At 51.0% G+C, this 52,136-nt stretch carries 44 protein-coding genes, 1 pseudogene and 1 riboswitch; of the genes and pseudogenes, 18 read left to right on the plus strand and 27 right to left on the minus strand.

Translation table 11 applies throughout. The features are described 5' to 3' along the window. The first annotated feature begins 258 nt into the window (after positions 1-258). A complete protein-coding gene (locus tag ABFD83_12245) occupies positions 259-1,254 on the plus strand; it encodes a WYL domain-containing protein (GenBank protein MEN6357840.1) in 996 nt (331 codons plus the stop codon). 55 nt (positions 1,255-1,309) lie between these two features. Further along, positions 1,310-1,501, plus strand: coding sequence for a hypothetical protein (locus ABFD83_12250; GenBank protein ID MEN6357841.1), 192 nt, complete (start codon positions 1,310-1,312; stop codon positions 1,499-1,501). Positions 1,502-1,573: 72 nt separating this feature from the next. On the opposite strand, the gene ABFD83_12255 is transcribed toward ABFD83_12250, so the two are convergent. The 6 genes from ABFD83_12255 to ABFD83_12280 all read right to left on the minus strand — a co-directional run bounded on the left by ABFD83_12255 (position 1,574) and on the right by ABFD83_12280 (position 9,465). Further along, the gene (locus tag ABFD83_12255; GenBank protein MEN6357842.1) at positions 1,574-3,859 is read right to left on the minus strand and encodes a hypothetical protein; all 2,286 of its coding nucleotides are present in this window, start codon (positions 3,857-3,859) and stop codon (positions 1,574-1,576) included. Between the two features lie 373 nt (positions 3,860-4,232). Continuing rightward, complete coding sequence (locus ABFD83_12260) at positions 4,233-5,135, minus strand: homocysteine S-methyltransferase family protein (GenBank protein MEN6357843.1); 903 nt, start codon at positions 5,133-5,135, stop codon at positions 4,233-4,235. Positions 5,136-5,237: 102 nt separating this feature from the next. Next, complete coding sequence (locus tag ABFD83_12265; protein ID MEN6357844.1) at positions 5,238-5,864, minus strand: SGNH/GDSL hydrolase family protein; 627 nt, start codon at positions 5,862-5,864, stop codon at positions 5,238-5,240. 175 nt (positions 5,865-6,039) lie between these two features. Beyond that, the gene (locus ABFD83_12270; GenBank protein MEN6357845.1) at positions 6,040-6,918 is read right to left on the minus strand and encodes a carbohydrate ABC transporter permease; all 879 of its coding nucleotides are present in this window, start codon (positions 6,916-6,918) and stop codon (positions 6,040-6,042) included. Next, a complete protein-coding gene (locus ABFD83_12275; GenBank protein MEN6357846.1) occupies positions 6,911-8,113 on the minus strand; it encodes a sugar ABC transporter permease in 1,203 nt (400 codons plus the stop codon). The genes ABFD83_12270 and ABFD83_12275 overlap by 8 nt, the downstream gene beginning before the upstream one ends. A gap of 11 nt (positions 8,114-8,124) precedes the next feature. Beyond that, positions 8,125-9,465: a sugar ABC transporter substrate-binding protein gene (locus tag ABFD83_12280; GenBank protein ID MEN6357847.1), complete on the minus strand. Its 1,341-nt coding sequence runs from the start codon at positions 9,463-9,465 to the stop codon at positions 8,125-8,127. 316 nt (positions 9,466-9,781) lie between these two features. Between ABFD83_12280 and ABFD83_12285 the strand changes: the two genes are divergently transcribed. Beyond that, positions 9,782-14,161 carry an acyl-CoA dehydratase activase gene (locus ABFD83_12285; protein ID MEN6357848.1) on the plus strand — a complete coding sequence of 1,460 codons (4,380 nt, stop codon included), beginning with the start codon at positions 9,782-9,784 and terminating at the stop codon, positions 14,159-14,161. A gap of 110 nt (positions 14,162-14,271) precedes the next feature. Further along, positions 14,272-15,339, plus strand: a pseudogene (locus ABFD83_12290) (ATP-binding protein). Between the two features lie 7 nt (positions 15,340-15,346). Here the strand turns inward: ABFD83_12290 and ABFD83_12295 are convergent. The 4 genes from ABFD83_12295 to ABFD83_12310 all read right to left on the minus strand — a co-directional run bounded on the left by ABFD83_12295 (position 15,347) and on the right by ABFD83_12310 (position 18,118). Next, the gene (locus ABFD83_12295) at positions 15,347-15,757 is read right to left on the minus strand and encodes a PIN domain-containing protein (protein MEN6357849.1); all 411 of its coding nucleotides are present in this window, start codon (positions 15,755-15,757) and stop codon (positions 15,347-15,349) included. Continuing rightward, positions 15,754-15,993, minus strand: coding sequence for a CopG family transcriptional regulator (locus tag ABFD83_12300; GenBank protein ID MEN6357850.1), 240 nt, complete (start codon positions 15,991-15,993; stop codon positions 15,754-15,756). The genes ABFD83_12295 and ABFD83_12300 overlap by 4 nt, the downstream gene beginning before the upstream one ends. Before the next feature lie 115 nt (positions 15,994-16,108). Next, on the minus strand, positions 16,109-17,401 hold the full coding sequence (gene eno, locus ABFD83_12305; GenBank protein ID MEN6357851.1) for a phosphopyruvate hydratase: 1,293 nt from the start codon (positions 17,399-17,401) through the stop codon (positions 16,109-16,111). Positions 17,402-17,593: 192 nt separating this feature from the next. Continuing rightward, positions 17,594-18,118: a hypothetical protein gene (locus ABFD83_12310; protein MEN6357852.1), complete on the minus strand. Its 525-nt coding sequence runs from the start codon at positions 18,116-18,118 to the stop codon at positions 17,594-17,596. A 288-nt stretch (positions 18,119-18,406) separates the two neighbouring features. Between ABFD83_12310 and ABFD83_12315 the strand changes: the two genes are divergently transcribed. The 3 genes from ABFD83_12315 to smpB all read left to right on the plus strand — a co-directional run bounded on the left by ABFD83_12315 (position 18,407) and on the right by smpB (position 20,022). Then, the gene (locus ABFD83_12315) at positions 18,407-19,159 is read left to right on the plus strand and encodes a YebC/PmpR family DNA-binding transcriptional regulator (protein ID MEN6357853.1); all 753 of its coding nucleotides are present in this window, start codon (positions 18,407-18,409) and stop codon (positions 19,157-19,159) included. Positions 19,160-19,241: 82 nt separating this feature from the next. Continuing rightward, positions 19,242-19,466, plus strand: a complete 225-nt coding sequence (locus ABFD83_12320) for a hypothetical protein (GenBank protein MEN6357854.1) — start codon at positions 19,242-19,244, stop codon at positions 19,464-19,466. Positions 19,467-19,548: 82 nt separating this feature from the next. After that, positions 19,549-20,022, plus strand: coding sequence for an SsrA-binding protein SmpB (smpB, locus tag ABFD83_12325; GenBank protein MEN6357855.1), 474 nt, complete (start codon positions 19,549-19,551; stop codon positions 20,020-20,022). A gap of 248 nt (positions 20,023-20,270) precedes the next feature. Here the strand turns inward: smpB and ABFD83_12330 are convergent, their stop codons facing one another. Next, positions 20,271-20,651, minus strand: a complete 381-nt coding sequence (locus ABFD83_12330) for a DUF2752 domain-containing protein (GenBank protein ID MEN6357856.1) — start codon at positions 20,649-20,651, stop codon at positions 20,271-20,273. Then, on the minus strand, positions 20,648-20,926 hold the full coding sequence (locus ABFD83_12335) for a CD225/dispanin family protein (GenBank protein ID MEN6357857.1): 279 nt from the start codon (positions 20,924-20,926) through the stop codon (positions 20,648-20,650). The genes ABFD83_12330 and ABFD83_12335 overlap by 4 nt, the downstream gene beginning before the upstream one ends. Before the next feature lie 324 nt (positions 20,927-21,250). Here ABFD83_12335 and recF point away from each other — a divergent pair, with 324 nt between their 5' ends. From recF to ABFD83_12370, 7 genes are all read left to right on the plus strand, one after another. Beyond that, on the plus strand, positions 21,251-22,369 hold the full coding sequence (recF, locus tag ABFD83_12340; GenBank protein MEN6357858.1) for a DNA replication/repair protein RecF: 1,119 nt from the start codon (positions 21,251-21,253) through the stop codon (positions 22,367-22,369). Continuing rightward, positions 22,366-22,872, plus strand: coding sequence for a DUF721 domain-containing protein (locus ABFD83_12345; protein MEN6357859.1), 507 nt, complete (start codon positions 22,366-22,368; stop codon positions 22,870-22,872). Before recF ends, ABFD83_12345 begins: the two co-directional genes overlap by 4 nt. Positions 22,873-23,057: 185 nt before the next feature. Beyond that, positions 23,058-23,606 carry a transposase gene (locus ABFD83_12350; GenBank protein MEN6357860.1) on the plus strand — a complete coding sequence of 183 codons (549 nt, stop codon included), beginning with the start codon at positions 23,058-23,060 and terminating at the stop codon, positions 23,604-23,606. 98 nt (positions 23,607-23,704) lie between these two features. Further along, positions 23,705-25,159, plus strand: a complete 1,455-nt coding sequence (locus tag ABFD83_12355) for an RtcB family protein (protein MEN6357861.1) — start codon at positions 23,705-23,707, stop codon at positions 25,157-25,159. Between the two features lie 160 nt (positions 25,160-25,319). Further along, a complete protein-coding gene (locus ABFD83_12360) occupies positions 25,320-26,360 on the plus strand; it encodes a Gfo/Idh/MocA family oxidoreductase (protein MEN6357862.1) in 1,041 nt (346 codons plus the stop codon). Between the two features lie 103 nt (positions 26,361-26,463). Continuing rightward, a complete protein-coding gene (locus ABFD83_12365) occupies positions 26,464-27,237 on the plus strand; it encodes a methyltransferase domain-containing protein (protein ID MEN6357863.1) in 774 nt (257 codons plus the stop codon). A 33-nt stretch (positions 27,238-27,270) separates the two neighbouring features. Then, on the plus strand, positions 27,271-27,435 hold the full coding sequence (locus tag ABFD83_12370; protein ID MEN6357864.1) for a hypothetical protein: 165 nt from the start codon (positions 27,271-27,273) through the stop codon (positions 27,433-27,435). A 185-nt stretch (positions 27,436-27,620) separates the two neighbouring features. Here ABFD83_12370 and ABFD83_12375 read toward each other — a convergent pair whose 3' ends face one another. Then, on the minus strand, positions 27,621-28,346 hold the full coding sequence (locus tag ABFD83_12375) for a hypothetical protein (GenBank protein ID MEN6357865.1): 726 nt from the start codon (positions 28,344-28,346) through the stop codon (positions 27,621-27,623). Positions 28,347-28,829: 483 nt separating this feature from the next. Here ABFD83_12375 and ABFD83_12380 point away from each other — a divergent pair, with 483 nt between their 5' ends. Continuing rightward, a complete protein-coding gene (locus tag ABFD83_12380; protein ID MEN6357866.1) occupies positions 28,830-29,558 on the plus strand; it encodes a hypothetical protein in 729 nt (242 codons plus the stop codon). Between the two features lie 492 nt (positions 29,559-30,050). On the opposite strand, the gene ABFD83_12385 is transcribed toward ABFD83_12380, so the two are convergent. The 4 genes from ABFD83_12385 to ABFD83_12400 form a co-directional block, all read right to left on the minus strand. After that, positions 30,051-30,659 (minus strand): C40 family peptidase, encoded by a 609-nt coding sequence (locus ABFD83_12385; protein MEN6357867.1) that lies wholly within the window; start codon positions 30,657-30,659, stop codon positions 30,051-30,053. Between the two features lie 227 nt (positions 30,660-30,886). After that, positions 30,887-32,635, minus strand: a complete 1,749-nt coding sequence (locus ABFD83_12390; GenBank protein ID MEN6357868.1) for a cytochrome b/b6 domain-containing protein — start codon at positions 32,633-32,635, stop codon at positions 30,887-30,889. Between the two features lie 8 nt (positions 32,636-32,643). Continuing rightward, on the minus strand, positions 32,644-37,059 hold the full coding sequence (locus tag ABFD83_12395) for a DEAD/DEAH box helicase (GenBank protein MEN6357869.1): 4,416 nt from the start codon (positions 37,057-37,059) through the stop codon (positions 32,644-32,646). Positions 37,060-37,135: 76 nt separating this feature from the next. After that, positions 37,136-38,824 carry a diphosphate--fructose-6-phosphate 1-phosphotransferase gene (locus ABFD83_12400; GenBank protein MEN6357870.1) on the minus strand — a complete coding sequence of 563 codons (1,689 nt, stop codon included), beginning with the start codon at positions 38,822-38,824 and terminating at the stop codon, positions 37,136-37,138. 327 nt (positions 38,825-39,151) lie between these two features. On the opposite strand from ABFD83_12400, the gene ABFD83_12405 reads away from it, so the two are divergent. Then, positions 39,152-40,102 carry a metallophosphoesterase gene (locus tag ABFD83_12405; protein ID MEN6357871.1) on the plus strand — a complete coding sequence of 317 codons (951 nt, stop codon included), beginning with the start codon at positions 39,152-39,154 and terminating at the stop codon, positions 40,100-40,102. 138 nt (positions 40,103-40,240) lie between these two features. Here ABFD83_12405 and ABFD83_12410 read toward each other — a convergent pair whose 3' ends face one another. The 5 genes from ABFD83_12410 to ABFD83_12430 all read right to left on the minus strand — a co-directional run bounded on the left by ABFD83_12410 (position 40,241) and on the right by ABFD83_12430 (position 45,766). Then, positions 40,241-42,319 (minus strand): AAA family ATPase, encoded by a 2,079-nt coding sequence (locus ABFD83_12410; GenBank protein ID MEN6357872.1) that lies wholly within the window; start codon positions 42,317-42,319, stop codon positions 40,241-40,243. Between the two features lie 2 nt (positions 42,320-42,321). Beyond that, positions 42,322-43,578, minus strand: a complete 1,257-nt coding sequence (locus ABFD83_12415) for a DNA repair exonuclease (protein MEN6357873.1) — start codon at positions 43,576-43,578, stop codon at positions 42,322-42,324. Positions 43,579-43,732: 154 nt separating this feature from the next. Continuing rightward, a riboswitch (cyclic di-AMP (ydaO/yuaA leader) is annotated at positions 43,733-43,860 on the minus strand. Positions 43,861-43,998: 138 nt separating this feature from the next. After that, positions 43,999-44,586 carry a Spy/CpxP family protein refolding chaperone gene (locus ABFD83_12420; GenBank protein ID MEN6357874.1) on the minus strand — a complete coding sequence of 196 codons (588 nt, stop codon included), beginning with the start codon at positions 44,584-44,586 and terminating at the stop codon, positions 43,999-44,001. 57 nt (positions 44,587-44,643) lie between these two features. Continuing rightward, entirely contained in the window at positions 44,644-45,276 is a 633-nt protein-coding gene (locus tag ABFD83_12425; protein MEN6357875.1) for a uracil-DNA glycosylase, read from the minus strand. Between the two features lies 1 nt (position 45,277). Then, a complete protein-coding gene (locus tag ABFD83_12430; GenBank protein MEN6357876.1) occupies positions 45,278-45,766 on the minus strand; it encodes an HIT domain-containing protein in 489 nt (162 codons plus the stop codon). 157 nt (positions 45,767-45,923) lie between these two features. On the opposite strand from ABFD83_12430, the gene ABFD83_12435 reads away from it, so the two are divergent. Both ABFD83_12435 and ABFD83_12440 read left to right on the plus strand, forming a co-directional pair. Then, entirely contained in the window at positions 45,924-46,724 is an 801-nt protein-coding gene (locus tag ABFD83_12435) for a class I SAM-dependent methyltransferase (protein MEN6357877.1), read from the plus strand. Then, positions 46,711-47,283, plus strand: coding sequence for a GNAT family N-acetyltransferase (locus ABFD83_12440; GenBank protein ID MEN6357878.1), 573 nt, complete (start codon positions 46,711-46,713; stop codon positions 47,281-47,283). Before ABFD83_12435 ends, ABFD83_12440 begins: the two co-directional genes overlap by 14 nt. Before the next feature lie 7 nt (positions 47,284-47,290). Here ABFD83_12440 and ABFD83_12445 read toward each other — a convergent pair whose 3' ends face one another. From ABFD83_12445 to ABFD83_12465, 5 genes are all read right to left on the minus strand, one after another. Next, positions 47,291-47,869 carry an XTP/dITP diphosphatase gene (locus ABFD83_12445; GenBank protein MEN6357879.1) on the minus strand — a complete coding sequence of 193 codons (579 nt, stop codon included), beginning with the start codon at positions 47,867-47,869 and terminating at the stop codon, positions 47,291-47,293. After that, positions 47,866-48,591: a ribonuclease PH gene (rph, locus tag ABFD83_12450; protein ID MEN6357880.1), complete on the minus strand. Its 726-nt coding sequence runs from the start codon at positions 48,589-48,591 to the stop codon at positions 47,866-47,868. Before rph ends, ABFD83_12445 begins: the two co-directional genes overlap by 4 nt. 199 nt (positions 48,592-48,790) lie before the next feature. Beyond that, positions 48,791-49,621, minus strand: coding sequence for a glutamate racemase (gene murI, locus ABFD83_12455; protein MEN6357881.1), 831 nt, complete (start codon positions 49,619-49,621; stop codon positions 48,791-48,793). Between the two features lie 2 nt (positions 49,622-49,623). Further along, positions 49,624-50,235, minus strand: coding sequence for a GerMN domain-containing protein (locus tag ABFD83_12460; protein ID MEN6357882.1), 612 nt, complete (start codon positions 50,233-50,235; stop codon positions 49,624-49,626). Positions 50,236-50,237: 2 nt separating this feature from the next. After that, positions 50,238-51,869 carry an N-acetylmuramoyl-L-alanine amidase gene (locus ABFD83_12465; GenBank protein MEN6357883.1) on the minus strand — a complete coding sequence of 544 codons (1,632 nt, stop codon included), beginning with the start codon at positions 51,867-51,869 and terminating at the stop codon, positions 50,238-50,240. Positions 51,870-52,136: the final 267 nt, after the last annotated feature.

Raw genomic sequence — 52,136 nt, forward strand, 5'->3', positions numbered from 1 at the left:
TTCAAACACATCACTCGTATGATGGGTAAGGATCTCCGAATCCTTACCCAAGAACCAGTGCCGGATCTCCGAATCCGGCTATTCCAGCAAAGGTTACGGGGTTCGGAGACCCCGATTCGGCATTAAGATGACGATTCGGAGATCGTCACCTATCAGGCGTTCATGTTTTTGTAACTCGTGCGTTAGCCCTGCAGAACTGACATTCATGTGTTGACAGTTGTCATTATGCCTGCTAGACTGCGACATGAGGTGAGGAAATTGGCAAAATCCGCTCTGCTGATAAAGACAATAGAATTGATAAAACAGCAACCCGGCATTACAATCAATGGGCTTGCACGTCAACTGGGGCGGTCTGATAGGACAATCTATAGGTGGCTGAGTGAGCTGGCCGTTGAACTCGCCACACCGGTCTACTGCAGTGATGGCGGCTATTTCCTGAACGACCTGTGCTCAGATGACACTCTATATCTTAATGCTGAAGAAATATTGGCTTTGAAAATGAGTCTTAAGTCCTCGCCGTTCGGCCAAACGTCACCTATCGGCAAGTATGCGCAGTCTGCCTGGAAAAAGATTCGCGACGCTGTTTCATATGACGGATTGGTAGCCGCGCGTGATATGGCGGAAGTCCATCGCGTTCATGTGAACGCGCCTCCCTTTGATATCGGTTCGGACACCCTAGAAAGGTTAGAGACCGGGTTAAACAAGCATCATCGCCTGCGTGTAATATACTCCTCTCAAAAAAGCAATGCCGATAAGGAATATATGATCGATCCGTATGCGATAGTATTTAGAAAGCACAGTTGGTATATTATTGCAGCGAGCCGCGAACATGGTAAGGTCAGACAGTTCAAACTGGCGCGTTTTCGCAGGGTAGTGGATACAGGTGAGATTTTTGAAGTGCCCAAAGATTTCAATGTCGATGAGTATTTCCGGCTGAGTTGGGAGGCCTGGGCGGGCGGCGAGCCTACTGTGGTCAAGGTCAGGTTTTCTCCAAGAGTCGCGCGAATGATCACTGAATCAAGGCGGCACCCTACGCAGATCGTTAGGCCTCAACCGGATGGCGCCGTGGTGTATGAGGTGTGCGTTGCAGGGATAGAGGAAATAGCAATCTGGATAATGGGCTACGGCAAGGACGCCGAAGTCCTGGAACCGAACTCTCTGAAAGAATACATAATGGAGCATGCCAAAGCTGTGCTTGCGCTTTATTCGGACGCCGAAAAAAAAGTCGAACAATTTGTGGGCGGGCTGACATAGAATGACAGTCTTATTGGATATAATGCAGAGGTATATTTAATCAGGCAGGTGTGCAATGAAATATCTTTCAGACGACCTCGTGCAATATCTGCGATCCAATAAGTTGGGGCAAAGACAAAAAGCCTCGATCCGCGAACTTGCTTCGCAGTGCCGGCAAAAACATGTCAGCATTGCGGAATACACCGATCAATATGTAAAGCGAACACTTAAAATTTCAGATTCCATCAATAGATCACTCAAGACATGACGCAGAGCCCGAAGAAAATAATCTTCGGGCTCTGCAGCTATCACTTTTCTACCCTCCTCTATAGTTTGTTCGTTAAGGCGAATATGGTACAGTCGGAGTTGTCGCTGGAGCAGGTTGGCTCGGCGGCACGTTTGGAGTCAGGTATCCGTTATCAGTGAACGTGTTGAAGTCAACGAACGCATAGTTTGCATTGATCTGCGAAATGACATCAACCAGTTCCTGACAATTGGTCAGACCAACACTTGCCGGCGATGCTCCTCCAAGGACCAGATAAGCGTCATTGAGTACATTTCCTACTTTTCTACCCTTGTAAATCCCACTGGTTATCGTGAACTTCTCCAGGTCATAGCCGGGTGTTCTAGGCATCAGCCTGCGGTCGTTGTAAGCAATGTTCATCATCAGCGCAATAGTCTCACCGGCAAGCGACCCGGCAGGTGTCGTGCTGTAAGGGCTGTCGTAGCTGTAGTCTAACTTTCCGCATGCTCCGGTCTGCGGCAGGAACATGCAAAGACGCGTTAGAGAGCTGGTTGAGCCGCTGTACGTTATTGTCTTGCCCTTGCCGACGACCATTTTATTGGTAAGTATCGTGCCGTAATAGCTAAATGTTGCAAAGGCTTGGGGGAATTTGTTGTAAATCATTCCGCCCGGGATGATAGTGTTGTTCGGATCGCAGAAATCGTGCCACCCCTGCTGAGTAAACGTCACCGGCAGATAGCAGCGCCTGTTTGGTGTTGTTTCTTTCACACAGAAGTCTACTCGCACATCGCATCCCGGCGGTAGTGTTACCTGGACAGATCCACCGGATGCAAGTATGAATGACTTGAGTCCGCTGCAATTCTCGCTGCAGTATGCAATAACCTCCCACGCCTGCGTAGTCGGGTTCGGCAGCGCCGGTGGTGTGAGTGTATACACACCGGACCTCAGGCCTTCCGATTCCACACTGATCTCCGGAACCTGATAGAGGAAATACCCACTGGGCAGTGGATTGGCATTGACGGATGGCGTCGGATATACGAATCCGTCTTTTGCAAGGTCTACGATCGGACTAGGAACGAACTTAGACGTATCCGGGCAGAACAGTCCCCACAGCCGCGAGGGTTGATGGTTCCAGAAGTAGTTGCAGCCATATACCTGATTGCTAATATCAGGCGGCGGTATGGTTATTACCAGTTCGTGCGGATCCTCAATAGGAGGGAAGTTGATATTCGGGCACGGCCACACGCTTGTTGCAACTGTTCCAAAATACTCACCCGGCCACGGTGCGAGTTCACCGTCTGCAGGGATTGTGTCGCATTCCGGCGGATCCGGAGCAGGGTTATCCATCTTGATAACAAGGTCGCTCTCCCACTGGAACGGGCCAAACGAGAACGATCCGTCAGGGTTGGTAACTGTCGGGTTGACAAAGGCCGGCGATGGGTTTGTAACAAGCGTCACGCCGTCAGCTTTGTATAAAGCAACGCTCACTCCCCCGATTCCTTCCTGATCCGGCTGGAACGGGCTGATACACGAAGTCGGAGGGTCAGGCTGAGCCGCACAATTGGGAGTAGGCTCCCACTCCGGAGGGTTGGGTGGATTAGTGTATTGAGGGCTGGTCCAGGGCCAAGGTGCCTTATCCAGCAGTTTAAAGCCGGCAATATTCACTGGCTGCCAGTTTCCGAAGACGACATCGTCATTTGTGCCCGGTGACAGGTTTACGGTAATCGGATTAGTCGCTCCATCAGGCGCAGTCTTGACCCATCCGGGCTGAACTGTTTCTCTGATGAAGTATTGAGTTGTGCCGGTGCAATCGACGGGGACGATAAAATAGTCGGTGCATCCGCTATCATCAGTCGTCTTCATATCCACGACAATGCCCAGCGGTTTTTCAACTGTAAACGTCCACCCGGCAAGTCTCGGTTCGCCGAGGTCTTCGTGGCCGTTTCCATTGAGATCAAGGAATTTGCATATCTTAAATCTGGCTGATGGAGTAACCAAAAAAGCCACTCGCGACTCATCCTCGATCTTGCGGGTAAGAGGCGAGCACCAGTTCGAGTAAAATCGAAGGCGTCCATAGTAGCACCCGCAGGGCTGCCCGTCCGGGTTCCAATCGAACGAGTTTACAATAGATGTCGGTGCGCATTCATAGTTTTGCGTCACAATCGGCGTCTCACTGGGGTCAAGAATCTCAAATGTGTAAGGCGAACTGCAACTTGTGAGATAACTGATTGTCCAGTTGAACGTGATTGAGTGCGCGCCATCGTTGAGCACTGAAGACGGCGGCGCCGGAGTGCGATAGAGACACACTCCCGGTTGGGTCTGTGCTGTTGTGCATAGAGCCAACAGTGCAAGACATAGCGTGATGAATTTTAAGTATCGCAACTTGATCTCTCCCTTCCAAATAGTGTGGAGTTGGGTTTGGCGGTGCGCTTTTGAGGAAGCTCGCAGCGACCGGCCAATAAATACTGTCTTGGAGGCATATACCCAACGACAAATAGGCTGTAAACAATCAGTCGCCAATAGAATTATATATAGTCCTGGCTGTCGATATAGTATCGCAATTAGTGCGAACATTGAGGCTGGCAGCTATATATTACAGACTCAAAAGGCCTGGCGAGCGTGCTTTATGTGAAGAATACGTGAAGTTGTTTCTTGGTGAGAGCAAATAGTATTATGAGAGACACATTGAGGTGGATATAACCTCCAGGTAGAGATACCTGGAGGAATCAAGACTAAACTTGAAGGGGTAAATTGCCTATGCACCACTATCTATTGCCTGTTTTGCAACACCGGCTATTGCCCGAATGTGATCGGGTGTGGTCCCACAGCATCCACCGATAATATGTGCTCCGGCGCAAATAAGTTCGGTAACGTGCGCGGCCATATTTTCCGGAGTCGCCTTAAAGATAGTCTTACCGTTCTCGAAAACCGGCTTTCCGGCATTGGCTTGAATCATAATAGGAATATCAGGCAAGGCTTCACGAATCTGCCTGGCGATCTCTACCATATCTTCAATGCCGTTGCCGCAGTTTGCACCGACTACATCAGCGCCTGCCTCAGCTACCGCCTTTGCCGCATCAGCGGGTGTCGCTCCCATCATAGTCCTAAAACCGCGAGCACCCGGCTCAAATGTGAAAGTGCAGATGACAGGCAAGTCGGTATTTTCCTTTGCGGCTTTTACGGCTTGAGCTGCCTCGATCGCAGACATCATCGTCTCAATACAAAGGGCATCCGCTCCGCCTTCTGCGAGAGCAATGACCTGCTCTTTGAACGCGTTATAGAGGTCGTCGTTGGATGCATTGCCGCCCTCGTCGTAAGGGATCTGCCCGGTGGGACCTACAGATGCGGCCACGTAGCCCTTTTCTCCCATAGCCCCTTTCGCTATCCTAGCGGCAGCTATGTTCATCTCGGCGACTCTATCCTCAAGCCCGAACTCTTTCTGCTTATAACTTGTGCCGCCGAATGAGTTGGTCTCGATGATGTCACTTCCTGCCGCTATATATGACTCGGCAATGGCTTTAACTATATCAGGATGCGTGACGGACCACAACTCGGGCGATTCACCAGGCTTCAGACCTTTTGCCTGTAAAAATGTGCCCATCGCGCCGTCTGAGATCAGTATTTCACCTGCGGCGATTCTCTCAAGCAGTCTTTTCATCTCGTCCCTCCGATATCCTGATATTTTTCTTCTTCTGCTTTCCAAGCACCGATTATGTGTTTAAGCCAATCAAACAATCCCATTTATACATCCTCAAGGATGTTAGAGTATCCCCAACTCCTCCACAGTATCCAGCCACTGCCTCGCTATCAAAGCATGACCATATAGCGTGGGATGAACACCATCCGCCGCCCAATATTGAGGCTCCCTCCGGCATATGGCCTGAGCAAATATTCCATCCAGCGGTATCAGAACTGCCTTAAATTCCCTGGCAAGATTTCGAACCACTTGAATCTTGGGGTCCAGGTCTTCGCGCCAGGCTAGACGGTCTTGAGGATAAGGCAGCACGAACGGATCCATCATAACAATAAGAGCATCGGTGTTTTCGCGCGTGCGAGTAAGTATATCACGGTAGCCCTGCTCGAACAAATCGGCAGACGTCGGATCATTGCTGTCATAACGGCGCCAGGTATCGTTGATCCCGATCAGTATGGAGACCACATCTGGTTTGATATCTATGCAGTCTTCCTGCCAGCGCTCCTGAAGGTCTCTGACTCTGTTACCACTGATACCCCGGTTTACAAAAACTACTCTATCTTCAGGATATTTAGCCCCATATGCCGCGGCTATCATCATAGGATAACCCGGGCCGAGATCGGCTGGGTTATTATAATCTCTTCCGCAATCTGTTGTGCTATCTCCCTGAAACAATACTATCGTGTCTTTCATAGCTTAATCCCTTGCTTATATAGTTCTGAGCGTGCGTATTATTACGCCCATAAGGTTGTTAAGCGTTCTTATCAAAAATCCCTCCAGGCAAGATACACTGGAGGGATACTAAATGCCGAGCGCTTACATTGCTAAACGCCCGGCATTCATAAACTGAAAAAACGCTTCCGTCGACCTACCTGCCGCCAAAGCCCGACATCTTGATTCCTTCGACGAAGTATCTCTGGTTGAATACAAACAAGAGGATAACAGGGATAACAACCATCATTGATGTGGCCATCATCTGAGTGTAATTGGTTAAGTTCATTCCAATAAAATAAGTAAGGCCGATTGGAATGGTACGCAACTGCTCTGATATCGTGACAACTAAAGGCCACATGAAATTACCCCATGACCCCATGAAAGTGAAGGTTGTTATAGTGGCAATAGCTGGTTTTGAAAGAGGCACTACAACATTGCGCAAAATTCCGATGTACCCGCAGCCATCTATCTTCGCCGCATCCTCAAGCTCGCCGGGCAAACTCATAAAAAACTGCCTGAGCATAAACGTTCCGCCTGCGCTGAAAATGCCTGGAATAATCAATGATGAGTATGTATTGATAAGGCCCAGATGTTTAAATATTACAAAGACAGGGATCATAGTGACTGATCCGGGGATCATCATAGTCGCCAGATAAGCCAGGAAGAGCCTGTCTCTACCCGGAAAGCGAAGCCTCGCAAACGAGAACGCAGCCATTATACTGGTTGAAACCTGACCCACGGTTACGCATACGGCAACGAATATGCTGTTAAGATAAAGTCTCGGCAGATTGATAGCATTCCATGCATCCGGATAGTTTCCCCACCATGCTCTGACCAGCTTTCCATCAACCATTGTATCGTGCCAGAAAAAGTGGGCGGGAAGCCATTGGATCCCACCCGCAGTTGAGAAAACCTCCCCAGGCTGCTTGATCGACGTACTCAACATCCACAAGAATGGAATGGCCATAGTGATGGCGCCTAAAGTCAAAATAACATACAAGATAATTTTAGTGCCTAGTCCCAGCTTATTCATAGTTCACCAACTGCCCGCCTATTTTCCAGGTTATCATAGTCAATATGAACACCACGATAAAGATAAACCATGATATGGCAGATGCATATCCCATGTTGAAATTTTCAAAAGCGGTGGTGTAAAGATAATACTCGAGGGTTGTCGTGCTGCCGACCGGCCCACCTCCGGTCATTATTTTAGCCATCATGAATCCACCCTGGAAACCTCCGATAATACCCATGATAAGGTTGTAAAATGTTGTCGGACTTATCATAGGCCAGGTTACAGACCAGAACTTCTTCCAACCACCGGCACCATCTATTTCAGCCGCCTCATACATAGACCTCGGGACTCCCTGCAGCGCCGCCAGATAAAGAATCATGCCGAAACCGCCGATGCCGCCCCAAATACCCATAAATATCAGAGAGGGTTTTGCCAGACTCACCTCACCAAGCCAATTAGGCGGAGTACCCATAAAATTGCCGATCGATCTAAATATGACATTCCAGGACATAGCAATCAGAATGTAAACCGCTGCTCCCGCAATAACTACGAGAGTCTTATAAAGTGACTCATGCCAGTAAATTTTCAGCTTTTCACATATCCAAAGCAAAAGACCAAGCACAGCCGCTATCGCGCCTATGATCAGCAGGCCGAGCACTACTGCACACAAGAGTGTAAAGAGCAGGGCAAGCGGCTTAGAGGCATAGATTACGCTGCCGGCATTGCGAATAAACTGGTTCAAGAGTCCGACTTCGGAGTTGAAGAGGTACTTCCATAAGATCAACAGCGCCACACCGGCGGAGACCGACGGAAGGAAGTATATAGTCCTGAAAAACACTACTCCTTTGATCTTCTGGTTGAGCATCAGTGCGAGTATCAGATTGCCGGCCATACCCAGAGGAATGCCGATCATGAAGAAGACGGTGTTGTAGAGATATTGCCAGAAAAACGGGTCGTTTGCGACCAGGTGGCCGCTGTCATGACGAAACCACAACAAACTCCTAAAGTTATCCAGCCCGATCCACACCGGCTTCGAGAAGATGTTCCAGTATGTAAAGGCCATATATAGCGACACTAATACCGGGATCGCAGTAAATATGGCAAACCCGATGAAATTGGGCATCAGAAAACCATAAGCCGCAACAGTTTCGCGAAAAGCATTACCCGACCAGTTTATCTTCGATCTTTTCTTTGGTTCGTTTTTCTTAGGCACTGCAGAACCTCTCATTTCAAGAAGTTAGGATTCGCCAGGTTGCGGCGGATCACTTCATTTATCTTCTTTGCGATATTGTTACAGGCTGCTTCCGGAGTCTGATCGCGAAGCCACATCTTGTCCAGCTCGGCGTTAGTAATAGCAGCCTGATCAGCACCGGAAATATATGGTGACCACTCGATATCACGGCCAAATTTTAGCTCGTCTATAAAGAGCTGGTTCTTTGTCTCGTTTGGATACTTTGGGTTATATATATAGTCTTTTATTATTTGCGGAGAGTTGCGAGCCGGAAGACCATCCGCGTAATCCGATATCAGTTTCTGATTTTCCCTGCCCAAAATATGACGAAGGAATTTGAGCGCAGCTTCTTTATGCTTGCATGTTTTAGGAATTACGTAGCACTTGCTGAGAAATGGCGCGACCGTATATTTTCCCCTAGGATAAGGCGCAACATCCCATTCCAGACCTTTTTGCACTCGAAACTGAGGTATCATATACCTTCCGGTGATAACCATTGCAGCCTTGCTCTGTGCAAACAGTAGAAATGCGCCGCCATAGCCACCCATCGAGGCCATGCTTCCCGTCTCCTCGCCTGTGGGAAGCACATGATACTTCATTCTCAAGTCATACCAAAATTGAATACCCTGCTTGCATTCTATAGAATCCATCAGGCAAGTTTCGCCATCAGGGCTGAAGAACCTGCCGCCGTATTTCCATATGAAGATGCATGGTATGTTATCGATATACATGCCCTTCTGGATTGCAATTTTTCTACCGTTTATCACCTTATATATGGTAAGCTTCTTTGCGGCTGCGACATAATCGTCCCAGGTCCAGCCCTCTTTGGGATAAGGCACTCCGGCCTGCCTGAAAAGCTTTTTATTATAAAACATGTACATGTTGCCGCCGTTTTCAGGAATGCCTACAATCTTGCCTTTATAATAAATGTAGGGCTTTAGCTGCGGCCAGAGCTCATTAACTGGGATTTTATACTTTTTTACATATGGTGTAAGATCAAGCAGGAGGTTGTTTTTAGCAAATTTATCGAGTTCATCTAGGGTATACATCGTCATAATATCAGGGGGGACGTTTCCGGCAAGCTGAGTAAGTAGCCTTTGGGGTGTTGCCTCCGGATCATTTATGACATGAATATCGGGGTTCTTCTTCTCGAAAAACGCTATGGTTGTCGGCCTAATCGGATGCGGGTCGACTACCCAGCGTATATTTGTTATTTTGCTCGAAGACGGCTTTGCAGTGGTTGATAGGTATATACCTAAAACTATGAGGAGAACCAGACCTGCAACCGGCAGTGTTCCTTTTATAAATGTCAGCAATGCTTTATTGATTTTCATATTCACCCTAACCCATTGCTCTCACAGCTATGAGGCAGTTGTCTATCTCAACGCTATATGGTTTTCCAGCTTTACATATACATCGTGTCCACGTGTGGATGTGTACAAATGCAATAGCATCGAAGCCATGATAACACATGAGATTGTAGATATCCAGCAAACAGTTTTATCATTTTTCAGTATTGTTACATATGCCTTGACTGTAGCAAACAAGCGCAATATACTACAGACGTGAGAGTATCTCAGGTTTGGGTAAACTCCAACCAAGCCTTTTCCAACCCCTCTGGCAGGGCGACGCAATAGGAGGGCATTTCCTATGTCTATAAGAATCGGATTCGACGTTGGGTCGGATACGGTAAAAACCGTCATCATTCGCGAGGATGAATCGATAGAGCCGCTGGAGATCACGCGTATTCAGGGGCAGCCGATAAGGCGCGTCAAAGAAATCCTCGAAGGTATCTGCTCTAAAACGAGCGGCAAGGTTTATATGGCAGCGACCGGCGGCGGCGCCGGAACTTTGAAAGAACTGATCGGAATTGATGCCATACACGAGCCGAATGCGCTCGCTGCAGCAGTGGACAAACTCTACCCCCAGGTGCGCACAGTAGTGGAGATGGGCCGGGAGGCTCAAAAATATCTGCTCTTTGAGCGCGACGCGGTAAGCGGCAGGCTGCTGGTTGAGGATTCCAACCTCGGCAACAAATGCGCGTCAGGCAGCGGGTCTTTTCTCGATCATATGGCAAAGCGGCTCAATTACTCATCGATTGAGGAGTTCGCTCAGGTTGCTCTCGAAACCGAAAGCCCCGCAAGCCTTTCGGGCCGCTGCGCTGTTTTTACCGAGTCGGACATCACGCACTTATATCAGAAAGGAACCCCACGCAATCGAATCGCGGCAGGTATCCATCAGGCTATCAGCCGAAACTATCGCTCGGCTATAGCGCGCGGCAAAGAGTTTCGCGATAAAGTCGCTTTTATCGGCGGTGTATCGGAAAACCCTGCTGTGGTGAAATATCTTGCCGAAGAACTCGGGCTCGGCGCGAGGCTCTTTGTTCCCAAACACAATCGGACCCTCGGAGCCATTGGGGCGGCGCTGAAAGCTGAGTCGATGGTTGACATCCGGGACGCTGTAAAAATACTGGAAGAGCACCTTAAAAAACCAATCGAATACCCAGGCGCGGAGCCTATCAGACTCGAAAAGTCCGAGATCCAGTGGAAGACCAACAAGGGCGATCTCAGCACTTCGATCTCAGAACTCAGTTCTGGGCTTCCCCGCGATATTGAGCGCGCAGCGCTCGGAGTAGATATAGGCTCAGTGAGCACAAAGGCAGCGGTTGTCACACAGATAGACGGCAAGTTTTATGTGCTGGCCGCATATTACCGCCGCACGGACGGCGACCCGCTGGCGGCTGTCCGCGACACTCTTGCAAAAATCGATCAGCAGCTCAAAGACGCAGGATTCAACATAGGAAAGATATCCGCAGCTACTACGGGCAGCGGGCGCTACCTCACAGGTGATTACATAGGCGCGGACCTGATCAAAAATGAGATTACCGCTCAGGCATCGGGCGCATTTGCGTATGCCGAAGACGTCGATACAATTTTTGAGATCGGCGGTCAGGACAGCAAATATATCCGCCTCGACGGCGACGTGATAATCGACTTTGAGATGAACAAGGCATGCGCAGCCGGCACTGGCGCTTTTCTTGAAAAGCAGGCTGCTCGGCTTGGCGTGCCGCTGGAAGACTTCGGTGATCTGGCAATACAAAACACTCGTCCGCCCGACCTGGACTGGACGTGCACGGTCTTTTCCGAATCTGCCATGGTCTATTATCAGCAGAACAATGTCCCCGCAGCCGACCTGGCTGCTGGGATCTGCCTTGCCAGTGTCAAGAATTATCTCAACAAAAACGTCGCCAGCCGAGATATAGGCGGCAAGATTGCATTCCAGGGCGCAGTGGCATTCAACAAGGGCATGGTCGCGGCGTATGAGACTGCTCTTGGTCGAAAGATAGTTGTCCCCCCGTATCCGCACATCACAGGTGCTGTGGGCGCAGCGCGGCTGGCGTATCTGGCAAACCCGGAGGTAAGCACTTTCAGGGGGTTCGACAAGATCGCTGAGACTGAGTATGAGATCACATCGTTTGAGTGCAAGTCGTGCGCCAACCGCTGCGACGTCAACACATTCAAGATAAAGGATGGCCCAAAGTACTTCTATAACGACCGCTGTGAAAAATATAGCGCCTTGCAAAAGAAGAACCTGGGTGAGCACCTGCCCGACCTGTTTGCTGAGCGCGAAAAGATGATGTTTGAGATAGGCAACAGCAGCGCCTCTGCGGGAGTCTCGCCCTCTCTTCCCCAACACCCGACACCCAACACCCAACACCTAAAAGTGGGTGTTCCGCGGGGGCTGATGTTCAGCGAACTCTTCCCGTTGTATAACGCATTTTTGAGTGAGTTGGGCTTTGAGGTGGTCGTCTCCGATCAGACAAACAAGCGAATAGTCGAAATGGGATTGGATGTCGCTATAGGCGAACCTTGTTTCCCGTTCAAGGTCGCGCATGGCCACTATATGGACCTGATCGAAAAGAACGTCGATGTGATTTTCGCGCCGCGCATAATTTCGACCGAGCAGCCGAACTCGAATATGCGGCAGGCTCAGACCTGCCCGTATCTGCAGGCTGCGCCGGACGTCATATCATCATGCGTGGGGGTGACTGAGCGCGGGATCAAACATGTTTCACCCGTGCTTCACTTCAAGCGCGGTCGCAAACATCTGGAAAAGGCATTTGTGCAGGCCGGAAAAGAACTGGGTAAGAGCGCAGGTGAATCCAAGGCAGCACTGGAAGTCGGACTAAAGGTTCTCAGCAAGTTCAGAAAATGGCAGGAAAAGCGTGGAGCCGAAGTGCTCGCGACTCTTGCCCCTGACCAGATGGCCTTTATTGTAGTAGGGCGTCCGTATACCCTATGGGACCCCGTCGTCAATATGGATATCGGCAAAAAGATTCAGGATATGGGAATCCTTGCGATACCGCAGGACTTTTTGCCGCTTGAAGCAGCCGATATCTCCGATCACTGGCCTAACGCCTACTCGCGCCAGATTCAAAAGAAGCTGATGGCCGCACGGCTGATTCGTGAGGATTCTCGCCTAAAGGCCGTGGTGCTGACATATTTTGCATGCGGGCCGGACTCATTCGGCAACCCCTTCTTTAAGGACGAGATAGGCGAGCCGTGCTATATGATGCAGATTGACGAGCACACCGCCGACGCAGGGGTCATCACCCGCATCGAAGCATTTGCCGATACGGCAAGTAAAGGCGCCGCGAAGAAGTCTGAGCAGATAAGAACCACCGATACGCCTATTGTAAACCTGCATGGGCGCAGGCTGTGGCTTCCATATGTCAACGAAGCCGCGCCTCTCCTTGCGTCGGCGCTCAGAGCCTATGGGGTGGACGCATACGCGCTTCCCAAATCTCCTGATCCGGCCTTGAACCTGGGCCGGAAGGCCATATCGGAAGACGTCTGCCTGCCGGCTCTCGTGACCACTGAAGATATCATCTATCGTCTGCAGCAGCCTGACTTTGATCCGGACAAAGAAGCATTCTTCCAGGGCAACTCCGAGGGGCCATGCAGGTTCGGGATGTACAGCATGCTTCAGCGCAGGATCCTTGACAAACTGGGCTTTGAGCAGGTTCCGATAGTCACCCTTGGCAGCAAGAGCGAAGACGGTGGGCTTGGAGTATCGTTCCTGGTGCTTGGCTGGGATATGGTCGTCTGCCATGACCTGCTCTTCAAGATGGTGCAGCGCACCCGGCCTTACGAGATCAACAAAGGTGAGACCGACAGGCTCTTTGAATACTATGTTCAGAAACTTATCGACATGGCGCCCGAATGCAGGAAGCGGATAGAGTCCAACAAACTCTCCGTCTTTTTCAACACGAAGCATCTGGACTTAATGCAGGAACTGCTGCATCGGGCGCAGGAGGATTTCGACAAGATCCCCAAACGCGCAGAGGACAGGCTGCTGGTAGGTGTGGTAGGCGAGTGGTTAGTGCGGCTGCATGAGCGCGCCAACCAGAGTATACTTCGCAAGCTTGAGGCCGAAGGCGCCGAAACATGGCTTGCCCCGATGAGCGAGTTTTTCTTCTACGCCATCTATATAGCAAAAGTCCTCTCGAACGACGTCATGAAGGATGTGGGAATCAGCTTGGACGGGATCAAAAACCGCAGCGGGTATTCGTTCTATTGCAAAATTGCCGCACGCGAGGAGCATGCGTTATACCATGCGACCCTGCCTTATCTGGACGGATACGACGATATCGGTCCTGAAGAGGTCGTCCGCAACGGCTCCGAATACGTTAACTACAATTTCGGTGGTGAAGCTATCTGCTCTATGGGCAAGAGCGAAGACTTCACCAAGCGCGGCGTGGCAGGCATAGTGAGTGTGATACCGTTCAACTGCATGCCCGGCAACACTGTAACAGCCCTGAGCCAGTCACTGCGCAGGCGTCACAATAACATACCGTTCCTGAACCTGGATTATGACGGGTTTGTCGACTCATCACGCGATGCGAAGATAGTCAACTTTATGTGGCAGGTAAAAGAGCGCTACCAGGGTCAAAAGCAGGCCCGCCGCGAAGCCGAGGAGGCTCTGGAGCTTTCGAGTGTTGAAGGCAGGAAAGGCGGAAGTGCGGAATAAGATTCCATTGAGTAAACAAGATGATTCCAAAGCCACTTAACGACATAACAAAAGCTGATATTGATTTCCTTGTTGATCAAGCTACTTCTGAATGACGAACGCTTGATTATAAGCTAACGCTTCCTGGAAATTCAGATAAGGACAAAGTTTCTTTTCTTGCCGATGTCAGCGCCTTTGCAAATGCTGGCGGTGGAGACTTGATATTTGGGATAAAGGAACGCGATGGTGTTGCTGAATCTGCACCCGGGCTTGCCAACATAGATGCCGATAAGGAAATGCGCAGAATTGAAGATATAGCAATGCGTGGTCTCGATCCACGCATACTCAATATTCACTCAAGAGCCATTGCAGGTTTTTCAGATGGACCTGTTATACTTATGCGCATTCCCAAAAGCTTTATGTCACCCCATGCGGTTCTGCAGCCGAATGGCGATTGGGTTCGTTTTTATACAAGAAGCAGCCGTAACAATCAGATATTGGATATTCCTCAGATTCGCTCTGCTTTCTTAATGTCCGAGAGCTTATCAGACCGTATGCAAAAGTTTCAGCGTGAACGCTTGGCGCGAATTATCGGCGGGGAGACGCCAATTCCACTACCTGAAGGTGTGAAGCTTGTCATCCACGCACTGCCTTTCACAGCTTTTGATCCAACTAGTCAGACTGATATTGCACGAGCAGCAGAGAAACTCTATGGGAATATTAAGCCACCCTTCTCTTTTGACTGGAACGGCTGTTACAACCTTGATGGCTATCTGGCTTTTGATAAATGCAATTATGCTCAGATCTACAGGAAAGGCATTGTAGAGGCTGTCGGTTCTTACAGAGCAATAAATGAAAGCATAAATAAAGACTCTCTAGGAGGAACATGCATAGAGAAATCGATACTCTGTGCTTTGGCTGATTACCTTGATTGTCTAAAATTACTGAGTATTGAACCACCTATTTCTTTAATGCTCGCTCTACTGAATGTAAAAGACAAGTTTTTCGTAAACTCATACAGCGAACCACCTGCTAGAATTGATAGGGGTTTGATGATCTTACCAGAACTGACAATTCAAGATATAGATACATCTGAGCTTGATATTTTGCTAAAACCCACGCTAGACATCCTTTGGCAATCATGTGGATACCAGGAATCTCCAAACTATGATGAGAACGGACGTCACATAAGCAGATAGATGTCCTTCATGTTTGCTGCCCAATCAGTTCATAACCCCTCTCCCTAAAATGCCTGTCATATGCAAACACCCTATCAACCTTGCGCCGCCTGATGACCTCAAAGCTCACACAATCAACTAGGCTAGGTGACCGGTTAGATGATGCAGCGTTAAGAACTGAGACAGCAGTATTATGAAGCTGCTCATCCACCCATTCGACAGATAACACCGGGACCATGTTCTCTGAGAATTGGCATGCAATTGCAATACCGAATCGGCTGTGCAATAATGCCGTGGTTTCTACGATTACGTAGTTAGACGTAATCACTTCCTCATCTGAGTTCATCAACCCAGTCCATATGGCTGAGGCAGATTTGTTTCGAGGATCAGCGCTGTCGAAGATGGCAAGAATGGCGGAGGTGTCGATGAATACGCTCACTGCGTATAGGCCTCCTCCAGATAACGGTCGTGGTTCACCGACAAATCACCCATCTCTGATTTGACGCAACCTATCACATGCAATGCTCGCTGTCTTGCCTCAAGTGCAGATTGCTGCTTCAATGAAGTATCAAGGGCATGACGAATATACTCAGCCATTGATATTCCCATCTGAGCCGCAGCGCGTTTTGCTTGTTCCGCCTGATTTTCAGTTAATTGAATTTGGGTCCTAACCATGGCGCACCTCCGATTACAGTATACCACATGTGTGATTACATGACAGCAAAACTAAAAAAACCGGGGCACAAATCGCGCCCCGGCTCTATTTCTAATTACTTTTAACTACTAGAAGTTACCTCTTCACGTTATAAAACGCCTTGATCCCCGGATACCGGGCGACGTCTGCAAGGTCCTCTTCAATCCTGATAAGCTGGTTGTATTTGGCAACGCGCTCGCTACGTGCGGGTGCGCCTGTCTTGATCTGACCAGCGTTCAGGGCAACCACCAGGTCGGCGATGAAGGTGTCTTCAGTCTCGCCCGATCTGTGGCTCACGACAGCAGTCATGTTGTTCTTCTTGGCCAGCTCGATAGTGTCGAGAGTCTCGGTAAGTGAGCCGATCTGGTTCACTTTGATCAGGATCGAGTTGGAAGCTCCCAGTTCGATACCCTTCTTTAGGCGCTCGACGTTGGTCACGTAGAGGTCGTCGCCGACTATCTGGACCTTGTCGCCAACGCGCTTGGTAAGAGCTACCCAGCCGTCCCAATCGTCTTCGGCCATGCCGTCTTCGATTGATATGATCGGATATTTGTTGACCAGCGATTCCCAGTAGTCGACCATTTCGGCAGAGGTGCGCTTGATGCCCTCGCCTTCGAAGTTATAAACTCCGTCGTTGTACATTTCGCTGGCGGCAGGGTCCAGAGCAATCATAAACTGCTCGCCCGGCTTGTAACCGGCCTTCTCGATGGCTTCGAGAATAACTTCAATGGTCTCCTCGGAGTTCTTGAGGTTGGGAGCAAAACCGCCCTCATCGCCGATTGCAGTCGAAAGGCCCTTACTCTTAAGGACTTTTGCAAGGTTATGATATACTTCGGCGCACATTCTCAGAGCATCGACCCAGCAGCATGCTCCGACCGGCATGACCATAAACTCCTGAATATCCACGGTGTTGTCGGCATGCTTGCCGCCGTTCAAAATGTTCATCATAGGAACCGGCAGATTCTTGGCATTGACTCCGCCCAGATAGCGATAAAGAGGCAGGCCGAGCGATTCGGCAGCGGCCTTTGCGCAGGCAAGACTTACACCCAAGATCGCATTTGCGCCTAGTTTGGACTTGTTCGGGGTTCCATCAAGATCGAGCATTGTTTGGTCGATTGCAGCCTGCTCGGTAACTGGATAGTTGATAAGCTCAGGAGCGATCAGTTCGTTGACATTGCGCACGGCGTCCATAACGCCCTTGCCCAAAAACCGGGTCTTGTCGCCATCTCTCAACTCAAGAGCTTCGTGAGCGCCGGTGGATGCGCCGCTTGGCACGGCCGCGCGGCCCATCGTGCCGTCGTCAAGCCAGACTTCGACTTCCACGGTCGGATTGCCGCGTGAGTCGAGTATTTCTCGTGCTATGATTTCCTCAATGGATGCACTAAACATGGTTCACCTCGATAGTTCGTTGTGGGGCAGTGATTTTCAAAAACCCACCAATTATAACATGGCAGGCGGCCAACATGGAATGTTTCGGGTATCAATTTACCCACATGACACGGCATTTCCAACTATTTGGAGAAGAAATACCGCGAGCTGGGCTATGTGAGTCGCGTCATAGCCCAACCCGCAGCGCGGAGTTCATTTCTTTCTTGTTCGATTCACTTCGCTCAGGTACACCTCGTACCACCCCGCGTATTCTCCCTCTTCGTAGGCCGCTCTTACCTTGCGCCTGGCGGTTCTAAGCGCTGCTGCTGTCCTTGACGTAGACAAACCAAGGTTTGCCGCTATATTCTTGATCGTCAAACCTGCCACACTCAGCCGGAAGACAATCTCTTGAAAAGCCGTTACTTCACTTACGCCGATAAGATCATCCAATTGGCGCTCGAATATATAGTCCATCACTTCAGCCGGCACGGCATATTCATCGATTTGAGGCAGACGGCGATTCTCATCGCGAATTTTTCTATCAAGCTGGACCTGCGTATAGGCACCGGTATTGTACCCAAAGCCGACTGCCGTGGACAGCATCGTATTCGCAACATCCTCAAGGTCGATGAGGCCTTCCCTGGCCGCAAGAAGCAGGATATCGAAATTGATATTTTGCGATGAGGTTTTCTCGTGTGTTCTATTGTTGACTACTGCCAATGGAAGAGCATTACTCAAGATTAGGGCCTCCTTATTAGTAACATTAATGAGAACGTTTGTTCGATAGCAACCTAGTATAATATACCATGTTCACCAATAGTGGTCAACCGTTTTTTAGGATTTATCCCAAGTTTTTTTTCGCATTATTAATCGCGTGGATCGACTGATAAAACAGCAGGTTTTGACAAGAAGTTGACCTAGACTCGTTTTTGCGTTATACTACATCAGGTTTGGGCTTGGTCAGTCCGACCTTGTGTGATTGACCCCCTCTCCCCGCAACCAATACTCCCGAGGTGAAAACATAAAATGTCAGGTCATTCCAAATGGCATAATATAAAACTGCGAAAGGGCAAACAGGACCTACAGCGCGGCAAGATATTCACTAAGCTGGCTCGCGAAATAATCGTCGCAGCCAAAGAAGGCGGCGGCAATCCCGATTCGAACCTGCGGCTGAGAATCGCAGTCCAAAAGGCACGAGAAAACTCCATGCCCGCCGACAACATCAAGCGCGCAATCCAGCGAGGAACCGGCGAGATTGAGGGAGCCAACTTCGAAGAAATCACCTACGAAGGCTATGGGCCAGCAGGAGTAGCTGTACTTGTTCCATGCCTTACCGATAACCGCAACCGAACTGTTGCCGAACTCCGCAATATATTTTCCAAGACAGGCGGAAATCTGGGCGAAATGGGTTGTGTTGGCTGGATGTTCGATCAAAAGGGTATGGTCCAGATACCAGCAGATAAATCGGACGAAGAGAGCGTTATGATGGCGACCATGGACGCAGGCGCTGAAGACATCAAAGAAGAGGAAGATGTCATCGAGGTCATATGCCCGCCGGACGCTTTGGCAAAAGTCCGTGACGCCTTGACTGAAGCCGGGATCGAATTTACCTCTGCCGAATTGACGATGATTCCTAAGAGCACAGTCCGAGTTGAAGATATCAAGGGAGCAAGCCAGATTCTTCGATTGATGGATGCGCTGGAAGATAATGACGACGTCCAGAATGCTTATGCAAACTTCGATATCCCTGATGAAATTCTCCAAGAAGCTGCAGGATAGTATAAAGCCAAGTTAAATATTTTTGGCATGATGCGAACCGTTCAGCCTTTTGTGTCGTCAAATAGTCGGGACGGTGAGCACTATGATCAAACTGCGAGTTGAATGGCGCTACAGGTGCCAGGATTGTGGAACTGAACTTGTATCCGATTTCTTTGCCGACTCAACGGAGGGTTTGTCTTGTCCCTGGTGTGGCAGTGTGTGCCCGAACGCGCGCAGCATCTGTGATGATGAGATCAAGAACCACATTGAAAGGGTCGTAAGGGAGACGGAGCAGAAAGCAAACGGGATAATAACTGCACGAAGTTAGCTATCATTTTTTATAATATGTTTACCAAGAGCCGGGAGCCAGTCTCCCGGCTCTTGGCGTACCGTGATATAATAGTGCGATTATGGCGAAAGATAAAAAGACAAAACCCCAGGACGTTTCGATCTCCAATCGTAAGGCCTGGCATGAATACTTTATAGATGATCAGTTCGAGGCCGGGATCGTGCTTGTCGGCACTGAGGTTAAGTCTCTGCGTTTGGGCAAGGCGAGCATAACAGAAGCGTTCTGCAAGATCGAAAACGGAGAACTATGGCTCCATGGAATGCACATCGCGCCGTATGAGCAGGGTAATCGCTACAACGTAGACCCACTGCGCCCGCGCAAACTGCTCATGCGTAAGGCGGAGATCGAGAAGATCAACCGCAAGCTTCAGGAAAAAGGCTTTACACTAATACCTCTTAAGCTCTACTTCACTCGCGGCTACGCTAAGGTGAATGTCGGCCTCGGTCGCGGCAAAAAACTCTACGACAAGCGCGAATCCATTGCGACCCGCGACGTAGAGCGTGAGCGCCGCCGCGAAGAATCTTCAAGAATGTAGACACACTGTTCTTCCACATTGGCTGGGGAGGCAAACTACGTCGCGTCTGCTGGGCCCAGGGTTCACTGCCCGAAAAAGATAGGACCATCTCTGCTGTCAAATGAGTCTGCGGACTCATGGCCGGCTGGCTTCTTGCGGCTACAATCATTATGGATGCACTTGGAGGGTCGGCACGGCTAACGGAACAGACAGTGATTCGCGCTCACCCCTGCAAACGACGGCAAACCGCCGACCCCCGAGCATCCTCCTCAATGCGGCGCCAGCAGCGAAAAAGGGAAGACGGGTATGTTGCGGGCTGCCCAAAAGATCATCATGCTTGCCAGGACTATCCAGGCTGCACGATTGGACATTCTGACTTGTTGATGCGCAATTATCCGGATGAATGTTGTCAAGCCGATTAGTGGGATAATGACCATCATAAATACGTTGAGGCGAATGGCTGCGACAATGTGTCCGGCTGCCATTTCATTGGCAGCCCTGGTCAAACCACAGCCGGGGCAATATAACCCGGTAAGCAGATGAAACGGACAAGGCGGCAGCCACCGGCTCACTTTTGATATGCAGCATATCAAAACGACGATGCCGATAACCACCGCCCCAAGTAGTGCGAGTGATGATCTGTATCTCATATCCTCCTGGTCGGGCCAGGCATTGGAAATGGATAGTTGCCTATTCCATGCGTAAGCACCCAGGCAATACCTATGATGAGATTAATTACCCATACTCCAATTGCAACAAATATCATTATCTTGGCTAGGTTAGCGTCGGCCATCGCGCCTTGATAGTCACCCATCCGCTTCTTGCCGTTTGCCTGTGAGGACTTTACTATAGCAATGATGCCGAATGGGAGTGCAAATATGGAGCAGCACACTGACAGCACGGTAATCACTATTGACCATATCATAAGGTCGGGCACCGGGCGAGGTGGAGCTGCTGTCGGGTCAAAATACTGTGGGGGGCCAGGGGGTGGTTGCTGAGAATAGACTGGCGGCTGTGGAGTTTGGACAGGTGGTTGTGATATTGCAGTTGTACTCTCACCAGCCAGATCCGCACCGCAGAGTGCGCATTTTACTGCATCATCTTTATTTTCCCAATTACACTTCGGGCATTTCATTTGCATAAAGCCCTCCCGTAATGACGATTGTACAGCTTGCGCGTATAATATCAAACTGATAAGATTTACGCAAGAGCTAAAGCTATTTCAGACAAGTTTGAAAAATAGATAGATATGCATATTAATACGCTAAACCTGACGAACTTTCGCAATTATGAGAATCTGGAGATAAAGCCTGATATCGGCCTGAATGTGCTCGTCGGGATGAACGCACAGGGCAAGAGCGCTGTCCTGGAGGCGATTTATCTGCTTGCGACGAGTAAGTCTCACAGGACTTCCCGCGACATGGACCTGATCCGGCTTGGCGAGGGTGTCGCATGGGTATGCGCCGAGGCAGTGCGCTCCGAAAGAAATGACGTCATCCTGGAGATTGCGCTGAGCCGGACTGAAGCTAAGACGGTAAAGATAAACAAAGTCAAGCATCTTAAGATAGGCGATATTGTTGGCCAGTTAAATGCTGTCATATTCAGCAATTCGGATATTGAGATGGTCCGCGGCGAGCCGTCTCTGCGGAGAAGGTTCTTAAATCTTGAGATATCTCAGGTAAGCCCGCAGTATATATACGCCCTGGGCAGGTATAAGCGAGTTCTGAGCCAGAGAAACAACCTCCTTAAAGAAATAAAGTCGAGCAGGCTTCAGAGTGCGGATATCGACGCATGGGATGGCCAGTTAGCTGAATACGGAGCTGTAATAATATCGCGAAGAGCTAAGTTTATTAGTTTTCTGGCAGAATCGGCGGCCAGGATATATTCATCTCTTACCGATAACGCCGAAGAGCTAAAGGTTACATATAAACCGAATATAGATGCCGGATTGAAGTCTTCAGAAAAAGAGACAGCGGCGAAATTCGCCAAAATACTTATTGCCAGGCGGGAGATGGACATTATGCGCGGGACCACTACTTCGGGTCCTCACAGAGACGATATATCTTTGAGTGTTAACGGACTCGCGGCCAGAGAGTTCGCGTCTCAGGGCCAGCAGAGGAGTATTGCTATAGCGCTCAAGCTGGCTGAGATAGACCTTATGTCTCAAAGTGTCGGGGAGAGCCCTGTAGTGCTGCTGGATGATGTGATGGCCGAACTCGACGATGCCAGGCGCGCAAGAGTTTTGGAAGTGACCCTGGGCAGATGCCAGACATTTATCACGACCACGTCTCTTGATGAAATAGGCAGGTCGGGGGTCGATAGAGCCAAAGTTTTTGATGTCAGATCGGGTAAGGTGGCAGCGAGATGAGAAGACCAATGTTTAGGGGCGGCGGTATAAGCCGGCTTGGCGGTATATTGAATGCTTCACTCGATGATTTGGGTATTCGCCAAAAGGTAATGGAGCAGCAGACAATCGCGCGGTGGGCTGCGGTCGTGGGTTCAAATATCGCCGCGGCGAGCATGGCTGATAAATTACGCGACGGAGTGCTTTTCGTATGTTGTAAGAGCAGCACATGGGCAAATGAGCTTTCTTTTCACAAAGAACATATCATTAAGAAGCTCAACTCGGCAGCAGGAAAGAAGATTGTAAAGGACATCAGGTTCACTGCCAGGGGATATCGCAAGATAGTCGAATCCCGAAAAGATGAGGACACCAAGCTTCGGGGTCTGGATAAGATAGAGCTGGATAAAGAAACGTCCGAGATAGCTGAAAAAGTCGCCTCTGTTGCCCCATCACCCGAGCTTGCCGCAAAGATTCAAAAAGCAGTGCTGACGAGCAAGAGGTTGGAGAAGGTTAAGAAGGGGAATTAAATCACATAAGTTGGTTATATCCCTCCAGGTAAGATACCTGGAGGGATCGGAGGGATTGAAAATATCAGTGTCTGAAGGACACTTTATGCTTTACCCTTGTTCGGGCAGATTTGCAATCTGGCCCGCAGAAAGCCGGATGGCATCTCCTGATGCCACAACTTATCACTTATAGGAGAACCTAACAAATGCGAAGATACCGCATATTTGAAAAAGGCATCACTCCGCATTTTATCACATGGACGATAACAGGCTGGCTTCCGGTATTTCTGTCGGATTCTTACTGCAGCATAATAACAAATAGCCTGAAATATTGCAGACGAGAAAAAGGTTTGCTTGTACACGGTTATGTGATAATGCCGACCCACATTCACGCAATTGTTTCAGCTTCTGTTGGCTCGAATTTATCGGATATCCTTCGTGATACAAGGAAATTCACCGCTAAAGAGGTAGTTAGGCGTCTGATTGATGATGGAAATAAGCTATTCGATTGGTTCTTTAGAGATTCTGCAAAAAAGGATGGTAGACCGGAAGGAAGTTATAAGGTGTGGGAGGGCGGATTTCATCCTGAAGCTTTGGAATCAGAAAAATTCGTAATTCAGAAGCTCGAATATATCCACCAAAATCCTGTGAGGAAAGGTTTGGTTGAGAAGCAAGAGTATTGGAAATACTCAAGCGCTGGTTTCTATATCAACAATATTCAAGAGCCACTGGATTTTGATAGGTTTGAATTTTGATCGTTACGTGTTGGCATCAGAGATGCCATTTTGCCCTTGTCGGCGCAGATTACAAATCTGCCCGAACAATTACTCCTGGTAAAAGATTGGATCAAAAAATGGCTGACAAGTGGTCTCAAATACTCCAAAAGATAGATGATTTTCGCTGGAGGATCCCGCAGTCGTATAAGTCCGGCATGCGCACTGAGGGGATAATCTACTCCAGCGAGAAAATGCTTGTGAATTTGGATGAGTCACTTGAACAGGTGGCCAATGTAGCGTTCCTGCCGGGCATTGTCGGCGCGTCGATGGCTATGCCCGATATCCACTGGGGTTACGGCTTTCCCATAGGCGGGGTCGCCGCAATGGATTGTGAGAGCGGCGTGGTCTCCCCTGGTGGAGTAGGCTTTGATATCAACTGCGGCGTACGTCTGCTTCGCACTGATCTCACTTTGGATGATATCAAGGGCAAGATAGGCGACCTGATAGACCAGCTCTATATTAATGTGCCCTCAGGGGTCGGCAGCGAAGGCAATATCAGGGTCGATGAACAGGAACTCAAGCAGGTGATGGTCAAGGGCGCCAAATGGATGGTGGAGCATGGCTTCGGCTGGGCTGAGGACCTCGAAGCAAGTGAGGAGGGCGGCGCAATATCCATGGCCGACCCCGGCAACATCAGCAAAGAGGCTATAAAGCGCGGTCGGCCCCAGATCGGGACCCTGGGCGCTGGAAACCATTTTCTTGAAATCCAGGCAGTAGAGTATATCTATGATGAGGATGTAGCCGGTGTCTTCGGGATTACGGAGCCTGGTCAGATAACGGTCATGATCCACACGGGCAGCCGGGGGTTCGGCCATCAGGTCTGCCAGGATAATCTCAATGTGATGCAGCGCGCGATGATCAAATACGGCATATCTCTTCCGGACAGGCAGCTTGCCTGCGCGCCGATAAAATCCGAGGAGGGGCAGGCATATCTTGCATCCATGGCATGCGCGGCAAACTTCGCCTGGGCGAACCGGCAGGCGATAGCCCACTGGGTGAGGGAGAGTTTTGAAAAAGTGATGGGCGCAGGCGCGCATAAGTTGGGGATGAGCCAGGTATACGATGTTGCTCACAACATGGCCAAGATCGAAGAGCATCTTGTGGATCACAAGATGAAGAAGCTCTGCGTTCACCGCAAGGGGGCTACCAGAGCTTTCGGACCGGACAACCCATATGTGCCGAAGCAGTATCGCAAGGTCGGCCAGCCTGTGCTAGTGCCGGGCGATATGGGCAGGTATTCGTTTTTGCTGGTGGGCACCCAGACTGCTATGAATCAGACTTGGGGATCGACTTGCCATGGCGCGGGCCGAATGATGAGCCGCCATGAGGCTGTAAAGAAGATGCGGGGCCGTCAGGTGCAGGATGAGCTTGCCGAGCGCGGGATATTGGTGAAGGCCAAAGGCCGGGATACTCTATCCGAAGAGGCGTCTTATGCATATAAAGATGTGGCGGATGTAGTCGGGACATGCGACGGTGCAGGCATTTCAAGATTGGTAGCAAAGATGAGGCCCCTGGGCGTGGCGAAAGGATAATCTCAATATAGCGCTATAGGCTCTATGGCGGAGTAAGACTAATAGTTCCTGAGGGTGATGTACAATGGGCAATATCCATACTAGGGCAAAAACTTGAAGGATTGTCGGTGTTTTACAACTAACTCATTGCTGATAGTTACGATATAAGAGGGGTTCAGCATTGAGAACGATCAATATTGGCATCATAGGATGTGGCGGCATAGCCACAAAGGCGCATATGCCGGCTCTGCAAAACGTGCCGGATGTAAAGATTATGGCGGTCTGCGACGTTAATGAGGAATGCACCAAAAGCGCCGCAGAAAAATTCGATATACCTCATACATTCACCGACTACAAGAAAATGCTGGAAATGGACGAAATAGAAGCCGTCCATGTATGCACTCCCAACTTTTTGCACACGCAGCCCACAATAGATGCTCTCAACGCAGGCAAACATGTAATTGTCGAAAAGCCGATTGCAAGAAACGCTGTCGAAGGCGCGCTGATGCTGGATGCAGCGAAAAAGAGCGGCAAAAAGTTTATGGTTGCGCACTGCGTACGCTTTGGCGCGGATATTCAGGCGCTCAAGCGTTTTATTGACGCAGGAGACTTGGGTGATATCTACTTCGGCAGAGTGTGGGCCCTGAGGCGCAGAGGTGTGCCGAGCTGGGGAGTTTTCACCGACAAAGAAAAGCAGGGCGGCGGCCCTCTGATCGATATAGGCGTGCATATGCTCGACCTTACGCTCTACCTTATGGGGCATCCAAAGCCTATATCGGCCTCAGGCCAGTGCTTCACGAAGATAGGAGATACCCCGGGCCATGTGGGAGCATACGGGAAGTGGAACTGGGAGAACTATACCGTTGAGGACTACGCTGCAGGATTTGTGAGGCTGGATAACGGCGCATCGCTGATCATAGAGTCCAGCTTTGCCGCGAATATCTCCGAGGATATAATGCGGTCTTCGATATTGGGCACAAAGGGCGGCGCGGAGACCAACCCGGTCCGTATTTTCGGCGAGCAGAGAGAAATGGTGTTTGATATGACGCCTAAGTTCATTCCTACTGTAAATACGTATGAGGAAGAATGTAAGGGCTTTTACAGCAGCATAAGGAACGACACCGAGCCGCCCGTGACCGGTGAGCAGGCTCTAAACGTCATGAAGATCCTTGACGCGCTGTATAAATCGAGCGATGAAGGCAAAGAGGTTTTGATAGACTAGCTTTGGAGCCGGCAAATTTGTAGATCAAGGCAGAGCAGTTGTATAATTGCTCTGCTTTTTTTGTTCTGGTGGTTCGACTGGCATCGATAAAGGAGGTATACGTATGGACATGTGGAAATTCTTTGACATCACGCATCGGGAGCACGTTATCTGCAATCCGATGAGTCTTGAAAAACTTGAACAGCTTATCACACTTCTGCCTCTGAAACCTGGGGCACGCGTGCTTGATATTGCCACTGGAAAGGGCGAGTTTCTCATCAGGCTTGCAGAACGGTACCGACAGATGACAGGTACAGGAGTTGACTTCTCTCCCCACTGCATTGCTGATGTCCACATGAAGCATCAAGAACGTGTTCCGGAGGCCCAGCTCCATTTCTTGGAGATGGACGGGGCCAAGTATGTCCCGGAGGTCTTAGAGAGCTGTGATCTGGTAGCCTGCATCGGTGCGAGTTGGATTTATGGCGGGTATCGTTGGACGTTGAACGCGCTGCAGAAGATGGCAGCCCCAGAAAGTTGGATCGTTGTGGGAGAACCGTACTGGCGGCATGAACCGGAAAGAGAGTATTTAGAAGCCATCGGAGTGAAACGGAACGACTTCGGAACACATTTTCAGAATGCAGAGGTCGGGCGAGAGCAAGGATTGGAGGCTGTCTACACACTCGTAAGCAGCCAGGATGACTGGGATAGATATGAAGGGTTACAGTGGTATGCTGCGGAAACCTGGGCGAGTGATCATCGTGATGATCCAGATGTGGAGACCGTGCTGAAGCGAGTGCGTGAGAGCAAGACAGCATATCTGAGGTGGGGAAGAGAAACGCTGGGTTGGGCGATTTATGTGTTCAAGAAAGGGGGGCGTAGCACATTTCCAGTTAGCTAACGCACATTATTGGACATGCCCATGACGAGCCGGATGAGAAAAGAGGCATCACCGCCTCCGAACAAACCGTTCCACCGGATCGGCGGGAAAAGGCGCCCGCTTCCCGGTGAACTTCAAGTTGTCAGGCAGAGGGATGAAATCCAGGTCAACACCGCTTCCGGCCTGCCGGAAGCGGCATGCTCTTTGATAACTCGTTAAATGATAAGCGCTTTCGGATTGACATCCGAGTGGAGAACGGTTATGAAGAGGGTTGCAAACGGGGAGCCAACAAGTTTGAAGATTTGAAATTTGATATTGAGTATTGTAAGCAGAGCAGTTCGTGAGGCCGCTCTGCTTTTTATGATATGATGAACAAGCTTTTTGAAACGTCGGAAGCGGCGGCTTTACACATAATTGTGCCACAAGTAGATACCGTTTTCACTGTGAGGCAGGTTCATTTGAAATTCGAAGTTTTTGCCATCGAATGCACTGACTACATTCTCCAGGTACAAAAGTAATGCATCTTTATTAAGAGATTCTGCCGTTATATGTTCCGGGTCTATGATCAGTAGAGGCTTCTCATCCCAACTACCAATATCTTTGACAGATGCATTTGGAATCTTTGCTGCAAAAGCATCGCCTGATAGCAAGCGATCGATCAGACGTTTCACGCTTTGCACATCTGATTCCGTGTAAGAGTCTTCGGTAAGTGCATCAGGCTCATAGAAGACATATTGCGCTTGCTTGGATTTGCTCGCAAGGTCACGATCAACGATTATCAGCTTGCCGTTATATTCATCTGTCGCTTTCCGAAGTGTTTCAAGAAAATGCTCACGACAAAACCTCTTGTCTTTTGAATTCACGGTCAGAATCAGATTTGTTAGCTGCCCACAGATGGAACATGGCTTCGGACGACGAGAGCCAGAAAATTGACTCCGCGTCGAGAGTTCTGTAAGACGCGCGACCAATATGATAAGAAGCCAAGCAGCCATTACTACAGATGCAATAAGCATTACTTGCCCGGCACTGGTTCCCGCAGGATTTTTGTGTGTGACATTATCAAAACTGAGCAACGCATTTCCAAAGATAAGGTAGCCCAATAGACCCACAATTGGAGTGGCAATCGTCACACTCAGGCAACTCACCGACTTCGAACCGGACCGACCGGCCAGGCGCTCTATCAAATAAGCCATGCCGGCAATTATAAACGGACTGATCCAGGCGTAAGCCTGTGCGTATCTGCCGCTGTACGCGTTCTGTGCAGACTTGGCAACGAGAATGATGAACAATATATACCAGTATGCTGCGCTATGACGCCACCTTCTGTACCACTCGGGCATATCCCAAAATGATTGTGTTTTCTTCTCTTTCATATAGAAACAATATTAGTCGTTTCAGTTTCTAGTTCCTGCCTTGTTCGGAAAATGGCATGGTCAGCTTCGAAACTCATGGCAGTTATGTCGCCAGAGCCAGAAAAAATTCTAACATCGTCCAGCCAGGGGAGCCAGTTTTCATTCTCATTGGTACGATTATACTTTTTGTCCGACAGCCAATGCAAAAATATCCAGGCAAATTCACCTGGATGTGGAACGAGAAGCATGAGGTGAGCAGACATGAAAATAGGCAACACCCCACATTTCTATATGAACACTCAGAACGTTTCTGTGAACAGACAGAGCAGCAATATTCAGCTAAAACTGAAAGCCTGCTCTGACGATTGCAGCGCAAGCAACCTGACGGATGATGAAGACACGTTCGTCATGTCCGACGGAGCGATGGTGCATATAGCGGACAATATCGCAGGCTCGGAGGGAGTGGGAGACGGCAGCGGATATGACAATATGGCCGATTTCCTGCGCTCGAACCTCGAAAACACGCTCGGCTGCTCGGTCGGTTCGATCAGCGTGGATGACCTTGAAGTGGCGGCGTACAAAAGCTCGGTCAACACCAAGCTTGCGGATGTGCGCGAATATGCTCAAGGGAACAGCGTCGGCTACACGGTCAATAAGTCTGAAGCCGAGGTGAGTACGCGACATATCGAGGTCACCGGTTCTGTCGTCACCCAAGACGGCAAGGAGATGGAGTTCAGCCTTACCCTCGATCTTGAAAGCGAGGTCGGTTCGAGCAGCCAGACCAGATACTACGCGTACGGCAGCGCAGCAAAAAACCTGCCTACAGCTATGTTCGACGGCGTGTCGCGCGAGCTTCACAGCACGGATTTCAAATTCGACGCATACCCCGACGGCAAAAACGCCGTTAAAGGAAAAGGCACATTCTGCTTGAAGAAAGAATCTGATTCAAAGGCAGGCGGCAACTTCAGGCGTGTCAATGTATTAGTCTAGCCTGTAGGGTTCGCAGAGCAAGAAAAAAAGATAATATATGTAGTAGTCCATGGGCAGCAGGTAGTGTATATTCGCACCTGTTGCCTGTTTTGTTATTTTAGGACACCCCAGTCCTGATACAGCCGCATATCCAGCTCCAACAAAATATTCACTACCCGTGAACAACATTTAACCAAAATACCATGGTCCGTTAACCACATTTTGGCCGAGTTGTCGTCTTATAATTATAGGAGGATATCTTTACCGATGATCAATTCTTTGTATGCTTCGCGGACGTATGTCCCGAAGATTGTGCAAGCGCTTCGGAGCATATGCTCTCGAAGCATCTTAGCTAGGAAAATGAATTGCAGATATAAAAAACAGCCAAAACGAACTGCCTCAAGCTCAATATTTCAGATTTCACGCTCGGTTCGTTTTGACAAAATTGCAAAAATCCCTCCGGGCAAGATACCGGAGGGATGAAGGATTTGATATGGCACCTCAAGTCGGCATTTAAGTCAGGCCGTATGTTCTAGCGCCGACATAATACCTTTTGTAATACTTCTCCTTGAGGCTGTCGATCTTGACCCCGGACATCGGGTTTGAGGCGTGGATAAATACGCATGAAGTCAGAACAAGCCCGACATGACTGACATAGCCCTTCTTAATATCAAAGAAGACCAGGTCGCCGGTCTCCCAGTCACCCGCTTTAACCGGTTTGCCCGCCTTATACTGCTGCCGGGCAGTTCTGGGAAGTGTGACTCCCATTTGTTTGTATACATAGCGTGTGAACCCTGAGCAGTCGAATGCGCTGGGTGTGGTTCCTCCCCATCTGTATGGTGTGCCTAGATATTGCAGGGCGGTCTTTTTAAGTTCCACTTTGCAGTCTGCCGGCTGAGGGGCGTCGGTTTCTTGTGCAAATACAGTCTGATCTGCGCCGGAATCAAGGGCGAGTGTAATCTCTGTAGGTGGTTCATCTTTATCTGTGGATTCCTGTTTGGCAGCCGACTGTTTATCAGTGGCGGGCATTGAGTGCTTTTTTGCGGCTGGTGATGAGGTTGCAGCAAATGCTAGGATCTGGACCACGAGTGCTGCAATGGTCCATGTCTTGACGTTACGCATATTGAGAAGCGTCCTCCCTGGTTTTCAACGCTTCCCACCGCGCCTTTTTGAACCATTTAGGTTCCATCGCCGCCCAAAGGAGTGCGGTTAGGCGCCTCTTCCTCTTTTACTAGTGCTCATTAAAGATGAGTCTGTTGCCGTTACATGAGCAATACTAACACGCGTCCAATATCAAGTAAAGCAAGCGGCCGGAGGAAAAATGCAAAAAAGTTGAAATAATACAACGCTTAGTCGCTATAATCTTCCCATCCGTCTTTTACGTCGATCCTTGCCTTCTCTGTCTGATGCTCGCGCTCCATCTCGGTCTCTGAAAGCTTTCCCGTCAGCCAAGCCTGATTACCCGGGAAGTTATCCGGGTTGAGGTGCACGTTATAGAAATGCCAGACCAATATCGCAAGCATTGCCAGCAGGGCTTCGTCGCTGTGGGCGATAAGCGCGATTGACTGTGCTATGGCAGGCAGGCGGTTTCCAATCTGGACCGGAAACCACAGCACCAGCCCCGACAATATCATGACAGGCGCGCCCCACCAGACGGCAAAGTAATCGAACTTCTCTCTAAAGCTGAACCTGTCATATTCTGGCCGCTTTATCTTGGAAGACAGGCCGTATTTGACCGTGTCTACAAAGTCTGCAAAATCTTTTCCGGTCGGCCACATACTCCAGGATTTGAATGAAAAATCTTCTCTTCTCCATCGCAATAGCAGATGCAGGCAGTGCCATACCCAGACGAATATCAGTCCTATGGCTCCCACTCTGTGCGCAATGCGCGCGCCCTCGAAGCCGCCGAAGAGCGAGTTGAGGTGACTGGTCCAACCTACATCGGCGTATCTGAGTGGCATGCCGGTGAGCACGAGGACAGTAAAGCTCAGGGCAAGCAGTATGTGCTGGAGCCTCTGAGAGAGCGTGAAACGCTCATAATATCGCTGCGGTTTCTTTTCATGGGTATGCCTGATTTTGATGACATATGCTGTGAAAGCCGATGCCAGCAGCGCCGCCCACACTATCCAGGCCCACTCTGCCGCACGCGGATTGAATGACGCAATCAAGATGCCTGCGACAAGCGAATAAAAGCTCAGTGCGATGAGCGCGGCGGATACCTTTCCTGACCTTGGCGAGCAGTATTTGCAAAAGACTTTTTTCCGGAGGTCGAGAGTGATCATCACGACCAGGCAGAGCATCACTGCCGAGGTCAATATGCGGAAAAACAGCCTTTCCCCTTTCAATGCGGGCGACTGCCCGATCTCAATTTGAAGATGGTTCGCGCCCGATTCCGCGAAATTGAGCTTTGCGCCGGGGTGGCATTTGCCACATGTCCCGGCAACATTGGCTTTGCTGATAGGCGAGTCTTCGTCATTTGGCGAGAGCACATGGTGGCTGCCGTGACAATCAATACATGTGGCTGTCTTTTCTTTGCCGGAAAGCAATAGAGCTTTGCCGTGATAGCTGTGCTCATATGAGGATACGGCATCGGGTTTTACGCCGTAGCGCTTCATCCGCGCCCGGTCGCTGTGGCAGCCGGCGCACATCATTACCTGCCTGCTTCGAGTCTGCCTCTGCCCGAGCGAATGCGGATAGCCTTTGTGGCAGGATGTGCATGTCGGGTGGTCGCTATGGTGCTTGTCGTGTCTGCCATGGACGCTTGTTTTAACCTCGCTGGCAATGTCCGGGTGGCAGGAGTTGCAGGTTGCGTCAGACGGTTTTGTAATATGCTTTGCGTCAACTCTATGCCTCTTGGCGGGATGGCATGAAAGGCACTGGCTTGCCTGCGGATCGGGCTTCTGCAAACCGGCGTTAAAATGCAGCGTACGCGCGTTTGCATCGACATCGTGGCAGGGGCCGCATGTCCTTTTGATGCTGGCTTCAGCTATCTTTGAGGAGTTGATTATATCCCCGTTTGAGTTTTTTAGCTGCACCCCCTGCCCGATGGCCGGTGTAAGCGCTAAGAGGGTGAAGACAACTATTAGCCTGTATGTCACGTTTTACTTTACCCATTTCTGCCAAACAATCGAAAACATGTGCTTTCTTTTTCAAACCCGGCAGACTGCATCATATCTTCCACGAAGCTGCCGATGATTGAAGTATCTGCCAACTGCGATATCTCCACCTTGCGAAACGACCGCACAGGCCAGGGGCTGTCAACAAGGTGAGCAAGAGCGGATATTGCTTTAGCTGCAACTTCATCGCTGAGGCCGTCTTGAACTCTCAGAGTTTTGGACCCGAGTTCCAAACTTACAACGGGCAGGCCGTCTATAACTACCGCGTAGTTCGACACCAGTCTGGCTACCCTTCCAAAGCCGATGTCAAACGGACCCGAGGATGAAAACAGATACGCCGGGTCGCATGCGTTGATCAGCACTGCAGCCTTCTCAGTTGAACTCAATTGCCCTATTCTTGATCGGCCCATTAATGTGTCTACCGCTTCAGGCAGGCCGAACTGCGCCCCGCCCAGGCCCTCTATAAAATATCCCCGCTCTATCTCGCCCGCCAGTTCCATTCTCTGGTATATCTGATACAGGTCGCCCCAGGGCACATCCACCTCACCCGGACGATGGACAATGTCCTTCGCCACCACGCCATACCTTTCGAGCAGCACGCGCGCGTATATCTCCAGTGACTCGCGTTCATCCCGCCCGGTTCCGGCAAGTGATGAGAATGCAGACCACCTGCCCGGGCTAGAAGCAGGCTGGCCGGCAAAAGTCTTCGCAATCCGCGCACGGCTTCGATAGTACTGCCGCCTGTCGGCTGGATATGAAAAGCTTGCAGCTTGTTTGGGCGCTGTTACAACCGGTGGCTTGCCGGAGCGCAGAATCTTAAAACTGTCGTGAGTGACCTCACCAGTCCATATCATCTCCCAGAGCGCCCTGCCGACGACACGCGAGTCCATCCCCGTTTCAGCGACAATATCTATGACAAATGATGCTCCCCTATCTTTAAGGCAGTTAAGAACAATCTCTTTATCATGCGACGTTTCTGTATTCGGAGCACCTGCCTGTATCAACGGGTATAGAGCGGGCAGACCCTCCCTCGCCAGAAAGGCTATGTTTCCTGCCTTTTCCGGATCGGCTGACTGGCCCGTCCAGACGAATTCCGCAGCCATGCACAAATCATCTATCTGGTCAACGCTGAAGTCTCTGACCCTCCGGGCGAATATGTCCGGTTCCCATACGCTGTAAGGCAGGGACACTCCTTCGAGCTGTCGCAGCGCCGTGCGCGTGCCGTCCCGGCCTGAAAGCCGGTGATCCGGGTGCAAATGCTGCCAGCGCAGAAGGAATTCTGAGTATGCCTGCGCTGAGGCCGGCTTCGATTCCATCCTCCCGATCGCCAGAGTGCGGCGATACACGGACTCGATATGGCCGGAGCCGACATACCTCACCTTTCGTGAATGCGGAGCCGGTCGGATCTCGACAAGCTCACCGGATGCCGCCATAGCCTTCACTTTTTTGTTTACAACATCGGCGGGCAGGCCATAGTCATCGGCTATATCGCCCGGCACGATCACCCCTCTGTTTGATATGTGTCTCTCCAGGATATCGTCGAGGGCTTTATTGTCACCCGATATCGCGCGAAGGTAGTCTTCCAAATGATCACTAGCGACAAGTCTATCGGGTAGTCTGCCGTCCTTAAATGTGACACGGACCAGCCTGCCTTCTTCTATAAGCCCATCTACAATCTCAGGCTCTGCTGACCTTTCGGCGGCGTCCTGCTCGGGTATATCGCCCAGACGCCTGACCAGTTCATACAGTTCTTCGGCTGTGCGCGCTCGATATCGCTCACCAATGCCCTGGAGCATATTGTCCAGGTCGGCCAACGCCTGCTCGTTAAGATCGCGGCCTAGTTTGCCGTCCACCAGTTCGTCTATCAGCGCGCGTTCGACAGGAGCGTGCCTGCGCCTGTGCGCGCCCTTTGGCTGGTCCCACTCATACTGATAGATCATCTGGAAGTTGAGGAGCATGGATGAGGCAAAGGGTGAAGGTGTCTGCCTCTCGACAGTGCTCACCTCGATCTCGCCGGACCGGACCTGCGATAGTATCTCGCGCAGTTCGTCCATCTCCAAGTAATCGCGCATGCATTCCCGGAAAGTCTCGATTATTATGGGAAAGCCGTCGAACTGCTTGGCTATAAAGAGCAGGTCTTTAGCCTTCATTCGCTGGAGCCAGAGAGGGGTCCGCTTTCCGTGCCCGGCTCCCGGCAGCAGCAGCGCACGCGCGGCGTTCTGCCTGAACCTTAATCCAAAGAGCGCCGTATTGGGCAGTTCCTCCATTATAAGATCATAAGCAAGCTCGGGTGTGAGCATTTTGACAATGCCGAATGGGACAGGGGAGTCGGAATCGGGCAGGCGTAAGAGCATACCGTTGTCCCCGGAAATTGTCTCGGGGTCAATGCCCAGTTCGCGCTTGATAAGAGCCGAGAGTGCAATCCGCAGGGCATTGTGGACCTTACCGCCGAACACACTGAGCAGCGCCAACCGGCTACAGCCTATCTCGTCCGAAAAACTCTCCAGCACTATGCGTTTGTCCGTAGGCAGACCCGACTCAGCCTGCGCATGCACAAAGCTCACCAGGTTGTCCGCCGCCTGCGCATCGACAGGCAGGTTCTGCCGCACCCAGTTGGAGGCGTTGTCTTCCTGCTCGGCTATATTGCGCAGCATCTCGCCCAGCATCCTGCCTGTCCTGACGGACCTGGGCACACTCTCGCCCCGCCAGAATGGCGTCTGCGCCTGATAGGCCGAGCCGTGCGTCACTATTACCCTGTCAGTCTCGATCTTAGCGATCCGCCAACTGTTTGTCCCCAGAGAGAATGTGTCCCCGACCCGCCTTTCGTAGACGAACTCCTCGTCCAGCTCGCCGATCTTTAGATGGGGTTCTGACAGGTATACGCCGTATTGGCCTGTGTCCGGTATTGCGCCGCCGTTTGCAATCACCAGCCGCTGCGCTCCCGGCAGGGGCGATATTTTGCCCGTTACTCTGTCGAAAGAGACCCTCGGGCGCAGGTCCTTGAACGCTTTGGACGGATACCTGCCGGAGACAAGCTGGAGCGTGATATTAAAGACTTCCTCTGAGAGCTGATTGAACGAATAGGTGCGCCTGAGGGTTGCATATACATCATCCCAGGTGGCACTCTCCAGAGCGGCCATCGCGACTATCTGCTGGGCAAGCACATCCAGGCAGTTCTTGGGAACGCTTATCGGTTCCACATCGCCTTCGAGCATGCCCTTTGCCACACTCACCGCTTCGGCCAGGTCCGGATTTGTCTTGGGGATAATTCTTCCCTTGCTGACGGCTGTGTGCACATGCCCCGCACGGCCTACGCGCTGCAGGCCTCTCGAGACCTCCTTTGGAGACTCCACCTGGCAGACCAGTTCCACAGCGCCCATGTCTATCCCTAGCTCGAGTGTGCCGGTGGCGACGACGCCTTTTAAGGTGCCGTCTTTGAGCGCGGTCTCGGTCATACGCCGCATCGGGGCTGAAACGCTGCCGTGATGAGGCCGGACTATCTCCTCCCCGGCCAGATCGTTGATCCCCAGTGTGAGCTGCTCGACGATGCGCCGCGTGTTGGCAAAGATGATAGTGGACTTGTGGGATTGGACCAGGTCCAGGAGCCGCCTGTATATAGACGGCCAGACCGATCCGTCCTCCGGGTGACGCAGGTCTTCGCAGGTGCAGACAACTTTTAAATCCACCTGCCTGCGCACACCCGTATCGACTATCTCCACCGGTCTTGCCTGACCCGAACCGTCAAACCCACCCAGAAAAGCGGCGACCTCGGAGAGTGGCTTTTGAGTAGCCGACAGGCCCACACGCACCGGCGGATTATGGCATATATTCTCCAGGCGCTCCATCAGCACGGACAGGAATACTCCGCGCTTATTCGGGCTCAGCGCGTGGATTTCGTCGATTATTACATATCGCACGCTCTCCAGCACTTTTCGCGCGGCCGATGTGAGTATAATATGCAGCGACTCCGGGGTCGTGATCAGAATATGGGGCGGTTTAGTGAGCATCCGGCGGCGCTCGTTGGCAGGGGTATCGCCGGTGCGCACTGCTGTCTTGATCTCCGGCAGCGAATAACCCATCTGGTGAGCTGTCTCGACGATTTCAGTCAAGGGCTGGGAGAGGTTTCGTTCGATATCATAATTCAGAGCCTTCAATGGTGAGATATACAAAATCTCGATGCCCTGCTCGCTAGACTTGCCCGGTTCGAGGTCGCAGAGCACACGGTTTATCCCTGCAAGGAAAGCGGCCAGTGTCTTACCTGAGCCGGTGGGAGCCAGAATAAGCGTGTTCTTGCCCTGGCTTATCAGCGGCCACCCGAGACTCTGGGGCTGGGTCGGCTCGCCAAATTTGTCGATAAACCACTTGGTTATGCATGGATGAAAATCATCTGGAAAGTGTCTGGACATATGACGATATTATACTCCAGATGACTATAATCCCTCCAGGTAGGATACCCGGAGGGATTGTATACAACTCCAGCGATTATTTACCGCAGCAGCAACAGCACTTTTCCTTACCTTTGCCTTTTTCCAGGGCGAGGGTGCAGGTAGGCGCGTCGCAGACTTCAGACGGACCGAAATACTGGATCGGGCCGGGGAAGACATAGCAGTCATTGAGAGCCCAGTTTTCACGGTTGGCCGAGAAATGCTTGAACGGCTCGCCGTCAAGCTCGACCAGAGCCTTCTTAATGACCGGGGTGGGCTTACCTTTACGGATCTCCATGTTGAGCATCATCGTGACCGGTGTTCCGCCCGCGACCCACTCATCTGACGACTTGGTAAGGTTCTGCACGTTCACGGTGTAACCGGTGAGTTCAGCACGAACCAACTGCGCGGCGGCATAACCGAGTGAATAGCAGTAGTCTGCGTCAAAGTTGGACGGATATGCGCAGCGGCCTTCGTAACCGAAGAAGTGCCCCAGCGGGCTGAACTTTGCCTCGGTCTCGCCTTTGGACTTCAATAATCTGATCTTATCTGCGACCAGGTCTATGAGCAGCCGCTCTGTCTCGACCTGCGAAAGAGGCACATTGCCGTGGCTGTCGCGCTTAAGCAGGACTTCCTGGGCGTCCAGGGGCAGCGAGCTGTAGACACGCGCGCTGTGGTCGGAAAGCTGGCCGCTCAGATACTGCACGCGGTCCTCATGATCGCCAAGCTCGCGGATGTATTTCTCTTCCCTGCCGAGGATATTGGAAAGTTCATCGATCATGGTCTTGATATCAGAAATAAACTCAGGCAGGCCTTCAGGAACGACCAGAATACCATAATTCTTGCCCGCGGCTGCGCGCTTAACCACTACGTCGGCTATATAGTCCACGATCTCGCCGAGAGTGGTGCCCTTTGCCTGAATCTCTTCTGAGACGAGACAGATATTGGGATGAGTCTGCAGAGCGCACTCCAGGGCTACGTGGCTGGCAGCGCGGCCCATGAGCCTGACGAAGTGCCAGTATTTTACAGCGGATGTTGCGTCGCGGCAGATGTTGCCGATCAACTCTGAATAGGTCTTGGTGGCGGTGTCGAAACCGAATGACGCTTCGATCTGGTCATTTTTCATGTCACCATCGATTGTCTTGGGCACACCTATCACTCTGGTCTTGGAATCCTGAGAATCGAGATACTCGGCAAGCACGGCTGCATTGGTGTTGGAGTCATCGCCGCCGATTATCACTAGGCCGTCCAAGTCCATCTCCTTGAAATTTTCCAGACATGCGGCCAGGTCTTCGGGTTTTTCGATCTTGTCGCGCCCGCTCATGATCATATCGAAACCGCCGGTGTTGCGATAGTTATCGATAATCTCAGCGGTCAGCTCCATATATTTGCCCTTGATGCAGCCTCCCGGGCCTTTCAGAAAACCATATATCCTGGTGTCTTTGTTGGCAGCCTTGAGCGCGTCAAAAATTCCGGCTATGACGTTGTGGCCGCCGGGGGCCTGTCCACCGGAAAGGACCACGCCTACATTCATTGGAGAGATGTTGAGGTTGCCGTCGCCCTCGACTATTTTGGCGACAGGTTGGCCATAGGTATGCGGAAACAGCTTCTTGATGTCCGACTTATCGGTGGCCGGTTCGGTCGGCGCTCCAAGCTCGACCTTTATATTTCCTGCGCGAAGCGCCTTGGGCAGCTTCGGCTGATATGTGGCTCGCGCCTTTTGCAATGCGGATTTCTCGGCACTCATGTTACTAATTCTTCCTCTTGATGGATTAGGCTCGTACATAACAGACCCTCCGCGTGCGGAGGGCTCTTCAAGCCACTATATTATAGTAAGTCTAGTGAGTTTTGACAAAGACTAAAATCAGTTCTAAGCCATATTGACATGCAGCCGACTGCATGCTACACTCCACACATTATTTTTCGTGTTGGCAGTTAATAATTGGTATGATAATCGTACAGATCGTATCATGGGCACAATTGTTGTGGTAGGGCATGCGCAAAATCAAAGGTATTGCGCAGTCGACGAGAGAGGCGACCGTCGATAAATCATCTAAGAAGGAGAGTGTGAGAGATGAAATCAGCAAGATGTACTAGAATTTTTTTGTCAATTGTAATTTTGTCTGTTCTGACTATTGGGGCTCAGGCCACCGACCTGACAATGTTCTGCGGATCCGATGTTCACTGCACCGGTACAACGATCCCAAACAGAGCCAAAGCTGTTGTTCAGAGAATGAACTCTCTGCCCGGCTCGGCGTACCCGGCGGCAATCGGCGGCACAGTTGGCACCCCGAGCGGAGTTCTCATTTGCGGCGATTGCTGTGACGGTGGAACTTGGGGTACCACTCCCGCTACTGATACTCCACAGTGGTATTCGAACCGCAACTACCAGGACCAGTGGAACACCTTCAACTATCACTTCTCAAAAGCCGGCGTCACTGGTGATAATAATCGCTTGAAGTATCCCACGTATGTCACCGGCGGCAATCACGACTGGTGGAGATTTGCAGGTTATACATCGGGTACTTCCACATACGTAGCCCAGAAGCTCAAAGATCGCTACACACCCAACTGCAATATCACCGAGGGGAATGTGTCCTACGCATTCAATAAAGATGGAGTTCACTTCATCTCGCTCGGGCGCTATCCAGACCAGTATGTACGCAGTTGGCTGGCACTGGACCTTGCAAACGTAACTACCAGCACCCCTATAGTAATGTTTCTGCACTATTATCTCAATGACGATGAGGAATGGTGGAGTTATGAGGTGCGTGACTTGCTCGCAGACATAATAGATGGCTACAATGTCATCGCCATATTCAATGGTCATACGCATAGCACGCAGCACTACACATGGAATGGATATGATTGCTATGATGACGGCTCGATTACTGAGTATGGCAATTTCCTGGTAATGCATATTACCGACACCACACTCAGCGTCGGCCACTATTATGCAAACTGCGATTCAAGCGGCAATTTCACCACCGGCGGTTGGACTTGGACACACGTTAAGTCGCTCTAGCATTGATCGAATAAACCGATGCGCTTTTCGCCTCAAGCCGTATCTATCAGAGCCGGCTCAAAAAGCCGGCTCTGATTTATGTTTCATTAAAACGGACTGAGCTTTCACTACTCAGCATGCTGGGATACCGCACCGTTATTATGCCCTCGCAATGTCGCCATCTCTAATCTCAAATCTCGGAGCGGAGGCGTCCAGCTCGGAAAACATATCTGCAGTCTCGGGATGGCAGGTAAAGAAGAGGACCTGGTTAGAGACTGCAAGCTCAGCTATAGCTTGCGCAGCGGCACGGGAGCGGGCCGGATCGAAGTTGACCAGGATATCGTCCATTATCACAGGCAGAGGCTCGGCTGCAAGGCCATACTCAAGGATCAGACCGAAGCGCAGAGCCAGATAGAGCTGCTCGCGAGTGCCGCGGGAGAGTTTCGAGACGTCCCTGCGGATGCCCTCGGAAGTCTCAAGCTCAACTTCATCCCGGCCCAGGGGCGAGAAGACCCGTGAATATGCGCCGGATGTGAATCGATTTAGAAAACCTGACGCGGACTGTATTACTCGGGGCTGTTTTTCGCGCTCATACTGCTGACGGGTCTGCTCCAGGAGCGATTTGCAGATAGCCTTCACGGCCCAATCGGATGCGTGTTTATCCAACTGCGCTTTAAGTGCCCTCTCTTGCAGGAGGGCTGCTGAAAGCTCCTCGCTTTTTTCGATCTCGGCTTTGCGCTGGATGAGCCGCCCGCGCCTCTCGATCAGATCTGAAAGATTGACTTGAAGCCGGTCAAGCTCATCGCGTTTGCTCATGTATTTGGACTGGATCGAATCAAAATCTGTCGATTCAAGCTCGGGCTTAAGATGCATCGCATGTTCCCGGCCAGCAATCAGCTCGATATCGGCTTCCAGGCGGGCAATATCTGCCCTGATCTGCTCGCGTCTGGAATACACTTCGCTGCGGTTTCGGAAATCCTCCTCATCGGCTGATCCGCCTGCTCGAAGCAGGGTTTCATGATCTCTTCGAGCCTGGTCAAGCTCATTTTCGAGGTCCGCAATCTCGCTCGATATCCTGGCGATTGCACTCTCATGCGACTGCTTGAGATGATCATAGACTTGGGCGCGATGCGACTTCTCTGACGCATCGAGGTTCGACTGCACCCAGAACCCTGCTGAAACCGCAGTAATACCCAGCAGCCCGAAGGCCGCCGCCGCCAGAGCGTTATCTCTGAACGCTACCGAAAGAGCGACCAGACACATTCCTATTATTATCGCGATAGGTTTTACAGGGGCCCGCCTTATAGGCTGCATGGACACATCTGTTGGGCAGTTATGTTTTTGAGTTTCAAGCTCGGATCGTTTAAGACTGAACCTGTGTGAGAGGTCGGCTGTTTTCTCTACAGACCGCTCCAGGCGTCCGATTCCGTCGGCTGGAAAGGAATCGATATCGGGCAGGCAGTCGAACTCTGCCTTGGCTCTATATAGAGACTCCCAGATCGGCCAGGCCTTTTTCATCTGGTCAAGATGGGTTATCTCTCTTTCCAGGCAAGTCTTTTGCTGCTGAGCCTTCTGTATATCACTGTCGATACTTGATAGCTGAGCGCAGAGAGTATCATAATCCGAGCTTAGTGTGCTCAACTCTTTGATCTTTGAACTGCAAGAGCCGATCTCGCCCAGCAGAGCATTTATCTTGGGTTTGCCGGCTCTCGGGGAAAACAGAGCAGACATCTCCGAGTCGATCCGCTTCTCTACATCGACTGCCGATATATCTCCCGCACCGGCGCCATAGCTGTAGATTCGCGAACGGACGTCTTGAGAATCCAGCTTTTGGAGTTCGTCCAGACTGAAAGCAAAAACGTTGCGATGAAGGTCTTTTTTTACTCCCGGCAGAAGTTGGGATATAGTCTCCTCGCCGCCTTTGGCGCCGTCGGGCATCGTAACTTCGAGCACTCCCTGCGCTCTGCCGGGTCCGCGTTTGATGATGTAGTCCAGACCGCTGCGGTCCAGCCGGAGCTTGATTATGCCGCCGTGCTCCACATCCGCAATGGGCTTATACTGGTTCTCCCTGCTCTGAGCTGTCTCAAAGCCGAAAAAGACCGTTCTGATGAAGGCAAGCAGCGTGCTTTTGCCCGCCTCGTTGTCCCCGACGAATATATTGAGGCCGCCCGAGAGGCCGTCGACGCGCACTTTGGAGAGCATGCCGAAACCCGATATGAAGAACTCAGAGATCTTCATTGTCAGGTCTCCTCCGTCAAAGCGTCCAGACCGTAGAGAGCCGCCGCATCCAACCATTCCAGAAGCCGGTCATCACTGGGCCGGCTCAAATATGCGTGAGCCCGACCATGCTCAAAGAGAGGCTGCAGCGCGCTCCTGAGACCTGCAAGGCGATCCGGGTTCTGGCGCGCTTCCTGCGCCAGCCGAAGGAAGTCGCCTACAAAGTCTTCGGATAGACGCCTCTCGTCTATATTGATATCCGGCCGGGTCTCATCTATTATCGACTCGACCCAGACAAAATCCCCATGCAGTGATTCGCTTTGCCTGAGGTCGTCTGTGATATCCTCTAGTATAGCCTTGCGCGCCAGTGTGCGGTGAAGAGGTGTCCTGCCAATCAGGTGAAAGCGAACCAGCGCCGGACGGCCTGACCGCCGTCTGATATCCTCCAGCCTCTCGCCAAGAGAGTCGATAAGCTCCTGCTCCTGCGTGACCCCTGTGGCGGATATCTCTTCATCAAACCAGCGAATCGCGTCGGTCTCTGTAAACTCCAAACTTGCGCTGCCCGCATCATCGACACTAACGATATAGCAGCCCTTTGGACCGGTCTCTTTGGGGTTCAGACCCTGTGAGCTGCCGGGATACACTACAAGGGGAGCGCTGTCGCGCAGGATGGCCCTCTTGTGAATGTGGCCAAGTGCCCAGTAGTCGAAGCCGGAATCTGCAAGGTCGGCTAGTGTGCACGGCGCATATGGATCATAGCTTGCTGCCTGGCCGCAATTGCAGTGCAGCAGAGCCACGGCGAATGGAGAATCTTTGTCATGCGAAAGACGCAGGGCAAGGTTTTCAGTAATACCGGATTTTGAGTGGCTGATACCGTGGACTGTTGCGATCAGGCTGCCATTGCGGATAACCGGTCTGACTTCAAGCTCAGACGATGAGAAGAAGTGGACACTTGCAGGCCAGTCGAGACTTGCGCTCCAGCCGTTGGATGGGTCATGATTGCCGCATACTATATATGAGCTGATGCCCGCCTCGGACAATTTTTCGAGAGCAGAGCGAAACCTCAGCTGTGCGCGCAGGCTTTTGTCGCTGCAATTATACACATCCCCGGCTATTACCAGAAAATCGACACTGCGTGCCAGGCAGAGCTTGACGATGTTATCGAGCGAGGCAAAAGTGGCATTTTGCAGGACTGACGAAAGCTCCGGAGAGATGTATCCCAGACCATCGAACGGACAGTCCAGATGCAGATCGGCCGCATGCACGAATGTGAACGACATCTCCTCAGTGCTCCGATTAATCACTTCGAGTTATAATGCGAGAAATCGCCGATAAAGCATTGAAAAGCAGATTCCTCACATTAGTTCGGAATGACGGAATAGGTGACAATTAAAAAGCTGCGATAGACAGATCTACCGCAGCGTGTGGTTGAAAGATACCTTCCTGCCTCGCCTGCGGAGTAAGCTGTCGGGCTAGGGTAGGAAGCTCCCCCTCCGTTTCCGGACTCGCCCCCTCATCGGTCGGGTCCTCCGCTTTCATAAGAAATTAGGCGTTTTGTTATGTATTCGATTTTGTATTAAGTTGTACAGTCGTGTGGAATTGGGAAGGTGCAAAGCACCTCGGCACTATAATAGTGCTGCTTGCAAGATTTGTCAATAGTCATCGGTAAAAATTTACAACATTTTTGCAAGCAGCCTGTATTACTGCGGGTTTGCCGGAGCAGCAGGCGATGTAATGGGCTGTGCGCCGGATTGTTCAAGCTTTGGCTTTAATATCTGTATGTGCGAAATTGCCGCAAATTGCGCCAGCACTGTATTGAGCTTAGACTTTTGATCATCATTGAGCAAGGCGCGAAGCCCCTCAAGCGTCTTTATCTTTTGAGTCACAATCGACGATTCCGCTTTCATTGCTTCCACTGCTGCAGATGTAAGCTCCGACTCGGATGCGTTATTGTCGAGCAGCACCTTTGTGTATTTGTCAACGGCCTTTTGCTGTTCCTGAATTGCCGGATTGAGCGTTTTTTCGGACTCTGAAAACAACTCGGTAACCTTTGCCTTCTGCTCATCCGTGAGATTTAGACGGGCGGAAAGCATAGGCACTGCATTGGAGTTTATCACATGCAGTGAAGACATCAGGCAGGGAGCAGGCAGGACCATTTCCTGAGCGCTCGATGTGGACGATGGCCCCTGCATTGTTGGAGCGGGGGGAGGCGTCTCCTGCGCGCAGAGCATAGGCGCAGCCATTACGATCAGACAACACGACAGCACAAACAATAGCAAATTTCTCATATTGAGCCTCCGGTTTATATTCAGTTGAGTTACGAAAAAACACTTCGGGATGTTCCATTAGAAAAGAGTGAGCTTCGGCTCTTTCTTTGCTTCGATTACTTTTTTGCGCGCCGATTCGATATCCGAAATAAGCAGAGACTTGCCGCCGTCATAACTCTGGCCTGCCTGCCTCAAGATATAGGCCGGGTGCAGAGCCGCGATTGCATAGTGGGCATATTTGGTAGGATAGAAAATGCCGCGCTCTTTGGTCATCTTGAAATCCTTTTTGATGACGAACTTAGCCGAGGGCGCTCCCAGGCAGAGGATCACAAGCGGTTTGATTACACGTATCTGATTTTCCAGCCAGTGCGTGCAGGCGTCGATTTCATCAGTCGCAGGAGGGCGGTTGCGCGTCCTGCCGTTTTCGGTAATACATGCGCGGCACTTGAGCACGTTGCAGATAAATACATGCTGTCTGCCTATGCGGCAGGCGGCAAGCGCTTCATCCAGCAGCGCACCTGCCCTACCAACAAATGGTCTGCCTGTGGCGTCTTCATTCATGCCGGGGCCTTCGCCGATTATCATAAGCGGGGACTCTGGGTTGCCTTCGCCGAAAACTACATTTCTTCGAGTTTGAGCGAGCGCGCACTCGCTGCAGTCGAGGCACTGCGCCTTAAGCTGCTCAATTTGCTGGGTAACTGACTCTTCCATTTTAGCCTGCCAATCGGTCGAATTCGATTTTCAGTTTTTTGTAGGTGGCTTCGAGGGATTCGGGAATAACCTTCACATCCGCAAAGACCGGCATGAAGTTGGTATCCCCATTCCACCTGGGGACTATGTGCAGATGCAGATGGTCCGCAATGCCTGCCCCGGCTGCCGTGCCGAGGTTTATGCCGATATTATAAGCGTCGGGCCTGCATACCGCGCTCAGCGCCTTGCACGACATCTGCGTGAGCTGCATAATTTCGAGGCTCTCTTCGTCGGTAAGCTCCGTCAGATCAGCGATGTGGCGGTAGGGCGGGATAAGCAGATGCCCATTGGAATATGGGAAGGCGTTCATAATCACAAACGCGTGCTTGCCGCGATAGAGTATGCGGTTTTTCTCGTCATTATCCTCTTTTGGAAAGACGCAGAAGATGCATCCCTCAGTCTTGTTTCCCACGATGTATTCAAGGCGCCAGGGCGCCCAAAGCTGCTGCATATAATTCCTCTCACTACATAAGTCAGTGATAATCTACACGAATCTCGTCTGTTAGTCAACCGTTTTACGGTATAAGCTGAAGAAGCATGCCAGTTGACAGAGGAGACAGCGCAAAGTAAGATACAGCTTATCTCAACATAAAATCCGGAGTCGAGCAGTGCAAGAATCTCAAAGCAAGGTTAACGAAATCGCATGGTCATACAGAGCATATGAGCACTGGCTGCGATACAGCGGTCAGCCGGACCAGGCTGCTGCTCAGATGAAAGATGATCCGACGTCATTTCTCAAGCATGAATTGCCGTATCTGGGCGATGTCACAGGAAAACGCGTTATTAATTTGATGGGGTCGAATGGCCGCAAAGCAGTGCCTCTTTCGCTGTTGGGAGCAGATGTCACTGTTGTAGATATATCGCCTGAGGGAGCGCGTTATGCTCAGGAGCTTGCAGAGGCTGCCGGTGTTCTCATCAACTACTTAATATCCGATGTAATGGCGCTGCCCCTTCACGAGTTTGCGAGCAGCTTCGATATAGTCTATATGGAAGGTGGCATCTTTCACTATGTGGCCGATCTTTCGGTATTTGCACAGATCGTTAATGAAATCTTATTGCCTGGCGGGCGTTTGGTGGCAAGTGACTTCCACCCGATAAGAAAATGCATTTCAGTCAGTGATGGCGAGATATCTCTGGTGGGAAACTACTTCGATGAACAATATCACGAAAGCGATGTCGCGTTCCAGCAATTCTTCCCAGGGCAGGAACAGGGCGGCTTTCCAAAGTGCCTGCTCCGCTACTGGACTATGGGTGAAATTGTAACCGCATTTGCACACGCCGGACTGATTATAGAAGAGTTAGTCGAACTGCCGGACTCACAGCTTGCCGGTATTCCTGGAAAGTTTGTATTGACGGCTGGCAAACCTAAAGACCTGCCAAATGAGAAAGATAACAATGAAAGAAGCTGACTTTTATAAAAACCTGCCGCGATTGGAGACAGAGCGTTTAGTCATCAGAAAATACACTCTGGAAGACATAGATGATTATTACGGCTTTGCATCTGACCCGGAGGTCACCAAATTTCTGCGTTGGGGACCGCATCCGAACTGGAGCTACACCTCAGAATATATTCAGGGAGTGCTTGATAGCTATTCCGACGGTAAAGACACCCCATGGGGAATAGAGCACAAGGCTGAAAAGAAGATCATAGGAAGCATACATATCATGCAGCTTGATCTATATCACAAAAAGGCCCAGATCGGCTTTGTACTTGCAAGAACTTACTGGGGCAATGGATATATGGTGGAGGCTGTCAATACAGTTTTCGAGTATTGCTTTACCAAGCTGCAGCTTAATCGGATAGAAGGACTGTGCATCCCTGAAAATAACGCTGGCGTAAGGGTTATGCAAAAAACTGGTATGAAGCTTGAAGGGCTTCTCAGACAGTGCCAATATCAAAAATCAGAATTCAGAGACTTTCAGATATTTGCAATACTAAGATCAGATTATAAAGCTCTTTCGGCATAACGGCATTCTACTGCGCCAGCAATTTTTTAGCCTCGCCAAGCGCCCTGCCTCTGTGAGAGATCGCATTCTTCTCGTCAGAGCCAAGCTCGGCCATGTGTTTGCCAAGCTCAGTCACTATAAATACGGGATCATAGCCGAACCCGCCTGAGCCGCGTGGGGCATAAGCTATTGTCCCCTCCACTTTCCCTTCGCAGGTCTTCACATCACCATTAGGATCAGCAATCGCAACTGCACATCTGAAGCGCGCGGTGCGCTTGTCGCACGGCACATCTTTCATAAGGTCGAGGAGTTTGGAGATGCGCATGGCATCGGTCGGAGCAAACCGGCTTGAAAACACACCCGGAGCGCCATCGAGCGCGTCCACTTCCAGACCGGAATCGTCCGCCAAAGTAAGCTCGCCCGTATACTCGGCGTAAGCCCTAGCCTTGATGACGGCATTTTCGGCAAATGTAGAGCCTGTCTCTTCGACCTCGGGCGCATCAGGATAGTCCGAAAGCGAGACGACCTCATAGGGCATATCTGTCAAAATCTCGGCCATCTCCCTGGCTTTGCCGGGGTTCTTGGTTGCGATGACGAGCTTTCTCACAGGATATCGGCCATCGTCTCTTTGATGAGTTTTGTGAGTTCGCCGGTGCCCTTCGTCGCGAGGTCAAGAAGGTTGTTGAAGCGATTGCGGGTGAACGGCGCGCCCTCGGCAGTGGACTGAATCTCGATTATTCGACCTGATGCGGTCATAACTACGTTCATATCTACCGAGGCATTGGAGTCTTCTTTATAGTTGAGGTCAAGCAGTTCCTCATTCATAACGACCCCTACGCTGATAGCGGCCATAAGATCGGTGTAAGGCAATTTCTTGCAGATATTTTCTTTCTTCATGACCGCGCAGGCATCTAAAAATGCGATGAATGCGCCGGTAATGGACGCCGTCCGTGTGCCGCCGTCGGCCTGAATTACATCGCAGTCGAGCCAGACTGTCCTCTCACCGAACGCGGTCATATCGGCAACCGATCTTATAGACCGCCCGACAAGCCTCTGGATCTCTTGAGAACGGCCATTAATTTGGCCTTTGATAATATCGCGCTGGGTCCTGGTCTCGCACGAACGCGGAAGCATGCCGTACTCGGCAGTCACCCACCCCTGACCAGAGTTCTTGAGAAACGGAGGGACTTTCTCTTCGATTGAAGCTGTGCAGATGACTTTTGTGTCACCCATCTCTATGAGGCAGCTTCCCTCGGCATATTTGTTGAAGTTGCGGGTTATCTTAACCGGTCTGTGCTGGTCGGCAGAGCGGCCGTCTAGTCGAATCATGTTGCTTGTATCTCCCTGAATAGCCGAAAGCGGAGAGTGGAGAGCGAAGAGCCCGGAACTGCAACCGCCCGGCTGACTTTATTATTTTTTGATCGTCCGGGATTTAAATCCCGGACGCTGTTCTCGGGACTTAAGTCCCCAACACGTTTGATCCGAGAGTTAACTCTCGGACCATCTGCAATTTGTTTTATCGAGTCCCCTAAGGGTGAGTTTGTGCATTTGTTGCCGTGGTTTCAACCGCCGGGCTTATTGTTATTCTTTCAACCTTATCGATAGGCCTTCCGAGAAAAGCGCTGCCGATGGATGCAAGGCACGCCGTATCCCCGCTGGCACTGAATACATGCGCGGCTTCCAGTCTGCCGGCGGCAATTCCTCGCTCATCAAGAATCTTACCCAGAGCGCAAGTGGTCTCCATCGCCGGATCGACAATAGTGATATCCGGTCCAGCGGCAGATTCTATCGCGCGGCGCAGGAACGGGTAATGAGTGCAGCCCAAGATAATAGTCCGGCAGCCTTCGCTGATAAGAGGCGCTGTATAATCACGCGCAGCGGCCTCTGCTTCCTCGCTGTCAGCTCTGCCCGACTCCACCAGAGGCACAAACCTCGGGCACGCCTGCTGGACCACTTTACGCTTCGGATCCAGCTTATGAATAGACCTTTCATACGCGCCACTTTTTACTGTCCCGCTTGTAGCGAGCACGCCAATCGCCGCGCTCTGCGCTACTGCAACCGCCGCTTTCGCACCAGGCTCTATCACTCCAAGAATTGGGACATCCGGGAAGCGACTCTGCGCTGCCTCTAGGGCTACTGCGCTCGACATATTGCACGCCATTACTACCGCTTTTGCGCCTTTGTTGATCAAATAGGCAGTAATATCGACTGCAAACCCCCTGATTTCGTCAAGGGGTCTCTCGCCATATGGCACATGCGCGTTATCGGCAAAGTAGAATATCTGCTCCTTGGGATATGTCTGGATGATCTTTGCGGCGACAGACAGCCCGCCAAGACCAGAATCGAAAACACCTATCAACTCTATTTATCCGGTTTGAGCAAGGTGGAGTCGGCCTCTATGGGATCGGTAAGCTCGAAATGTCCGCCAAGCGATTCAACCGTATTTCCTTCCACTAGAATTTGCACTTTCCGCACTTTCCCGCCGCTGTTTACAACGAGAGTATGGGCGATGGAGTTAAGCACAAGCGACTCCTGGGTCGAGCCGCCTGAGAATTTATCCACGAACTCTTTACTCAGGTCAAGTGTGGCTATAGCCTTTGCGACTTTGACCGGAACCAGCAACTTAGTCCCCTTGGGAATAAGTTTACCTGCCTCACCCTTTTCACCGTTGGTGGCGAGAAGCACTTTTGCAGCTACGCTCAGTATATCACCTTTGATCTCCGTGGTTCTAGTCACGGGAACAAGATAGAACCTGTTTTTCTCGCTGATCGGCAGGTAGATGACTACTTTACGCTCGGGGATCTCTGCAATTGTGGTATGGTTTTCCACCACGGGTTTGCTTTCAGGTTTCTTTACTCCCTTACCCATGCCATTGGAAAAGTAATATGTGGCTGCCGCTGCTGCTCCAAAAACGACAAGCGCCAGAATTATTGTCCAGCCAAAACTGAATGATCTCGATTTTCGCTTTGCCATTGCTATTGCCTCACTTCAATAGGAGTGCCTTCGATATAAGACCTAAGTCCTGCAACAATCCCGGATGCCAGTTTCTTTCTGTAGTTTGCATCAAGCAGCTTGTTTCGGTCGGAAGAGTGGTTGAGATAGCCGCATTCCAGAAGTATTCCCGGCAGGCCGGTGTTCTCAAGCCGCCTCAGGACAGCCAGCCCGGATTCGTAGAGCGTCTTATCGCTGCGGGGCCGCCTGTCACACATGCCGGTCGCGGAACACACACCCGCATGCACCGCATATGCCAGCGCCATAGGGCTTGGCTCGGATTTATGATAGTAGGTCTCGATTCCACTGGCAGAATTGGAGACGCCATTGGAATTGCAGTGAATGCTGATGAAAAAGTCCGCATCGTTCTTGATTGCAACCTCGGACCGCGCAGCCAGACCCATAGCCACATCGCCAGTTCGGGTCAGAATAACTTTCGCACCCTGAGAGCGCAGAACATCCGCCAGTTCATCAGCGATCTTGACATTAACATCCTTTTCCATAATATTGCCGCAGCATGCGCCCTTCTGGTTTCCGCCATGCCCCGGGTCAACCACAATCACTTTGTCCGCAAGCTTTCCGCCGGACTTATCCGGCGGGCGGACAGAGAACACCATCTGCGACTCATCTGCCTGCAGAGAACAAACCATGACGCGCTTGAGCTGCAGTTCCAGTTGGGGTTTGTTGGGGTTTGACTTGTCAATCTTTACGCTCTTAAGAAGCGGGCTGGAACCAGCGCACTGCGAATCTTCCACAATGCCGCCCGGCAGGATGACGCCGATTTCGGGCGGGCAGACATCATAGCTTACCGAGGCGGAGCCTTTTTTGTCTGTGGAGATAACCAGATCAAAACCGTTATCGTGAACCGGATCGACCCGGATGCCGGTGATTGAAAACGTTTTCTTTTTTTCGGTTTTCGGCTGCTGTGAAATCTGTGCTTTGGGTTTGGGAAGACTTTCGGAGACCTTGACTGCAATCTGGGCAGTCACCGGGTCGCTTATTACTTTATACGGAACGTTCTTCTCCATATCCAGCACTACCCGCGCGCAGCCGTCCTGACTGCCCAGCCGCGCCCGCAGTATTTTTCCCGTGCCGATGTAGACCTCTCTCGCTTCGGAATCGAGCTTGGCATACGGGATATCGATTACCAGCTTGTTGGCGCTTGTCCAGGGCTTTACCGTATAAACAACCGGGAAGCTGCAGTTAATTTTGAGGGTTTCGTCGACAAACTCGACCGACTGCATATGAGCCGTGAGACTGAGTGTCTTTGCATCACCGTCCCAACCTGACTCACCGCCGATAATGGCGAGAAGTTTGTCCATCGGGAGCATTTTTGCTTTGTTTACGTCCACAGTCTCGATCTCACCCACCTCTCCACGGGCGGAGATGACTGCGATCTTCTTGTTCTCCGTTGACGCCATGTAGCTTGCGCCAAGCGCATCCAGGATGCCCAGGGGAGCCAGTACACGCTTGCCATCCCACACCGATGACGGCGCAAGAACAGCCTCCCTGCCTCCTGCAAGCACACGAACCGGGACCAGCTCCGCGCAGGCGCCGGGGATTGTGGCGCACACCAGGACAAGGAGCATTAACGAAGCCATTATCATTCGCTTCATAAGCATCTTCCTTGAACCAACGAGGTATTGTCGTGCCGAAAAGACTTTTAGACGTGAGCGGTATCCGTATCTTCCTCGGCAGTAAAGATTATGACTGTAATTCTACCGGTATCCGTGTGATAATGCAAATTTTGTAAGAGCGAGGCAATTGCGATAGACGAATATTGCGTTCATTTTAGGCGCAGAATCGCTGCAAATAACTGATATCTCGCTTGTAGCAGTATGCCTCTACTGTAAACAGTCCTCAAAAAACCGATTCTCAGCTTT

The organism is Armatimonadota bacterium (assembly GCA_039679645.1).
In the GTDB taxonomy this organism is placed as follows: Bacteria; Armatimonadota; UBA5829; order UBA5829; family UBA5829; genus UBA5829.

Coding starts and splice junctions, on each gene's coding strand:
- ABFD83_12250 (MEN6357841.1), top strand. CDS start 1,310: ATGAAATATCTTTCAGACGACCTCGTGCAATATCTGCGATCCAATAAG.
- ABFD83_12260 (MEN6357843.1), bottom strand. CDS start 5,135: ATGAAAAGACTGCTTGAGAGAATCGCCGCAGGTGAAATACTGATCTCA.
- ABFD83_12265 (MEN6357844.1), bottom strand. CDS start 5,864: ATGAAAGACACGATAGTATTGTTTCAGGGAGATAGCACAACAGATTGC.
- ABFD83_12270 (MEN6357845.1), bottom strand. CDS start 6,918: ATGAATAAGCTGGGACTAGGCACTAAAATTATCTTGTATGTTATTTTG.
- ABFD83_12280 (MEN6357847.1), bottom strand. CDS start 9,465: ATGAAAATCAATAAAGCATTGCTGACATTTATAAAAGGAACACTGCCG.
- ABFD83_12285 (MEN6357848.1), top strand. CDS start 9,782: ATGTCTATAAGAATCGGATTCGACGTTGGGTCGGATACGGTAAAAACC.
- ABFD83_12300 (MEN6357850.1), bottom strand. CDS start 15,993: ATGGTTAGGACCCAAATTCAATTAACTGAAAATCAGGCGGAACAAGCA.
- eno (MEN6357851.1), bottom strand. CDS start 17,401: ATGTTTAGTGCATCCATTGAGGAAATCATAGCACGAGAAATACTCGAC.
- ABFD83_12315 (MEN6357853.1), top strand. CDS start 18,407: ATGTCAGGTCATTCCAAATGGCATAATATAAAACTGCGAAAGGGCAAA.
- ABFD83_12320 (MEN6357854.1), top strand. CDS start 19,242: ATGATCAAACTGCGAGTTGAATGGCGCTACAGGTGCCAGGATTGTGGA.
- smpB (MEN6357855.1), top strand. CDS start 19,549: ATGGCGAAAGATAAAAAGACAAAACCCCAGGACGTTTCGATCTCCAAT.
- ABFD83_12330 (MEN6357856.1), bottom strand. CDS start 20,651: ATGAGATACAGATCATCACTCGCACTACTTGGGGCGGTGGTTATCGGC.
- ABFD83_12335 (MEN6357857.1), bottom strand. CDS start 20,926: ATGATATGGTCAATAGTGATTACCGTGCTGTCAGTGTGCTGCTCCATA.
- recF (MEN6357858.1), top strand. CDS start 21,251: ATGCATATTAATACGCTAAACCTGACGAACTTTCGCAATTATGAGAAT.
- ABFD83_12345 (MEN6357859.1), top strand. CDS start 22,366: ATGAGAAGACCAATGTTTAGGGGCGGCGGTATAAGCCGGCTTGGCGGT.
- ABFD83_12350 (MEN6357860.1), top strand. CDS start 23,058: ATGCGAAGATACCGCATATTTGAAAAAGGCATCACTCCGCATTTTATC.
- ABFD83_12355 (MEN6357861.1), top strand. CDS start 23,705: ATGGCTGACAAGTGGTCTCAAATACTCCAAAAGATAGATGATTTTCGC.
- ABFD83_12365 (MEN6357863.1), top strand. CDS start 26,464: ATGGACATGTGGAAATTCTTTGACATCACGCATCGGGAGCACGTTATC.
- ABFD83_12370 (MEN6357864.1), top strand. CDS start 27,271: ATGAGAAAAGAGGCATCACCGCCTCCGAACAAACCGTTCCACCGGATC.
- ABFD83_12380 (MEN6357866.1), top strand. CDS start 28,830: ATGAAAATAGGCAACACCCCACATTTCTATATGAACACTCAGAACGTT.
- ABFD83_12385 (MEN6357867.1), bottom strand. CDS start 30,659: ATGCGTAACGTCAAGACATGGACCATTGCAGCACTCGTGGTCCAGATC.
- ABFD83_12395 (MEN6357869.1), bottom strand. CDS start 37,059: ATGTCCAGACACTTTCCAGATGATTTTCATCCATGCATAACCAAGTGG.
- ABFD83_12400 (MEN6357870.1), bottom strand. CDS start 38,824: ATGAGTGCCGAGAAATCCGCATTGCAAAAGGCGCGAGCCACATATCAG.
- ABFD83_12405 (MEN6357871.1), top strand. CDS start 39,152: ATGAAATCAGCAAGATGTACTAGAATTTTTTTGTCAATTGTAATTTTG.
- ABFD83_12410 (MEN6357872.1), bottom strand. CDS start 42,319: ATGAAGATCTCTGAGTTCTTCATATCGGGTTTCGGCATGCTCTCCAAA.
- ABFD83_12415 (MEN6357873.1), bottom strand. CDS start 43,578: ATGTCGTTCACATTCGTGCATGCGGCCGATCTGCATCTGGACTGTCCG.
- ABFD83_12420 (MEN6357874.1), bottom strand. CDS start 44,586: ATGAGAAATTTGCTATTGTTTGTGCTGTCGTGTTGTCTGATCGTAATG.
- ABFD83_12425 (MEN6357875.1), bottom strand. CDS start 45,276: ATGGAAGAGTCAGTTACCCAGCAAATTGAGCAGCTTAAGGCGCAGTGC.
- ABFD83_12430 (MEN6357876.1), bottom strand. CDS start 45,766: ATGCAGCAGCTTTGGGCGCCCTGGCGCCTTGAATACATCGTGGGAAAC.
- ABFD83_12440 (MEN6357878.1), top strand. CDS start 46,711: ATGAAAGAAGCTGACTTTTATAAAAACCTGCCGCGATTGGAGACAGAG.
- rph (MEN6357880.1), bottom strand. CDS start 48,591: ATGATTCGACTAGACGGCCGCTCTGCCGACCAGCACAGACCGGTTAAG.
- ABFD83_12460 (MEN6357882.1), bottom strand. CDS start 50,235: ATGGCAAAGCGAAAATCGAGATCATTCAGTTTTGGCTGGACAATAATT.
- ABFD83_12465 (MEN6357883.1), bottom strand. CDS start 51,869: ATGAAGCGAATGATAATGGCTTCGTTAATGCTCCTTGTCCTGGTGTGC.